44 protein-coding genes (1 of these 44 cut by a window edge) are annotated in these 55,453 nt (G+C 60.5%); 26 read left to right on the plus strand and 18 right to left on the minus strand.

The window, feature by feature from the left end:
• The 13 genes from nuoC to GPL81_RS17945 form a co-directional block, all read left to right on the plus strand.
• Positions 1 to 1,665, plus strand: the 3' portion of a protein-coding gene (nuoC, locus tag GPL81_RS17885; RefSeq protein WP_096510122.1) for an NADH-quinone oxidoreductase subunit C/D. The gene continues 120 nt to the left of window position 1, outside the view; only the last 1,665 of its 1,785 coding nucleotides appear in the window; its start codon lies beyond the left edge, outside the window; the stop codon is at positions 1,663 to 1,665.
• A 2-nt stretch (positions 1,666 to 1,667) separates the two neighbouring features.
• Positions 1,668 to 2,165, plus strand: a complete 498-nt coding sequence (gene nuoE, locus GPL81_RS17890; RefSeq protein WP_007970445.1) for an NADH-quinone oxidoreductase subunit NuoE — start codon at positions 1,668 to 1,670, stop codon at positions 2,163 to 2,165.
• Positions 2,162 to 3,517 carry an NADH-quinone oxidoreductase subunit NuoF gene (gene nuoF / locus GPL81_RS17895; protein WP_096510120.1) on the plus strand — a complete coding sequence of 452 codons (1,356 nt, stop codon included), beginning with the start codon at positions 2,162 to 2,164 and terminating at the stop codon, positions 3,515 to 3,517. Before nuoE ends, nuoF begins: the two co-directional genes overlap by 4 nt.
• 137 nt (positions 3,518 to 3,654) lie before the next feature.
• A complete protein-coding gene (nuoG, locus tag GPL81_RS17900; RefSeq protein ID WP_160107800.1) occupies positions 3,655 to 6,369 on the plus strand; it encodes an NADH-quinone oxidoreductase subunit NuoG in 2,715 nt (904 codons plus the stop codon).
• Positions 6,366 to 7,373 carry an NADH-quinone oxidoreductase subunit NuoH gene (gene nuoH / locus GPL81_RS17905; protein ID WP_096510118.1) on the plus strand — a complete coding sequence of 336 codons (1,008 nt, stop codon included), beginning with the start codon at positions 6,366 to 6,368 and terminating at the stop codon, positions 7,371 to 7,373. The genes nuoG and nuoH overlap by 4 nt, the downstream gene beginning before the upstream one ends.
• Before the next feature lie 12 nt (positions 7,374 to 7,385).
• Positions 7,386 to 7,931 (plus strand): NADH-quinone oxidoreductase subunit NuoI, encoded by a 546-nt coding sequence (nuoI, locus tag GPL81_RS17910; RefSeq protein WP_178132024.1) that lies wholly within the window; start codon positions 7,386 to 7,388, stop codon positions 7,929 to 7,931.
• 9 nt (positions 7,932 to 7,940) lie between these two features.
• Positions 7,941 to 8,444, plus strand: a complete 504-nt coding sequence (gene nuoJ / locus GPL81_RS17915; RefSeq protein ID WP_096510117.1) for an NADH-quinone oxidoreductase subunit J — start codon at positions 7,941 to 7,943, stop codon at positions 8,442 to 8,444.
• A gap of 2 nt (positions 8,445 to 8,446) precedes the next feature.
• Positions 8,447 to 8,755 (plus strand): NADH-quinone oxidoreductase subunit NuoK, encoded by a 309-nt coding sequence (nuoK, locus tag GPL81_RS17920; protein WP_085725958.1) that lies wholly within the window; start codon positions 8,447 to 8,449, stop codon positions 8,753 to 8,755.
• The gene (nuoL, locus tag GPL81_RS17925; RefSeq protein WP_096510116.1) at positions 8,752 to 10,605 is read left to right on the plus strand and encodes an NADH-quinone oxidoreductase subunit L; all 1,854 of its coding nucleotides are present in this window, start codon (positions 8,752 to 8,754) and stop codon (positions 10,603 to 10,605) included. Before nuoK ends, nuoL begins: the two co-directional genes overlap by 4 nt.
• A gap of 39 nt (positions 10,606 to 10,644) precedes the next feature.
• Complete coding sequence (gene nuoM, locus GPL81_RS17930) at positions 10,645 to 12,177, plus strand: NADH-quinone oxidoreductase subunit M (RefSeq protein WP_096510115.1); 1,533 nt, start codon at positions 10,645 to 10,647, stop codon at positions 12,175 to 12,177.
• A 7-nt stretch (positions 12,178 to 12,184) separates the two neighbouring features.
• A complete protein-coding gene (gene nuoN / locus GPL81_RS17935) occupies positions 12,185 to 13,648 on the plus strand; it encodes an NADH-quinone oxidoreductase subunit NuoN (RefSeq protein ID WP_096510114.1) in 1,464 nt (487 codons plus the stop codon).
• 250 nt (positions 13,649 to 13,898) lie between these two features.
• Positions 13,899 to 14,249 carry a toxin gene (locus tag GPL81_RS17940; protein ID WP_160107801.1) on the plus strand — a complete coding sequence of 117 codons (351 nt, stop codon included), beginning with the start codon at positions 13,899 to 13,901 and terminating at the stop codon, positions 14,247 to 14,249.
• Positions 14,239 to 14,553, plus strand: a complete 315-nt coding sequence (locus tag GPL81_RS17945) for a helix-turn-helix domain-containing protein (RefSeq protein WP_160107802.1) — start codon at positions 14,239 to 14,241, stop codon at positions 14,551 to 14,553. The genes GPL81_RS17940 and GPL81_RS17945 overlap by 11 nt, the downstream gene beginning before the upstream one ends.
• A 237-nt stretch (positions 14,554 to 14,790) precedes the next feature.
• Here GPL81_RS17945 and GPL81_RS17950 read toward each other — a convergent pair whose 3' ends face one another.
• From GPL81_RS17950 to GPL81_RS17975, 6 genes are read right to left on the minus strand one after another with little or no spacing between them, the layout of a single operon-like run.
• Positions 14,791 to 16,533: an ABC transporter substrate-binding protein gene (locus GPL81_RS17950; protein WP_096510113.1), complete on the minus strand. Its 1,743-nt coding sequence runs from the start codon at positions 16,531 to 16,533 to the stop codon at positions 14,791 to 14,793.
• A 48-nt stretch (positions 16,534 to 16,581) separates the two neighbouring features.
• Positions 16,582 to 16,854 (minus strand): DUF2160 domain-containing protein, encoded by a 273-nt coding sequence (locus tag GPL81_RS17955; RefSeq protein ID WP_096515285.1) that lies wholly within the window; start codon positions 16,852 to 16,854, stop codon positions 16,582 to 16,584.
• Positions 16,855 to 16,864: 10 nt separating this feature from the next.
• Positions 16,865 to 17,665, minus strand: coding sequence for a carbohydrate ABC transporter permease (locus GPL81_RS17960; protein ID WP_096510112.1), 801 nt, complete (start codon positions 17,663 to 17,665; stop codon positions 16,865 to 16,867).
• A gap of 10 nt (positions 17,666 to 17,675) precedes the next feature.
• The gene (locus GPL81_RS17965) at positions 17,676 to 18,542 is read right to left on the minus strand and encodes a carbohydrate ABC transporter permease (RefSeq protein ID WP_096510111.1); all 867 of its coding nucleotides are present in this window, start codon (positions 18,540 to 18,542) and stop codon (positions 17,676 to 17,678) included.
• Positions 18,539 to 19,654, minus strand: a complete 1,116-nt coding sequence (locus GPL81_RS17970) for an ABC transporter ATP-binding protein (RefSeq protein WP_160107803.1) — start codon at positions 19,652 to 19,654, stop codon at positions 18,539 to 18,541. Before GPL81_RS17970 ends, GPL81_RS17965 begins: the two co-directional genes overlap by 4 nt.
• The gene (locus tag GPL81_RS17975; RefSeq protein ID WP_096510109.1) at positions 19,654 to 20,748 is read right to left on the minus strand and encodes an ABC transporter ATP-binding protein; all 1,095 of its coding nucleotides are present in this window, start codon (positions 20,746 to 20,748) and stop codon (positions 19,654 to 19,656) included. The genes GPL81_RS17970 and GPL81_RS17975 overlap by 1 nt, the downstream gene beginning before the upstream one ends.
• Positions 20,749 to 21,133: 385 nt before the next feature.
• Between GPL81_RS17975 and GPL81_RS17980 the strand changes: the two genes are divergently transcribed.
• Positions 21,134 to 22,984, plus strand: coding sequence for a sigma-54-dependent Fis family transcriptional regulator (locus GPL81_RS17980; protein WP_160107804.1), 1,851 nt, complete (start codon positions 21,134 to 21,136; stop codon positions 22,982 to 22,984).
• A 187-nt stretch (positions 22,985 to 23,171) separates the two neighbouring features.
• On the opposite strand, the gene cysS is transcribed toward GPL81_RS17980, so the two are convergent.
• Together cysS and GPL81_RS17990 are read right to left on the minus strand one after the other, a co-directional pair.
• A complete protein-coding gene (gene cysS, locus GPL81_RS17985) occupies positions 23,172 to 24,554 on the minus strand; it encodes a cysteine--tRNA ligase (protein ID WP_096510107.1) in 1,383 nt (460 codons plus the stop codon).
• Between the two features lie 16 nt (positions 24,555 to 24,570).
• Complete coding sequence (locus GPL81_RS17990; protein WP_160107805.1) at positions 24,571 to 26,268, minus strand: glutamine--tRNA ligase/YqeY domain fusion protein; 1,698 nt, start codon at positions 26,266 to 26,268, stop codon at positions 24,571 to 24,573.
• 249 nt (positions 26,269 to 26,517) lie between these two features.
• Between GPL81_RS17990 and GPL81_RS17995 the strand changes: the two genes are divergently transcribed.
• Together GPL81_RS17995 and lpxH are read left to right on the plus strand one after the other, a co-directional pair.
• Positions 26,518 to 27,021 (plus strand): peptidylprolyl isomerase, encoded by a 504-nt coding sequence (locus GPL81_RS17995; protein WP_095192734.1) that lies wholly within the window; start codon positions 26,518 to 26,520, stop codon positions 27,019 to 27,021.
• Complete coding sequence (lpxH, locus tag GPL81_RS18000; protein ID WP_160107806.1) at positions 27,018 to 27,770, plus strand: UDP-2,3-diacylglucosamine diphosphatase; 753 nt, start codon at positions 27,018 to 27,020, stop codon at positions 27,768 to 27,770. Before GPL81_RS17995 ends, lpxH begins: the two co-directional genes overlap by 4 nt.
• Positions 27,771 to 27,819: 49 nt before the next feature.
• Here lpxH and GPL81_RS18005 read toward each other — a convergent pair whose 3' ends face one another.
• The 7 genes from GPL81_RS18005 to GPL81_RS18035 form a co-directional block, all read right to left on the minus strand.
• Positions 27,820 to 29,352 (minus strand): DHA2 family efflux MFS transporter permease subunit, encoded by a 1,533-nt coding sequence (locus GPL81_RS18005; protein ID WP_160107807.1) that lies wholly within the window; start codon positions 29,350 to 29,352, stop codon positions 27,820 to 27,822.
• A gap of 154 nt (positions 29,353 to 29,506) precedes the next feature.
• On the minus strand, positions 29,507 to 30,706 hold the full coding sequence (locus GPL81_RS18010) for an HlyD/EmrA/EmrK family protein (RefSeq protein WP_160107808.1): 1,200 nt from the start codon (positions 30,704 to 30,706) through the stop codon (positions 29,507 to 29,509).
• A gap of 15 nt (positions 30,707 to 30,721) precedes the next feature.
• Positions 30,722 to 32,191, minus strand: coding sequence for an efflux transporter outer membrane subunit (locus tag GPL81_RS18015; protein ID WP_160107809.1), 1,470 nt, complete (start codon positions 32,189 to 32,191; stop codon positions 30,722 to 30,724).
• Entirely contained in the window at positions 32,181 to 32,663 is a 483-nt protein-coding gene (locus tag GPL81_RS18020) for a MarR family winged helix-turn-helix transcriptional regulator (RefSeq protein WP_096510101.1), read from the minus strand. The genes GPL81_RS18015 and GPL81_RS18020 overlap by 11 nt, the downstream gene beginning before the upstream one ends.
• A gap of 248 nt (positions 32,664 to 32,911) precedes the next feature.
• Positions 32,912 to 36,586 (minus strand): translocation/assembly module TamB domain-containing protein, encoded by a 3,675-nt coding sequence (locus GPL81_RS18025; RefSeq protein ID WP_160107810.1) that lies wholly within the window; start codon positions 36,584 to 36,586, stop codon positions 32,912 to 32,914.
• Positions 36,583 to 38,310: an autotransporter assembly complex protein TamA gene (locus GPL81_RS18030; protein ID WP_096510099.1), complete on the minus strand. Its 1,728-nt coding sequence runs from the start codon at positions 38,308 to 38,310 to the stop codon at positions 36,583 to 36,585. The genes GPL81_RS18025 and GPL81_RS18030 overlap by 4 nt, the downstream gene beginning before the upstream one ends.
• Positions 38,311 to 38,376: 66 nt before the next feature.
• Positions 38,377 to 39,027, minus strand: a complete 651-nt coding sequence (locus tag GPL81_RS18035; RefSeq protein WP_160107811.1) for a GNAT family N-acetyltransferase — start codon at positions 39,025 to 39,027, stop codon at positions 38,377 to 38,379.
• A gap of 329 nt (positions 39,028 to 39,356) precedes the next feature.
• On the opposite strand from GPL81_RS18035, the gene xthA reads away from it, so the two are divergent.
• Entirely contained in the window at positions 39,357 to 40,169 is an 813-nt protein-coding gene (xthA, locus tag GPL81_RS18040) for an exodeoxyribonuclease III (RefSeq protein ID WP_160107812.1), read from the plus strand.
• 187 nt (positions 40,170 to 40,356) lie between these two features.
• A complete protein-coding gene (locus tag GPL81_RS18045) occupies positions 40,357 to 41,697 on the plus strand; it encodes a substrate-binding domain-containing protein (RefSeq protein WP_160107813.1) in 1,341 nt (446 codons plus the stop codon).
• Positions 41,698 to 41,808: 111 nt separating this feature from the next.
• Here GPL81_RS18045 and GPL81_RS18050 read toward each other — a convergent pair whose 3' ends face one another.
• Entirely contained in the window at positions 41,809 to 43,038 is a 1,230-nt protein-coding gene (locus GPL81_RS18050; RefSeq protein WP_096510095.1) for an acyl-CoA dehydrogenase, read from the minus strand.
• Positions 43,039 to 43,212: 174 nt separating this feature from the next.
• On the opposite strand from GPL81_RS18050, the gene GPL81_RS18055 reads away from it, so the two are divergent.
• The 3 genes from GPL81_RS18055 (at position 43,213) to GPL81_RS18065 (ending at position 45,794) form a co-directional block, all read left to right on the plus strand.
• Positions 43,213 to 44,142: a LysR family transcriptional regulator gene (locus tag GPL81_RS18055; RefSeq protein ID WP_150768428.1), complete on the plus strand. Its 930-nt coding sequence runs from the start codon at positions 43,213 to 43,215 to the stop codon at positions 44,140 to 44,142.
• Positions 44,143 to 44,338: 196 nt separating this feature from the next.
• On the plus strand, positions 44,339 to 44,740 hold the full coding sequence (locus GPL81_RS18060; RefSeq protein WP_007980992.1) for a MerR family transcriptional regulator: 402 nt from the start codon (positions 44,339 to 44,341) through the stop codon (positions 44,738 to 44,740).
• Positions 44,741 to 44,894: 154 nt separating this feature from the next.
• Positions 44,895 to 45,794: a hydroxymethylglutaryl-CoA lyase gene (locus GPL81_RS18065; RefSeq protein ID WP_160107814.1), complete on the plus strand. Its 900-nt coding sequence runs from the start codon at positions 44,895 to 44,897 to the stop codon at positions 45,792 to 45,794.
• Between the two features lie 664 nt (positions 45,795 to 46,458).
• Here GPL81_RS18065 and GPL81_RS18070 read toward each other — a convergent pair.
• Positions 46,459 to 48,153, minus strand: a complete 1,695-nt coding sequence (locus GPL81_RS18070; protein ID WP_160107815.1) for an AMP-binding protein — start codon at positions 48,151 to 48,153, stop codon at positions 46,459 to 46,461.
• 207 nt (positions 48,154 to 48,360) lie between these two features.
• Between GPL81_RS18070 and GPL81_RS18075 the strand changes: the two genes are divergently transcribed.
• The 4 genes from GPL81_RS18075 to GPL81_RS18090 all read left to right on the plus strand — a co-directional run bounded on the left by GPL81_RS18075 (position 48,361) and on the right by GPL81_RS18090 (position 54,016).
• Complete coding sequence (locus tag GPL81_RS18075) at positions 48,361 to 49,524, plus strand: isovaleryl-CoA dehydrogenase (RefSeq protein WP_096510090.1); 1,164 nt, start codon at positions 48,361 to 48,363, stop codon at positions 49,522 to 49,524.
• 11 nt (positions 49,525 to 49,535) lie between these two features.
• Positions 49,536 to 51,143 carry a carboxyl transferase domain-containing protein gene (locus tag GPL81_RS18080; protein WP_160107816.1) on the plus strand — a complete coding sequence of 536 codons (1,608 nt, stop codon included), beginning with the start codon at positions 49,536 to 49,538 and terminating at the stop codon, positions 51,141 to 51,143.
• Between the two features lie 102 nt (positions 51,144 to 51,245).
• Positions 51,246 to 52,061 carry a gamma-carboxygeranoyl-CoA hydratase gene (locus tag GPL81_RS18085; RefSeq protein ID WP_121103313.1) on the plus strand — a complete coding sequence of 272 codons (816 nt, stop codon included), beginning with the start codon at positions 51,246 to 51,248 and terminating at the stop codon, positions 52,059 to 52,061.
• Positions 52,061 to 54,016, plus strand: a complete 1,956-nt coding sequence (locus tag GPL81_RS18090; protein WP_160107817.1) for an acetyl/propionyl/methylcrotonyl-CoA carboxylase subunit alpha — start codon at positions 52,061 to 52,063, stop codon at positions 54,014 to 54,016. The genes GPL81_RS18085 and GPL81_RS18090 overlap by 1 nt, the downstream gene beginning before the upstream one ends.
• 119 nt (positions 54,017 to 54,135) lie before the next feature.
• On the opposite strand, the gene GPL81_RS18095 is transcribed toward GPL81_RS18090, so the two are convergent.
• Entirely contained in the window at positions 54,136 to 54,774 is a 639-nt protein-coding gene (locus GPL81_RS18095; protein ID WP_160107818.1) for a LexA family protein, read from the minus strand.
• 129 nt (positions 54,775 to 54,903) lie between these two features.
• Here GPL81_RS18095 and GPL81_RS18100 point away from each other — a divergent pair, with 129 nt between their 5' ends.
• Entirely contained in the window at positions 54,904 to 55,245 is a 342-nt protein-coding gene (locus tag GPL81_RS18100) for a DUF6124 family protein (RefSeq protein ID WP_160107819.1), read from the plus strand.
• The last annotated feature ends 208 nt before the right edge of the window (positions 55,246 to 55,453 follow it).

Raw genomic sequence — 55,453 nt, forward strand, 5'->3', positions numbered from 1 at the left:
ATGCCGGTGCTTTGGGTTGCCCGCGCCAAACTCGTCGAAGTCCTGACGTTCCTGCGCAACCTGCCCAAGCCGTACGTCATGCTCTATGACCTGCACGGCGTGGACGAGCGTCTGCGTACCAAGCGTCAAGGACTGCCGAACGGCGTCGACTTCTCCGTGTTCTATCACCTGATGTCGATCGAACGTAATAGTGACGTCATGATCAAGGTCGCCTTGTCCGAGAGCGACCTCAGCCTGCCAACCGTCACCAGCATCTGGCCGAATGCCAACTGGTACGAGCGCGAAGTCTGGGACATGTACGGCATCGACTTCAAAGGTCACCCGCACCTGTCGCGCATCATGATGCCGCCGACCTGGGAAGGTCACCCGCTGCGCAAGGACTTCCCGGCCCGTGCCACCGAGTTCGATCCGTTCAGCCTGACCCTGGCCAAGCAACAGCTCGAGGAAGAAGCCGCGCGCTTCAAGCCTGAAGACTGGGGCATGAAACGTTCCGGTCCGAACGAGGACTACATGTTCCTCAATCTCGGCCCGAACCACCCTTCGGCGCACGGTGCGTTCCGCATCATCCTGCAGCTGGACGGCGAAGAAATCGTCGACTGCGTACCGGACATCGGCTACCACCACCGTGGTGCCGAGAAGATGGCCGAGCGTCAGTCCTGGCACAGCTTCATTCCGTACACCGACCGTATCGACTACCTCGGCGGCGTGATGAACAACCTGCCGTACGTGCTCTCGGTCGAGAAGCTGGCGGGCATCAAGGTGCCTGAGAAGGTCGACGTCATCCGCATCATGATGGCCGAGTTCTTCCGGATCACCAGCCACCTGCTGTTCCTGGGTACCTACATCCAGGACGTCGGCGCCATGACCCCGGTGTTCTTCACCTTCACCGACCGTCAGCGTGCGTACACGGTGATCGAAGCCATCACCGGTTTCCGCCTGCACCCGGCCTGGTACCGCATCGGTGGCGTCGCCCACGACCTGCCGCGCGGCTGGGAAAAACTGGTCAAGGATTTCGTCGAGTGGATGCCAAAGCGTCTGGACGAATACCAGAAAGCCGCATTGGACAACAGCATCCTGCGTGGCCGGACCATCGGCGTCGCCGACTACAACACCAAGCAAGCCCTGGAATGGGGTGTCACCGGTGCCGGCCTGCGTTCGACCGGTTGCGATTTCGACCTGCGCAAGGCGCGTCCGTACTCTGGCTACGAGAACTTCGAGTTCGAAGTACCGCTGGCGGCCAATGGCGATGCCTACGATCGCTGCATCGTGCGCGTGGAAGAAATGCGCCAGAGCATCAAGATCATCGACCAGTGCCTGCGCAACATGCCGGAAGGCCCGTACAAGGCGGATCACCCGCTGACCACGCCGCCGCCGAAAGAGCGCACGCTGCAACACATCGAAACCCTGATCACGCACTTCCTGCAAGTTTCGTGGGGCCCGGTCATGCCGGCCAACGAATCCTTCCAGATGATCGAAGCGACCAAGGGTATCAACAGTTATTACCTGACGAGCGATGGCGGCACCATGAGCTACCGCACCCGGATCCGTACCCCAAGCTTCCCGCACCTGCAGCAGATCCCTTCGGTGATCAAAGGCAGCATGGTCGCGGACTTGATCGCGTACCTGGGTAGTATCGATTTCGTTATGGCCGACGTGGACCGCTAAGCATGAACAGCACGCTTATCCAGACAGACCGTTTCGCCCTGAGCGAAACCGAGCGCTCGGCCATCGAGCACGAGCTGCATCACTACGAAGACCCGCGCGCGGCGTCCATCGAAGCCCTGAAGATCGTCCAGAAGGAACGTGGCTGGGTGCCGGACGGCGCCCTGTACGCCATCGGCGAAATCCTCGGCATCCCGGCCAGCGACGTTGAAGGCGTGGCGACGTTCTACAGCCAGATCTTCCGTCAACCGGTCGGTCGCCACATCATTCGCGTCTGCGACAGCATGGTCTGCTACATCGGTGGCCACGAGTCCGTGGTCAGCGAAATCCAGAGCAAGCTGGGCATCGGCCTGGGTCAGACCACCGCCGACGGTCGTTTCACCCTGCTGCCGGTCTGCTGCCTCGGCAACTGCGACAAGGCGCCGGCGTTGATGATCGACGACGACACTTTCGGTGATGTGCAGCCAGCAGGCGTTGCCAAATTGCTCGAGGGCTACGTATGACCCTGACTTCTTTCGGTCCAGCCAACCGCATCAAGCGTTCGGCCGAGACTCACCCGCTCACCTGGCGTCTGCGTGACGACGGCGAAGCCGTATGGCTCGACGAGTACCAGGCCAAGAACGGTTACGCCGCTGCGCGCAAAGCCTTCGCCGACATGGCTCAGGACGACATCGTCCAGACCGTGAAAGACTCCGGCCTTAAAGGTCGCGGCGGTGCAGGCTTCCCCACTGGCGTGAAGTGGGGCCTGATGCCCAAAGACGAATCCATCAACATCCGCTACCTGCTGTGCAACGCGGACGAGATGGAACCGAACACCTGGAAAGACCGCATGCTGATGGAGCAACTGCCCCATCTGCTGATCGAAGGCATGTTGATCAGTGCCCGCGCACTGAAAACCTACCGTGGCTACATCTTCCTGCGTGGCGAATACACCACCGCTGCCAAGCACCTGAACCGTGCCGTGGAAGAAGCCAAGGCAGCCGGCCTGCTGGGCAAGAACATCCTGGGCAGCGGCTTCGATTTCGAGCTGTTCGTCCACACCGGCGCCGGGCGTTACATCTGCGGTGAAGAAACCGCACTGATCAACTCCCTGGAAGGCCGCCGCGCCAACCCGCGCTCCAAGCCGCCCTTCCCTGCCGCCGTCGGCGTGTGGGGCAAGCCGACCTGCGTGAACAACGTCGAAACCCTGTGCAACGTCCCGGCGATCATTGCCGACGGCGTAGACTGGTACAAATCGTTGGCCCGTGAAGGCAGTGAAGACATGGGCACCAAGCTCATGGGCTTCTCCGGCAAGGTCAAGAACCCGGGCCTGTGGGAGCTGCCATTCGGCGTCACCGGTCGCGAGCTGTTCGAAGACTACGCCGGTGGCATGCGCGACGGTTACCAGCTCAAGGCCTGGCAACCTGGCGGTGCCGGTACCGGTTTCCTGTTGCCGGAACACCTGGATGCACAAATGTATGCCGGCGGCATCGCCAAAGTGGGCACCCGTATGGGTACCGGCCTGGCCATGGCGGTGGATGACAGCGTCAACATGGTGTCCCTGCTGCGCAACATGGAAGAGTTCTTCGCCCGTGAGTCGTGCGGTTTCTGCACCCCGTGCCGTGACGGTCTGCCGTGGAGCGTCAAGCTGCTGCGTGCGATCGAGAACGGTCAAGGGCAGGCCGGCGACATCGAGACCCTGTTGGGTCTGGTCGGTTTCCTCGGCCCAGGCAAGACCTTCTGTGCTCACGCACCGGGTGCCGTGGAGCCGTTGGGCAGCGCCATCAAATACTTCCGCCATGAGTTCGAAGCCGGCATCGCGCCCACCAGCGCCGCCGTCCCGCCTCTGGCCAGGCCGATCGTAGTCGGCGCGTAAACGCTTAAAAAAGGCGAAGGGTCCGTGCCCTTCGCTTTTCGCGCGATGACGCCTTCACCGGCTGTTTTGATTCGCGCGGATAACAAGATTCCATTAGCCACGCCCGCTGACACCGGGCCAACGAAGAACTTTGAACCATGGCCACTATCCACGTAGACGGCAAAGAGCTCGAAGTCGATGGGGCAGACAACCTGTTACAGGCATGTCTGTCGCTAGGCCTCGATATCCCTTATTTCTGCTGGCACCCAGCCCTGGGCAGCGTTGGCGCTTGCCGCCAGTGCGCGGTCAAGCAGTACACCGACGAGAACGACAAGCGTGGTCGGATCGTCATGTCCTGCATGACCCCCGCCACCGACGGCAGCTGGATCTCCATCGACGACGAAGAAGCGAAAGTATTTCGCGCCAGCGTCGTTGAATGGCTGATGACCAACCACCCTCACGACTGCCCGGTCTGTGAAGAAGGCGGTCACTGCCACCTGCAAGACATGACGGTCATGACCGGCCACAACGAGCGCCGTTACCGCTTCACCAAGCGTACCCACCAGAATCAGCAACTGGGCCCGTTCATTTCCCACGAAATGAACCGCTGCATCGCTTGCTACCGCTGCGTGCGCTTCTATAAGGACTACGCCGGCGGCACCGACCTCGGCGTGTTCGGCGCCCACGACAACGTGTACTTCGGTCGCGTTGAAGACGGCACCCTGGAAAGCGAATTCTCCGGCAACCTCACCGAGGTCTGCCCGACCGGTGTGTTCACCGACAAGACGCACTCCGAGCGCTACAACCGCAAGTGGGACATGCAGTTCTCGCCGAGCATCTGCCATGGCTGCTCCAGCGGTTGCAACATCTCCCCGGGCGAGCGCTACGGCGAACTGCGTCGCATCGAAAACCGTTACAACGGTTCGGTCAACCAGTACTTCCTGTGCGACCGTGGCCGTTTCGGCTATGGCTACGTCAACCGCAAGGACCGCCCACGTCAGCCGCTGCTGGCCAACGGCGCCAAGCTGACCCTCGACGAAGCACTGGATAAAGCCGCCGACCTGCTGCGCGGTCGCAATATCGTCGGTATCGGTTCGCCACGCGCCAGCCTCGAAAGCAACTACGCGTTACGCGAACTGGTGGGTGCCGAGCACTTCTACTCCGGTATCGAGGCTTCCGAGCTGGAACGCATCCGCCTGGTGCTGCAGGTACTTAAAGACAGCCCGCTGCCTGTACCGAACATGCGCGACATCGAAGACCACGACGCCGTGTTCGTCCTCGGTGAAGACCTGACCCAGACCGCTGCCCGTATGGCCCTGGGCCTGCGTCAGTTGGTCAAAGGTAAAGCTGAAGACATGGCTGATGCCATGCGCGTCCAGCCTTGGCTCGACGCCGCGGTGAAGAACATCGGTCAGCACGCGCTGAACCCGCTGTTCATCGCCAGCCTGGCTGAAACCAAACTCGACGACATCGCCGAAGAATGCGTTCACGCCGCTCCAGACGACCTGGCCCGCATCGGTTTCGCCGTGGCTCACGCCCTCGACGCCAGCGCCCCGGCCGTTGAAGGCCTGGACGCCGAAGCCCTCGAACTGGCCAAGCGCATTGCCGACGCCCTGCTCGCCGCCAAGCGCCCATTGATCATCGCCGGTACTTCCCTGGGCTCCAAAGCCCTGATCGAAGCCGCTGCGAACATCGCCAAGGCCCTGAAGCTGCGCGAGAAGAACGGTTCCATCAGCCTGATCGTGCCGGAGGCCAACAGCCTCGGCCTGGCCATGCTCGGTGGCGAGTCGGTCGACGCTGCGCTGCAAGCGGTGATCGACGGTAAGGCCGACGCCATCGTCGTGCTGGAAAACGATCTGTACACCCGTACCGACAAGGCCAAGGTTGATGCTGCCCTGACCGCCGCGAAAGTGGTGATCGTTGCCGACCATCAGAAGACCGCCACCAGCGATCGCGCGCATCTGGTACTGCCAGCCGCCAGCTTCGCCGAAGGCGACGGCACCCTGGTTAGCCAGGAAGGCCGCGCCCAGCGTTTCTTCCAGGTGTTCGACCCGCAATACATGGACGCCAGCATCCTGGTTCACGAAGGCTGGCGCTGGCTGCACGCCCTGCGCGCCACCCTGCTGAACAAGCCGATCGACTGGACGCAACTGGACCATGCCACCGCTGCCGTTGCGTCGAGCACCGAGCAACTGGCCGGTATCGTCAACGCTGCACCGTCCGCCGCGTTCCGCATCAAGGGCCTGAAACTGGCCCGTGAACCGCTGCGTTACTCCGGTCGTACCGCCATGCGCGCCGACATCAGCGTGCACGAACCGCGTACCCCGCAGGACAAGGACACCGCGTTCGCCTTCTCGATGGAAGGTTACTCGGGTTCGGCCGAACCGCGTCAGCAAGTGCCATTCGCCTGGTCTCCGGGCTGGAACTCGCCGCAAGCCTGGAACAAGTTCCAGGACGAAGTCGGCGGTCACATCCGTGCTGGCGACCCGGGCACCCGCCTGATCGAAAGCACCGGTGACTCGCTGAACTGGTTCGCCAGCGTTCCGCGTGCGTTCAACCCGGCTCCGGGCACCTGGCAGGTTGTGCCGTTCTTCCACCTGTTCGGCAGCGAAGAAAACTCTTCGAAAGCCGCTCCGGTTCAGGAACGCATCCCGGCCGCCTACGTCGCCCTGGCCAAATCCGAAGCCGATCGCCTGGGTGTCAACGACGGCGCCATGCTCAGCTTGAACGTGGCCGGCCAGACCCTGCGTCTGCCGCTGCGTATCAATGAAGAGCTGGGCGCTGGCCTGGTGGCATTGCCTGCGGGCATCGCCGGCATTCCGCCAGCCATCTTTGGCAAATCCGTTGACGGTCTGCAGGAGGCAGCTCAATGACCTTGTTCACTCCTGAAGTGATCGACATCATCATCGCGGTCCTCAAGGCCGTGGTGATTCTGCTGGCCGTGGTGGTCTGCGGCGCCCTGCTCAGCTGGGTCGAGCGTCGTTTGCTCGCCCTCTGGCAGGACCGTTACGGTCCGAACCGCGTCGGTCCGTTCGGCGCGTTCCAGATCGCCGCCGACATGATCAAGATGTTCTTCAAGGAAGACTGGACGCCTCCATTCGCCGACAAGATGATCTTCACCCTGGCACCGGTAGTCGCCATGAGCGCCCTGCTGATTGCCTTCGCGATCATCCCGATCACCCCGACCTGGGGCGTGGCGGACCTGAACATCGGTATCCTGTTCTTCTTCGCCATGGCCGGTCTGTCGGTCTACGCGGTGCTGTTCGCCGGCTGGTCGAGTAACAACAAGTTTGCCCTCCTGGGTAGCTTGCGTGCTTCGGCTCAGACTGTGTCGTACGAAGTGTTCATGGGCCTGTCGCTGATGGGCATCGTGATCCAGGTCGGCTCGTTCAACATGCGCGACATCGTCGACTACCAGGCCCAGCACCTGTGGTTCATCATTCCGCAGATCTTCGGTTTCCTGACCTTCTTCATCGCTGGCGTGGCCGTGACTCACCGTCACCCGTTCGACCAGCCGGAAGCGGAACAGGAACTGGCCGACGGTTACCACATTGAATACGCCGGCATGAAATGGGGCATGTTCTTCGTCGGCGAGTATATCGGCATCGTGTTGATTTCGGCGCTGCTGGTGACCTTGTTCTTCGGTGGCTGGCACGGTCCGTTCGGCATTCTGCCGCAGATCCCGTTCATCTGGTTCGCACTGAAAACCGGGTTCTTCATCATGATGTTCATCCTGTTGCGCGCTTCGATCCCGCGCCCACGGTATGACCAAGTGATGGATTTCAGCTGGAAGTTCTGCTTGCCGCTGACCCTCGTCAACATGCTGGTGACCGCTGCGATCGTGTTGCTCAACACGTCCGCCGTCGCGGCTCAGTGAGGATAGAGAATCATGAAGTACATATTTGACATCGTGCATGGCCTCTACACCCAGCTTCGCAGCCTGGTGATGATTTTCGGCCACGCCTTCCGCAAGCGCGACACGCTGCAGTACCCGGAAGAACCGGTCTACCTGCCGCCGCGCTACCGTGGCCGTATCGTCCTGACCCGCGACCCCGACGGTGAAGAGCGCTGCGTAGCTTGCAACCTGTGCGCCGTGGCGTGCCCGGTGGGTTGCATCTCGCTGCAGAAAGCTGAAACCGAAGACGGTCGCTGGTACCCGGACTTCTTCCGCATCAACTTCTCGCGCTGCATCTTCTGCGGCCTCTGCGAGGAAGCCTGCCCGACCACCGCGATCCAGCTGACACCGGATTTCGAGATGGCCGAGTTCAAACGTCAGGACCTGGTTTACGAGAAAGAAGATCTGCTGATCTCCGGCCCCGGCAAAAACCCTGATTACAACTTCTATCGTGTTGCAGGTATGGCGATTGCCGGTAAGCCGAAGGGCTCCGCGCAGAATGAAGCCGAACCGATCAACGTGAAGAGCTTGCTGCCTTAAGGAAGAAAGATGGAATTCGCTTTCTATTTCGCATCGGGTATCGCTGTGGTGTCCACGCTTCGCGTGATCACCAACACCAACCCCGTGCACGCCCTGCTCTACCTGATCATTTCGCTGATCGCCGTGGCGATGACGTTCTTCGCCCTCGGCGCGCCGTTCGCCGGTGTACTGGAAGTGATCGCCTACGCTGGCGCCATCATGGTGCTGTTCGTGTTCGTGGTGATGATGCTGAACCTGGGCCCCGCCTCGGTTCAGCAGGAGCGCGTCTGGCTCAAGCCCGGTATATGGGGCGGCCCGGTCGCCCTCGCCGCGCTGCTGCTGGTTGAACTGCTGTACGTGCTGTTCTCCCACCAGACCGGCCAGGCCGTCGGCCACACCACCGTAGACGCCAAGGCCGTGGGCATCAGCCTGTTCGGTCCGTACCTGCTGGTGGTCGAACTCGCCTCGATGCTGCTGCTCGCCGCAGCCGTCACGGCGTTCCACTTGGGCCGCAACGAAGCCAAGGAGCAATGACGATGCCTGCTATCCCCATGGAGCATGGTCTGGCGGTCGCCGGCATCCTGTTCTGCCTCGGTCTGGTCGGCCTGATGGTCCGCCGCAACATTCTTTTCGTGCTGATGAGCCTGGAGGTCATGATGAATGCCTCCGCCCTGGCGTTCATCGTTGCCGGTAGCCGCTGGGCGCAGCCGGATGGACAGATCATGTTCGTCCTGGTGATCAGCCTGGCAGCCGCCGAGGCCAGTATTGGCCTGGCGATCCTGCTGCAACTGTATCGCCGCTTCCACACGCTCGATATCGACGCTGCCAGTGAGATGCGCGGATGAATCTTCTCTATCTGACTTTCGTATTCCCTCTCATTGGTTTCCTGCTGCTGTCGTTCTCCCGTGGACGGCTCTCGGAAAACCTGTCGGCGCTGATCGGCGTCGGTTCTGTCGGCTTGTCTGCCATCGTCGCGGCTTACGTGATCTGGCAATTCAACGTCGCGCCACCGGAAGGCGGCCACTACACCCAGGTGTTGTGGCAGTGGATGGCGGTGGAAGGCTTCAAGCCGAACTTCGCGCTGTACCTGGATGGTCTGTCCCTGACCATGCTCGGTGTGGTGGTCGGCGTGGGCTTCCTGATCCACCTGTTCGCGTCCTGGTACATGCGCGGTGAAGCCGGTTACTCGCGCTTCTTCGCCTACACCAACCTGTTTATCGCCAGCATGCTGTTCCTGGTGCTGGGCGATAACCTGTTGTTCCTGTACTTCGGCTGGGAAGGCGTGGGCCTGTGCTCGTACCTGTTAATCGGTTTCTACTACAGCAACCGCAACAACGGTAACGCCGCACTCAAAGCCTTCATCGTGACTCGTATCGGCGACGTGTTCATGGCCATCGGCCTGTTCATCCTGTTCGCCCAGTTGGGCACCCTGAACGTCCAGGAACTGCTGGTGCTAGCACCGCAGAAATTCCAGGCCGGTAACATCTGGATGGTCCTGGCCACCCTGATGCTGCTGGGCGGTGCGGTCGGTAAATCCGCGCAACTGCCGCTGCAGACCTGGCTGGCGGACGCGATGGCCGGCCCTACTCCGGTTTCGGCACTGATCCACGCTGCAACCATGGTGACCGCGGGTGTCTACCTGATCGCCCGTACCCACGGCCTGTTCACCCTGGCGCCGGAAATCCTGCACCTTGTGGGCATTGTCGGTGGCGTGACCCTGGTGCTGGCCGGTTTTGCCGCCCTGGTCCAGACCGACATCAAGCGTATCCTCGCCTACTCGACCATGAGCCAGATCGGCTACATGTTCCTGGCCCTGGGCGTCGGTGCCTGGGATGGCGCGATCTTCCACCTGATGACCCACGCCTTCTTCAAGGCGCTGCTGTTCCTTGCCTCCGGTGCGGTGATCGTTGCCTGCCACCACGAGCAGGACATCTTCAAGATGGGTGGCCTGTGGAAGAAATTGCCGCTGGCCTACGCCAGCTTCATCGTTGGCGGCGCGGCCCTGGCGGCCCTGCCACTGGTGACCGCAGGCTTCTACTCCAAGGACGAAATCCTCTGGGAAGCGTTCGCCAGCGGCAACCACGGTCTGCTCTACGCAGGTCTGGTCGGCGCGTTCATGACCTCGCTGTACACCTTCCGCCTGATCTTCATCGCGTTCCACGGTGAAGCGAAGACCGAAGCCCATGCCGGCCATGGCATTGCCCATTGGCTGCCACTGTCGGTGCTGATCGTGTTGTCCACCGCCATTGGCGCGATGATCGTTCCACCGTTGCACGGCGTACTGCCGGAAAGCGTCGGCCATGCCGGCGGCGAAGCCAAGCACAGCCTGGAAATCGCGTCGGGCGCCATCGCCCTGTCCGGTATCCTGCTGGCCGCGCTGCTGTTCCTCGGCAAGCGTCGCTTCGTGACCGCCATCGCCAACAGCGGCATCGGCCGTTTCCTGTCGGCCTGGTGGTTCGCTGCCTGGGGCTTCGACTGGATCTACGACAAACTGTTCGTCAAGCCTTACCTGGCGATCAGCCACATCCTGCGCAAAGACCCGCTCGACCAGACCATCGGTCTGATCCCGCGCATGGCCAAAGGCGGTCACACCGCCCTGAGCCGTACCGAGACCGGTCAACTGCGTTGGTATGCCGCCTCGATGGCTGCTGGTGCCGTGCTGGTAATCGGCGCCGTCGTGCTGGTAGCGGTCTGATATGAACCTTGCGAACTTGCGAAAGGAATTGAGCCCGTCATGATTCTGCCTTGGCTAATCCTGATCCCCTTTATCGGCGGCCTGCTGTGCTGGCTGGGTGAGCGCTTCGGCGCCACCCTCCCCCGCTGGATTGCGCTGATCACCATGTCCCTGCTGCTCGCCCTCGGCCTCTGGCTGTGGGCCCACGGCGACTATTCGTTTGCCCCGGCGCCTGGCGCCGATCCGACCTGGGCGCTTGAGTTCAAGCACGTCTGGATCCAGCGTTTCGGCATCAACGTGCACCTGGCCCTCGACGGTCTGTCGCTGTTGATGATCATGCTGACAGGCCTGCTGGGTGTCCTCTCGGTACTCTGCTCCTGGAAAGAGATCCAGCGTCACGTGGGCTTCTTCCACCTGAACCTGATGTGGATCCTGGGCGGTGTCGTCGGCGTATTCCTGGCCCTCGACCTGTTCATGTTCTTCTTCTTCTGGGAAATGATGCTGGTGCCGATGTACTTCCTCATCGCGCTCTGGGGTCACAGTTCTTCGGACGGCAAGAAAACCCGGATCTACGCGGCGACCAAGTTCTTCATCTTCACTCAGGCTTCCGGCCTGATCATGCTGGTGGCGATCCTGGGCCTGGTCCTGGTCAACTTCAACGACACCGGCGTGATTACCTTCAACTACGCCGATCTGTTGAAGACCAAGATGTCGATGACTACCGAGTACATCCTGATGCTCGGCTTCTTCATCGCCTTCGCGGTGAAGCTGCCAGTCGTCCCGTTCCACTCCTGGTTGCCTGACGCTCACGCCCAGGCGCCGACCGCAGGTTCCGTGGACCTCGCCGGTATCTTGCTGAAGACCGCTGCCTACGGCCTGCTGCGTTTCGCCCTGCCGCTGTTCCCGAACGCTTCGGCCGAGTTCGCGCCGTTCGCCATGACCCTGGGTCTGATCGGGATCTTCTACGGTGCGTTCCTGGCGTTCGCGCAAACCGACATCAAGCGTCTGATCGCCTTCTCGTCCGTTTCCCACATGGGCTTCGTACTGATCGGTATCTATTCCGGCAGCCAACTGGCGCTGCAGGGCGCGGTGATGCAGATGCTGGCGCACGGCCTGTCGGCCGCGGCACTCTTTATCCTGAGTGGCCAGTTGTACGAGCGCACCCACACCCGTGACATGCGCGAGATGGGCGGCCTGTGGTCGAAGATCGCTTACCTGCCGGCCCTGAGCCTGTTCTTTGCAGCCGCTTCCCTGGGCCTGCCGAGTACCGGCAACTTCGTCGGTGAGTTCCTGATCCTGATCGGCACCTTCCCGATTGCCCCGTGGGTCACCATCATCGCGACGTCCGGCCTGGTGTTCGGTTCGGTCTACTCGCTGATCATGATCCACCGTGCCTACTTCGGCCCGGCCAAGTCGGACGCGGTGCTGCATGGCATGGACGGTCGCGAAATGATCATGGTGGTCGGTCTGGCAGCGCTGCTGATCTACATCGGCGTCTACCCGCAGCCGTTCCTCGATACCTCTGCCGCGACAATGCATGGCGTGCAGCAGTGGCTCGGCACCGCCTTCACTCAACTCGCTTCGGCCCGGTAAGAGCGCTATGGAATTCACGACTCAACACTTTATCGCGCTAGCGCCGCTGTTGATTACCAGCGCCACGATCATCGTGGTGATGCTGGCGATCGCCTGGCGCCGCAACCACTCCCAGACCTTCCTGCTGTCGGTGGCGGGTCTTAACCTGGCTTTGCTGTCGATCCTGCCGGCCCTGAAAGTCGCGCCCCTGGCCGTGACCCCATTGCTGCAGATCGACACCTTCGCCTGCCTGTATATGGCGCTGATCCTGGTCGCCACCCTCGCCTGCGTCACCCTCGCCCACGCCTACCTCGGCGATGGCGGTTCGGGTTACCCGGGCAACCGTGAAGAACTGTACCTGCTGATCCTGATGGCCGCCGCCGGTGGCCTGGTGCTGGTCAGCGCGCAACACCTGGCCGGGTTGTTCGTCGGTCTGGAGCTGCTCTCGGTACCGGTCTACGGCCTGGTGGCTTATGCCTTCTTCAACAAGCGTTCGCTGGAAGCCGGTATCAAGTACATGGTGCTGTCGGCTGCCGGCTCCGCGTTCCTGTTGTTCGGTATGGCCCTGCTCTACGCTGACGCCGGCTCCCTGAGCTTCGTCGGTATCGGCCAGGCCCTGGCGGCCACCGGCATGCCGAGTTCGCTGGCGCAACTGGGCCTGGGCATGATGCTGATCGGCCTGGCGTTCAAGCTGTCGCTGGTTCCGTTCCACCTCTGGACCCCGGACGTTTACGAAGGTGCTCCGGCACCGGTTGCCGCGTTCCTGGCAACCGCTTCGAAAGTTGCCGTGTTCGCGGTGATGGTGCGTCTGTTCCAGATCTCGCCAGCGGCGAGCAGCGGTGTGCTGAGCAACGTGCTGACCATCATCGCCATCGCGTCGATCCTGTTCGGTAACCTGCTGGCCCTGACCCAGAGCAACCTCAAGCGCCTGCTGGGTTACTCGTCCATCGCCCACTTCGGCTACCTGCTGATCGCCCTGGTGGCGAGCAAGGGTCTGGCCGTGGAAGCCATCGGCGTGTACCTGGTCACCTACGTGATCACCAGCCTCGGCGCCTTCGGCGTGATCACCCTGATGTCCTCGCCGTACAACGGCCGTGACGCGGACGCCCTGTACGAATACCGCGGCCTGTTCTGGCGTCGTCCGTACCTGACCGCCGTACTGACCGTAATGATGCTGTCCCTGGCCGGTATCCCGCTGACCGCGGGCTTCATCGGCAAGTTCTACATCATCGCCACCGGTGTCGAGTCACACCAATGGTGGCTGGTCGGCTCCCTGGTCCTGGGCAGTGCCATCGGCGTGTTCTACTACCTGCGCGTCATGGTCACCCTGTACCTGATCGAACCAAACCTGCGTCGCCACGATGCGCAACTGCACTGGGAACAACGTGCAGGCGGCGTGATGCTGCTGGCCATCGCGGTCCTGGCGTTCTTCCTCGGTCTGTACCCACAACCGCTGCTGAACCTGGTTCAACAATCGGGTCTGGCGGGTTGATCGCTTAGCGACACTCGGTAGTAAATAGAAACGGCACCTTCGGGTGCCGTTTTTGTTTTTGTAGGATTTGTTACCGCTGCCCTGCCCTCCTTCTCTAATCCCCGAAAGCTCTCGCTGGATTGGTCGACTCGTCCTACAGGTGTTTTTACGACCGGGATCTACCGTTGAAAACGGGAACGAAAAGGTTGGCCTCGATGCCTTGACCGATTCGATTATACGGACAAAACTATACGTAGGTAGCGTACAGAACATGGATGCTCTATTTGTCGAGTTACGTATGTTTCAGAAACATCGAAACGATTACCTGGATGACGATCTGTTTCGCAGCTTTCAGTTGGAGTTGCTGAAGAACCCCGAAGCGGGCGATCTCATTGAGGGCACCGGCGGGCTGCGCAAAATTCGCTTCTGCGACCAACGACGAAGTAAAGGCAAGCGCAGTGGTTTACGGGTGATTTATTACTGGTGGTCAGGCTTCAATCAATTCTGGCTGTTCACCGTGTACGGCAAAGACGAGCAAGACGACCTGTCGCCCTCCCAGAAAAAGCTTTTCAGACAAACGCTGGATAGAGAAATCAAAACGAGATCCCACTATGAAACGTGACATTTTTGCGGAACTGATGGATGGCCTCGAATCCCTGGCCGATGAGCGCCAAGGCAAGATCACGCTGCGAACTCACAAGGTTCAGCTGCCAGAACTGATGCCCATCACTGCCGAGGAAGTGGTCGCCATCCGCCAACAGCTCAACCTCTCTCGGTCGGTGTTTGCGATGTATCTGCGCACCAATACCCGAACCCTGGAAAACTGGGAGCAGGGCCGGGCAACGCCCAATGCCCAAGCCACGACCCTTATCCGCTTGGTGGAGCGCTTTCCACAGACGATCGAACATCTCGCAGCCCTGACCTGACCTCAAAGGGTCTTGCACCCGGTAGTTCTTTCAGATGTTTGTTCGGCTGATGAAATTTGGTGACTGAGATGGCCTCTTCGCGAGCAGGCTCGCTCCTATCAGGGGATCTTCTGTGAACACACAACTCGCACACAACACCGATCAAATGTGGGAGTGAGCCTGCTCGCGATTGCGGTGGTACAGGCACAAACAAAAACGGCACCTTCCGGTGCCGTTCGCCTTTCTCACTCCAGCCGTTTACTTACGCGCATCCGCCCAGGATTTCAGCAGTTCGTTGTAGCTCACGGTTTCGCCTTTCGGTTTTTCGTTGGCCAGTTTCGGCTTCGGTGCGCCCGGTTGGTCGAACCAGTATTGCGCATCGCGCTCGGGGTTCATCTTCGGTGCACAGGTGGCTTGTGCCTTCGAGCGCTCCAGACGGCTCATGATGGCGTCCTGATCCTTGGCCAGACCGTCCAGTGCTTCTTGCGGGGTTTTGTCGCCGCTGGCGGCTTCGGCGATGTGGCTCCACCACAGTTGCGCCAGGCGTGGATAGTCCGGCACGTTGGTCCCCGTCGGGGTCCATTGCACGCGGGCCGGGCTGCGGTAAAACTCAACCAGGCCACCCAGTTTCGGTGCCAGGTCGGTCATGGCCTGGGAGTTGATGTCCGATTCGCGGATCGGGGTCAGGCCGACGATGGTTTTCTTCAACGAGACGGTTTTCGAGGTTACGAACTGCGCATAGAGCCAGGCCGCGAGTTTCTGTTTCTCAGGCGTGGACTTCATGAACGTCCAGGAACCCACGTCCTGATACCCCAGCTTCATGCCCTCCTCCCAGTACGGCCCGCGTGGCGATGGCGCCATGCGCCATTTCGGCGTGCCATCGGCGTTCACCACGGGCAGGCCAGGTTTGGTCATGTCGGCGGTAAAGGCGGTGTACCAGAAGATTTGCTGGGCAATGTTGCCTTGGGACGGCACCGGACCGGACTCGGAGAAGGTCATGCCCGCGGCTTCCGGGGGGGCGTAAGCTTTCATCCAGTCAACGTATTTCTGGGTGGCGAACACCGCTGCCGGGCCGTTGGTGTCGCCACCGCGAGTCACGCTGGAACCCACCGGATGGCAATCCTCGACACGAATGCCCCACTCATCCACCGGCAAGCCGTTAGGCAGGCCCTTGTCGCCGCCACCGGCCATGGAGAACCAGGCATCGGTGAAGCGCCAGCCCAGGGACGGGTCTTTCTTGCCGTAGTCCATGTGTCCATAGACGCGCTTGCCGTCGATTTCCTTGACGTCTTCGCTGAAGAACTTGGCAATGTCTTCATAGGCCGACCAGTTCACCGGCACGCCCAATTCATAACCGTACTTTTCCTTGAACTTGGCTTTCAGCTCCGGCCGCTCGAACCAGTCGGCGCGGAACCAGTACAGGTTAGCGAACTGCTGGTCGGGCAATTGATAGAGCTTGCCGTCCGGCGCAGTGGTGAAGGAAGTGCCGATAAAGTCCTTGATGTCCAGGGTCGGCGAGGTGAAGTTCTTGCCCTCGTTGGCCATCAGGTCGGTGATCGCTTCGGTCTTGCCGTAGCGGAAGTGGGTACCGATCAGGTCCGAGTCGTTGACCCAGCCGTCATAGATGCTCTTGTCCGATTGCATCACGGTCTGCAGCTTTTCCACCACGTCGCCTTCTTGCAGCAGGTCGTGGGTGACCTTGATCCCGGTGATCTCGGTGAAGGCCTTGGCCAGTACCTTGGATTCATACTCGTGAGTGGTCAGGGTTTCCGAGACGACCTTGATGTCCATCCCGCGAAACGGCTCGGCCGCCTTGATGAACCACTTCAATTCCGCCAGTTGCTGATCGGCCGTCAGGGTGGATGGCTTGAACTCGCTGCCAATCCATTTCTTCGCCGCTTCTTCATAGGCATCGGCCCAAGCCGTTGCGCTCAAACCGCTGAGTGCCAGCATGGCTGCCAATGAAATGCTATGTCGCAGCTTATTGTTTTTGTCGAACATAGAGACCTCCTGTATGGGATTTCGGAGCAACATTGCCGAGCGATTCGACTAGCCCCAACGCATCACAGCCAACAGCCACACCAGGGACATCGCGAAGGCGACCCAGATGCTCCAGTCGGTCACGCCGATTACCATCAGATGCAGGTAGGCGCTGCCGAGAAGACCGATAAACAGCCGATCGCCACGGGTGGTGGCAATCGGTAGAAAACCTCGCCGAAGCACGCTCGGCGAACGTAGCTCCCAGGTGGTCATGCCCACCAGGATCAAGGCAATCACGCCGAAGAACGCCATCGTAGGGACGGTCCAGCTCATCCATTCCATCATCAGTTCCTCATACCCGACCCAGGGCAAAGCCCTTGGCCACGTGGTTGCGAACAAACCAGATCACCAGCATGCCGGGCAGAATAGTCAACACCCCCGCCGCCGCCAGCACACCCCAATCAATGCCGGACGCCGAGACCGTACGGGTCATGACCGCCGCGATGGGTTTGGCGTTCACCGACGTGAGGGTTCGCGCCAACAGCAGTTCGACCCAGGAGAACATGAAGCAGAAAAACGCCGTCACACCGATGCCGGAGCCAATCAGCGGGACGAAAATCTTCACGAAAAACTTGGGAAAACTGTAGCCGTCGATGTAGGCCGTTTCGTCAATTTCCTTCGGCACGCCGGACATGAAACCCTCGAGAATCCACACCGCCAACGGCACGTTGAACAGGCAATGCGCCAGCGCCACGGCGATGTGGGTATCGAACAGGCCGATCGAGGAGTACAGCTGGAAGAACGGCAGCAGGAACACCGCCGGCGGTGCCATGCGGTTGGTCAACAGCCAGAAGAACAGGTGCTTGTCGCCGAGAAAGCGATAGCGCGAGAACGCATAGGCTGCCGGCAGCGCCACGCTCAAGGAGATCACTGTGTTCAGGCTCACGTAGTACAGCGAGTTGAGGTAACCGGTGTACCAGGCGGGATCGGTGAAGATCACCTTGTAGTTGTGGAAGGTGAAATCCAGGGGAAACAGCGTCAGGCCGCCGAGGATTTCGGTGTTGCTCTTGAAGGACATGTTCAGCAGCCAGTAGATCGGCACCAGCAGGAACAGGATGTAGAGCAGCAGTGGAATCAGCTTTCTCTTGCTCATGGTGCGGGCCTCAGCGGTTGGCGTCAGAGTGAGTCATGGCGGTGTAGAACAGCCAGGACACCAACAGGATGATCAGGAAGTACACCAGCGAGAACGCCGCGGCCGGGCCCAGATCGAACTGCCCGATGGCCATCTGCGTCAGGGTCTGGCTGAGGAAGGTCGTGGCATTGCCCGGCCCGCCGCCAGTGAGCACGAACGGCTCGGTGTAGATCATGAAACTGTCCATGAATCGCAGCATCACCGCGATCAACAACACGCTCTTGAGCTTGGGCAACTGGATGTGCCGGAACACCGCCCAGGCCGAAGCCCGGTCAATTCGCGCCGCTTGGTAGTACACGTCGGGAATCGCCCGCAGGCCGGAGAAGCACAACAGCGCCACCAGCGAGGTCCAGTGCCAGACGTCCATCACCAGCACGGTGACCCAGGCGTCCATGGTGTTCGCCGCATAGTTGTAGCTGATGCCCATGGCATTGAGGCTCGAACCGAGCAGGCCGATGTCGGCCCGACCAAAGATCTGCCAGATGGTGCCGACCACGTTCCACGGGATCAGCAAAGGAATCGCCAGGACGATCAACACCACCGACGACCAGCGGCCCTTGGTCGGCATGGTCAGCGCAATCGCGATTCCCAGCGGGATTTCGATCAGCAGCACGCAGGCCGAGTAAATGAACTGACGCAGCAACGAGTCGTGCAGACGCGGATCGAGCAACACCTGTTTGTACCAGTCGGCACCGACGAAATAGCGGCTGGACTGGTCGAAGATGTCCTGCACCGAATAGTTGACGACGGTCATCATCGGGATCACCGCACTGAAGGCCACCAGCAGGAACACCGGTAGCACCAGCCACCAGGCCTTGTTGTTCTGCACCTTGTTCATGGCTGCACCTCATCCATTGCATGCGGCTCCAGCAGGAATTCGTCGGCGTAGACCATCAACCACTGCCCCGGAAAACTGATATAGGCCGTGCCTTGGGGAACCGGTTTGTCTTCGGCCAGGCGCACTTTCAGCGGCACACCGTCGAGGTTCAGGGTCATGATCTTGTAGGTACCGAGGTCTTCGACGTGTATGACCTGTGCCCGCAGTGCATCATCGAACGGCTCGTCCCACACGTGGACGAATTCCGGGCGAATGCCGACCTTCAGGGTTTGCCAGGTGCTCTCGGCGATGCGTTTTTGCATGGCCGCTGACAGCGGCAAATGGGTCGAAGCGAAACCGACGCCGCCCGGTTGTGGCTGCACCTCGATCAGGTTCATGCCGGGGCTGCCAATGAAGTAGCCGACAAAGGTATGGCTCGGCCGCTCGAACAACTCCCGTGGCGTGCCGAACTGCACGATCTGCCCGCCGTACATCACCGCGATTTTGTCGGCGAAGGTCGAAGCCTCCAGCTGATCGTGGGTGACGTAGACCATGGTGATGTTGAACTGCTCGTGAATCTGCTTGAGCTTGCGCCGCAGCTTCCATTTCAGGTGCGGGTCGATCACCGTCAGCGGTTCATCGAACAGGATCGCCGATACGTCATCGCGCACCAGCCCGCGGCCCATGGAGACTTTCTGTTTTTCATCGGCGGTGAGGTTGCGGGCCTTTTTGTTCAGCAGATTCTGAAGGTCGAGGACTTCAGCAATTTCCTGCACCTTGGTGTGAATTTTCGCCTCAGCCATGCCCTGGTTGCGCAACGGGAAGGCCAGGTTGTCGAACACCGTCATGGTGTCGTAGACCACTGGAAACTGGAAAACCTGGGCAATGTTGCGTTTTTCCGGGGTCAGGTCGTTGACCGCTTTACCGTCGAACAACACGTGGCCCTGGGACGGACTGAGCAACCCGGAAATGATATTAAGCAACGTCGATTTGCCGCAGCCCGAAGGACCGAGCAAAGCGTAGGCACCGCCCTGCTCCCAGATATGATCCATCTCGCGGATCGCGTAATCCTCGGGCGCGCTCGGTGTGCTGGTGTAACTGTGGGCGAGGTTCTGCAAACGGATTTCGGCCATCAGGCAACCCTCGCGACACGTCGGCCCGGCGCCTGAACCAGCCGCCCCTGCGTATCGAACACAAACAGTTTATGGGTCGGGATGTAGATGCGGATCGGCGCATCAACGTCGTATTCGTGAACGCCGGGCAAGTGCAGCACCAGCAGGAAATGCTCGTTGCGCACGTGCAGGAAGGTTTCCGAGCCACTGATTTCGGCGACCTCGACGGTCACTGCCAATTCGAGGTCATCGTCGTTGCTCGGCACCAGCGAGATATGGCTGGGGCGCACGCCAAAGCGGAACTCGCCCTCGCCCACCGGACGCAAATCGACGTTCAGCGGGAAATGCACAAAATTGGCGAAGCTCACTTCATTGCCTGCGATACGTCCCGGCATCAGATTGATCGGCGGCTCGGAAAACAGCTCAGCTGCGAGAACAGTCTGCGGCTGGTGATAAACCTCGGACGACTTGCCGCTCTGAATCACCCGCCCCTCGTGAAGAATGGTCGTGGTGCCGCCCAGTGCCAAGGCTTCGTTGGGCTCGGTGGTGGCATAGATGGCGATGGTGTGGTGAGCCTTGAACAGCTCGCGCATTTCCTGGCGCAGCTCTTCGCGCAGCTTGTAGTCGAGGTTGACCAGCGGCTCGTCGAACAGGATCAGTTCGGCATCCTTGACCAACGCCCGGGCCATGGCCGTGCGCTGTTGCTGGCCGCCGGAAAGTTCAAGGGGATGGCGCTGGAGGAATTTCTCGATGCGCAGCATCTTCGCGGTTTCCAGCACCTTGCTCTGGATCAGCTCATTGGACACACCCGCCTGGCGCAAGGGCGAGGCGATGTTCTCGAAGACGGTCATGGTCGGGTAATTGATGAACTGCTGATACACCATCGACACGTTGCGCAGGCGTACCGGGCGTTGGGTGACATCGACGCCATTCATCAGGATGCGACCACTGTCAGGCTTGTCCAGTCCGGCCATCAGGCGCATGAGACTGGTTTTGCCGGACAGCGTGCGCCCAAGCAAAACGTTGAAGGATCCGGGTTCGAACTTTAGGCACGCATCGTCTATCCAGGTCTGGCCCTCGACGGTACGGCTGACATGCTCCAGGGTTAATGACATGGCTCGGCCTTTTTTATTTTTGGAGACAAGCGACCGGAGCTGTATAGCGACATTTGTGCCAAAAATTTCAAGCCATTGATCTATTTGGAAAATCTTTGAAATCGCCGAAAATCCGCGTTCGATGCTGAACACAAATGAACAATCGAGACTGAACAACTGAACAGTTCAACGATTGACAATGAACATTAGTGAACAACACTCTATGGATAATTTTTGCCTTTCCCGGACCATGAAACAGATGCAAAACCTGTAGGAGTGAGCCTGCTCGCGATAGCGTTAGATCAGCCAACATTCATGTCGACTGACACTCCCTCATCGCGAGCAGGCTCGCTCCTACAGGGGAACCGATAACAACAATAAAAGCGTTATCCAGAGATCAACTGCCATGGCCGCACCTGCCCCCGCGTTATCCCATGACGCCATCATCCAGGACTCCTGGAAACGCTGCCGCGCGTTCGGCCTTGATCATCAGAGCGCTCCGGCGTTCGATCAATTGCCGGCCGCCGACATCGCGCATTTGCTGGAAAGCCAGCAATCACTGGTTCAGACCACCCATCAGGAAGTGCTGCCGTATTACGAGAACATCCTCAGCAACTCCAACTGCCTGATCATGCTTGCCGACAATCAGGGCCAGGTGCTGACGTCCTGGGGTACCCAGCGTTTTATCGAACCGAGCCTGACCCGTGGCTTCAGCGCCGGCGCGAGCTGGATGGAGCGTTGCAGCGGCACCAACGCCATCGGCACCGCGCTGGCCTGCGAGCAGGCGGTGCACATTGAGCACGATGAACACTTCCTCAAGGCCAATCGCTTCATGACCGGTTCCGCCGCGCCGATTTTCGACGCCGAGCGCAAGGTCATTGCGGTGCTGGACGTGTCCAGCGACAGCTACCTGCCGCCATCCCACACCTTGGGCATGGTCAAGATGATGAGCCAGACCGTGGAAAACCGGCTGATCCTCAACCTGTTCCACGGCCAGCATTTCCAGTTGACCTTCAACACCGGCCTGAACAACCTCGACAGCCAGTGGGCCGGCTTGCTGATCTTCGATGAGAGCGGCCAGGTGCTGTCCGCCAACCGTCGCGCTGACAATCTGCTGGGCGTGCGATTGTCGCGGGTCAGTGTCGAGAGCCTGTTCAAGGTGTCGCTACTGGAGTTGCTCAATCAACCTGAAGGCCAGCCCTTCTCGCTCCAGGCCTCGGGGCGCAATCGCTTCCAGTGCCTGATCAAACGTCCCAAGCAGGCTTTGATTCAGCCCAGAGTGTTTGCTGATACCAGGAGCGCCGAGCCCGCCCCGGCGGCGCCGGCCAGTATCAGCCTCAGCACCCTGCACTTCGGCGACAGCCGCGTGGAAAAAGCCGTGCGCCAGGCCGAGCGCCTGCTGGAAAAAGACATCCCGTTGCTGATCCATGGCGAAACCGGGGTCGGCAAGGAAGTCTTCGTCAAGGCCCTGCATCAGGCCAGCTCGCGCAATAAACAGTCGCTGATTGCCGTGAACTGTGCAGCGATCCCCGCCGAACTGGTGGAGTCCGAACTGTTCGGCTATGAAAAAGGCGCGTTCACCGGCGCCAACCAGAAAGGCAGCATCGGCCTGATCCGCAAGGCCGACAAAGGCACGCTGTTCCTCGACGAAATCGGCGATATGCCGCTGCCGACGCAAGCCCGGTTGCTGCGCGTATTGCAGGAACGTTGCGTGCAGCCGGTGGGCAGCAGTGAGCTGTTCCCGGTGGATATCCGCATCATTTCCGCAACCAACCGCTCGCTGCGCGAACAGGTGCAGTTGGGGCGCTTCCGTGAGGATTTGTATTACCGCATCGGCGGTTTGACCCTGGAGTTGCCACCGCTACGCGAGCGCAGCGACAAGCAGGCATTGTTCAAGCGGCTGTGGGAGCAGCACCGCGAACCGAGCCAGTGGGCTGGATTGAGCCGTGAGGTACTGGAGTTGTTCGATCACCACCCGTGGCCCGGTAATCTACGCCAGGTCAGCAGCGTGATGCAGGTGGCGTTGGCCATGGCCGAGGAACAACCGGTGCGACCGGAGCATTTGCCGGATGATTTTTTTGTCGATCTGGAGATGGAGCCGGTCGAGGCACCGGAACCGCTGGCGGTGGATCTTGATGATGCCGAGGATTTGAATCGGCAGTTGCAGGCGGTTGGGGGGAATATTTCGCACCTGGCGCGCAGACTGGGGGTTAGTCGAAATACCCTCTACAAGCGGTTGCGCCAGTCGGACAGCTGACTGCTGCGCAGTCAATCGCGGGCAAGCCTTGCTCCCACAGGATTTAGTCGTCCACACGTTCGGACACGACTCATCCATGTGGGAGCAAGGCTTGCCCGCGATGGCGTCAACTCAGACAACGATGCACTCCTGTCCAAAAAACAAAAACCCGCACAAGGCGGGTTTTGTTTTATAGCCAATACGGCAATCAGTCAGCCAGACGCCAGGTCGTGCCACCCTTGCCATCTTCCAGCACCACGCCCATGGCGGTGAGCTGGTCGCGGATGCGGTCCGATTCGGCCCAGTCTTTACCGGCACGCGCTGCCAGGCGCGCAGCGATCAGCGCTTCGACTTCAGCCGCGTCCACCCGGCCTTCGGCACCGGCCTGCAGGAAGTCATCGGCTTCGAGCTGCAACACACCGAGCACACTGGCCAGTTCCTTCAAGCGCGCCGCCAGACCGGCCGCCGCATCGAGATCGCTCTCGCGCAGGCGGTTGATCTCACGCACCATCTCGAACAGCACCGCACAGGCTTCCGGCGTGCCGAAGTCGTCGTTCATCACCGTGGTGAAACGCTCGACGAACGCTTCGCCGCCAGCCGGCGCCACATTCGGCAGGCCTTTCAACGCGTGGTAGAAACGCTCCAGGGCGCCCTTGGCATCCTTGAGGTTGTCTTCCGAGTAGTTGATCGCACTGCGGTAGTGGCTCGACACCAGCAGGTAACGCACGACTTCCGGGTGGTACTTGTCGAGCACGTCGCGGATGGTGAAGAAGTTGTTCAAGGACTTGGACATCTTCTCGCCATTGATGCGGATCATGCCGCAATGCATCCACGCATTGGCGTAGGTCTTGCCAGTGGCCGCTTCGCTCTGGGCGATTTCGTTTTCGTGGTGCGGGAACTCCAGGTCACTGCCGCCGCCATGAATGTCGAAGGTCTCACCGAGGCAGCAGGTGGACATCACCGAGCACTCGATGTGCCAGCCCGGACGCCCGGCGCCCCACGGCGATTCCCAGCTCGGCTCGCCCGGCTTGGCGGCTTTCCACAGCACGAAGTCCAGCGGGTCCTGCTTGGATTCGTCGACTTCGATGCGCGCGCCGATGCGCAGGTCTTCGATTTTCTTGCGCGACAGCTTGCCGTAGCCCATGAACTTGCCGACGCGGTAATACACGTCGCCATTGCCTGGCGCATAGGCGTAACCCTTGTCGATCAGGGTCTGGATCATTGCGTGCATGCCAGGGATGTGGTCCGTGGCACGCGGCTCCATGTCCGGCTTCTTGATGTTCAGGCGCGCTTCATCTTCGTGCATCGCCGCGATCATGCGCTCGGTCAAGGCTTCGAACGACTCGCCGTTCTCGTTGGCGCGATTGATGATCTTGTCGTCAATGTCTGTGATATTGCGCACATAAGTCAGATCGTAGCCGCTAAAGCGCAGCCAGCGGGTCACCAGGTCGAAGGCGACCATGCTGCGGCCGTGGCCCAGGTGGCAGTAGTCGTACACGGTCATGCCGCACACGTACATGCGCACCTTGTTGCCATCGAGCGGCTTGAAGACTTCTTTGCTCTTGGTGAGCGTGTTGTAGATCGTTAGCACGTCTTAAATCCTTGAATCACTGGCCCCACGAATCACGCAGGGTCACGGTACGGTTGAATACCGGCTGACCGGGTTTCGAGTCCTTGATATCCGCGACGAAGTAGCCTTCGCGCTCGAACTGGAAACGGTCTTCCGGCTGTGCGTTGCCCAGCGAAGGCTCGGCACGACAACCGGTGAGCACCTGCAGCGAATCAGGGTTGATGTTGTCCAGGAAGCTGGCGCTGTCCTCGGCCTTCTCCGGGTTCGGAGAACGGAACAGGCGATCGTACAGACGCACTTCGCACTCGACGCTGGCGGCGGCCGGCACCCAGTGGATCACGCCCTTGACCTTGCGCCCCTCAGGGTTCTTGCCCAGGGTGTCCGGATCGTACGAGCAACGCAGCTCGACGATGTTGCCGTCGGCGTCCTTGATCGCTTCGTCGGCACGGATCACGTAGCTGCCACGAAGACGCACTTCGCCAGCCGGTTCCAGGCGCTTGTAGCCTTTTGGCGGCTCTTCCATGAAGTCTTCACGGTCGATGTAGATCTCACGGGCGAACGGCAACTTACGTACGCCCATGTCTTCTTTCGGGTGGCACGGCAGTTCGAGGTTTTCGACCTGGCCTTCCGGGTAGTTGGTGATCACGACTTTCAGCGGACGCAGCACGCACATGGCGCGTGGGGCGCTGTGGTCGAGGTCGTCGCGGATGCTGAATTCGAGCATGCCGAAGTCCACCACGCCGTCGGAACGGTTGGTGCCGATCATTTCGCAAAAGTTGCGGATCGATTTCGGCGTGTAGCCACGGCGGCGGAAGCCCGACAGCGTGGACATGCGCGGATCGTCCCAGCCATTGACGTGCTTTTCATCGACCAACTGCTTGAGCTTGCGCTTGCTGGTAATGGTGTAGTTCAGGTTCAGGCGGCTGAACTCATACTGGCGCGGGTTGGCCGGCACCGGCAGGTTTTCGAGGAACCACTCGTACAGCGGACGGTGGCTTTCAAACTCCAGGGTGCAGATCGAGTGGGTGATGCCTTCGATGGCATCCGACTGACCGTGGGTGAAGTCGTAGTTCGGGTAGATGCACCACTTGTCGCCGGTCTGGTGGTGATGAGCGTGACGGATGCGGTACATGATCGGGTCGCGCAGGTTCATGTTCGGCGAGGCCATGTCGATCTTCGCGCGCAGCACACGGGCGCCGTCCTTGAACTCGCCGGCCTTCATGCGGGCGAACAGGTCCAGGTTCTCTTCGACGCTGCGGTCGCGGAACGGGCTGTTTTTGCCAGGCTCGGTCAGGCTGCCACGGTATTCCCTGGCTTGTTCAGGCGTCAGGTCGTCGACATAGGCTTTGCCGGACTTGATCAGTTCGACGGCCCAGTCGTGCAACTGGTCGAAGTATTGCGAGGCATAGCGCACTTCACCGGACCACTCGAAGCCCAGCCACTTGACGTCGCTTTCGATCGCGTCGATGTATTCCTGGTCTTCCTTGGCCGGGTTGGTGTCGTCGAAACGCAGGTGCGTCACGCCGCCGAACTCCTGGGCCAGGCCGAAGTTCACGCAGATCGACTTGGCGTGGCCGATGTGCAGGTAGCCGTTGGGCTCCGGCGGGAAACGGGTGACGATCTGCGTGTGCTTGCCCGAGTCCAGGTCTGCCTGGATGATCGGCCGCAGGAAGTTGACCGGCACGGCAGGGCCGGTCTTGGAATTCGAGGTAGGGTCGACAGTGGGCTTGCTCATAGGATCCTTGGCGTACAAGTGCATGGCCTGCGTGAAGGCCGGACAAAACAAAGCCGCTATCATAGCCGATGCCGTCAAGCCGCTGACAGAGCAGGCCCGAAAACGGCTGCATTTAATCGGATGCAAATGAAAAACAGCCTCGAAATTCGCGCCTGTCGCGCTAAACTGCGCTCCTTGGTCGAAACAGACCAACACGGTTAGGGGCCGCGCTGCCTCGACACCCACGAATTCCTTGAAAGAGTAGCCAACATGACCCAAGTCAAATTGACCACCAACTTCGGCGACATCGTCCTCGAACTGAACGCTGAAAAGGCACCGATCACCGTTGCCAACTTCGTTGAATACGTCAAGGCCGGCCACTACGAAAACACCGTTTTCCACCGTGTCATCGGCAACTTCATGATCCAGGGCGGCGGTTTCGAGCCTGGCATGAAAGAAAAGAAAGACAAGCGCCCAAGCATCCAGAACGAAGCCGACAACGGTCTTTCCAACGACAAATACACCGTCGCCATGGCTCGCACCATGGAGCCGCATTCGGCTTCCGCCCAGTTCTTCATCAACGTGGCTGACAACAGCTTCCTGAACCACAGCGGCAAGAACGTACAAGGCTGGGGCTACGCGGTATTCGGTAAAGTGACCGCCGGCACCGACGTTGTCGACAAGATCAAAGGCGTGGCCACTACTTCCAAGTCCGGCCACCAGGACGTACCGGCAGACGACGTGATCATCGAGAAAGCCGAGATCATTGAGTGATATTGCTGATTTCAGACTTGCATCTGGAAGAGGAGCGCCCGGACATCACCCGGGCGTTTCTGGATTTGCTCGCCGGACGCGCCCGCTCGGCGAGTGCGTTGTACATTCTGGGCGACTTTTTCGAGGTGTGGATTGGCGATGACGCCATGACCCCTTTCCAGCGCTCCATCTGCCAGGCCCTGCGCGATTTGAGCGACAGCGGCACGGCCATTTTCCTGATGCACGGCAATCGCGATTTCATGCTCGGCCAGGCCTTCTGCAAACAGGCCGGCTGCACCCTGCTGAAAGACCCGAGTGTCGTGCAGTTCAACGGCGAGCCGGTGCTGTTGATGCACGGCGACAGCCTTTGCACCCGTGACGAAGCCTATATGAAGCTGCGTCGCTACCTGCGCAACCCCATCAGCCTGTTCATCCTGCGGCATCTGCCGTTGAGCACACGGCACAAGCTGGCGCGCAAGCTGCGCAGTGAAAGCCGTGCGCAAACGCGGATGAAGGCCAATGACATCGTCGATGTCACACCCGAAGAGATTCCGCGGATCATGCAGCAGTACAGGGTGAAAACCCTGATCCACGGCCACACCCACCGCCCGGCCATCCACAAGTTGCAACTTGGCGATCAGGCGGCCCGGCGTATTGTGCTGGGGGACTGGGATCGTCAGGGTTGGGCGTTGCAGGTGGATGAGCAGGGGTTTGCGCTGGCGCCGTTTGATTTTGCCCCGCCGCCGCAACTTGCAGCACCTGCTAACTGATTACCGCCCCCCTGTGGGAGCAAAGCTTGCTCCCACAGGGATAATGTGTTTAGTGCCCGGCGGAGGCCGCAGGCCCCGCCTTCGCGGTAAACGGCGGCTTGGCCAGCCACACGATCAGGATCAAGCCCATGAACATCCAGCCCAGCAAGGTGAAGTAATCCACCGTGGACATGATGTACGCCTGGCTGATCACCGTCTGCTCCAGCTGCGTGTAGGCCTTCGCCCCTGCCCCGCCCAGATGGGTCAGCGCTTCGCGGGTCGCCGGATCGAACGGGGTGATGCTTTCGGTCAGGTAGGCATGGTGCTGGTCGGCGCGGCGGATCCAGATCCAGGTGGTCAACGATGCCGCGAAGCTGCCGCCCAGGGTCCGCAGGAACGTGGCCAGGCCCGAGCCGTCGGCAATCTGGTGCGGCGGCAAATCGGACAGCAGGATGGTCAGGGTCGGCATGAAGAACAGCGCCACGCCGATGCCCATAAACAGCTGCACCATGGCGATGTGCTGGAAGTCCACTTCATTGGTGAACCCGGCACGCATGAAACAGCTCAGGCCAATAGCCAGGAACGCCCCGCCCGCCAGCACCCGCATGTCGAAGCGCGGTGCGTATTTACCGACGAACGGTGACAGCAGCACCGGCAGGATACCCAGCGGCGCGACGGCTAAACCGGCCCAGGTCGCGGTGTAGCCCAAACGGGTCTGCAACCATTGCGGCAGGATCAGGTTGATACCGAAGAACCCGGCATACCCCAGAATCAACACAATGGTGCCGTAGCGGAAGTTGCGATGGGCGAACAACCTCAAGTTGACCACTGGGTGCTCATCGGTCATTTCCCAGATCACGAAGAACGCCAGGGCGACCACGGAAATCACCGAGCCGATAATGATGAAGCTGGATTCGAACCAGTCGGCATCGTTGCCTTTGTCGAGGACAATCTGCAACGCACCGACGCCGATGACCAACGCGATCAGGCCGACGTAGTCCATGGGTTGACGGCTGGTGACCACCGGACGCTTCTTCATCTGTTGCGTGACCACCCACGCGGCGAACAGGCCGATAGGCACGTTGATAAAGAAGATCCACGGCCAGCTGTAACTGTCGGTGATCCAGCCCCCGAGGATCGGCCCGGCAATCGGCGCCACCACCGTCACCATCGCCAGCAGCGCCAGGGCCATCCCCCGTTTCGCCGGGGGATAGACTGCAATCATCAGCGTCTGGGTCATCGGGTACAACGGCCCCGCCACCACTCCTTGCAGGACCCGAAAGCCCACCAGTTCCGGCATGGTGGTGGAAATCCCGCACAGGAATGACGCCAGCACGAACAGCAGCGTTGCCCAGATAAACAGCTTCACCTCGCCGAAACGCCGGCTGAGCCAACCGGTCAACGGCAGCGCAATCGCGTTACTCACCGCAAACGAGGTGATCACCCAGGTGCCCTGCTCCGAACTCACGCCCAGGTTGCCGGAAATCGTCGGCAACGCCACGTTGGCGATGGTGGTGTCGAGCACTTGCATGAAGGTCGCCAACGACAGGCCGATGGTGCTGAGCACCAGGCTGGGTGGCGTGAAAGACGCGTTATTGCTCATCGCGAATCCTTTGAATCTCGGCTGGTGCCGCTAACCCTGTAGGAGCGAGCCTGCTCGCGATAGCGGTGGTTCTGTCGACATTGATGTTGAATGTCAGTCCGCTATCGCGAGCAGGCTCGCTCCTACAGGGTCCGGTTGATGGCAAATTGGCGAATCAGCGATTCGCGGTTTTGCTGACCGCGGCGCTGTTGTCATGAATCAGTTGCGTGATCATCGCGTCAGCCTCGGCCAACTGACGGTCATAGATGCTGGTGCTGAACGACGCCTTCTGCGGTGGCTGTTGCGCCAGCACCGGGCCACTCTGATCGTGCAAATCGACATCGACCATGGTCGACAGGCCGACCCGCAAGGGGTGTTTGGCCAGTTCTTCGGCGTTGACATGAACCCGCACCGGCACCCGCTGCACGATCTTGATCCAGTTACCCGTGGCGTTCTGCGCCGGCAGCAAGGCAAACGCGCTACCGGTACCGGCACCGAGACTGTCGATGGTGCCGCTGTATTTCACGCTGCTGCCGTAGAGGTCGGTTTCGATTTCCACCGGTTGGCCGATGCGCATGTCGCGCAATTGGGTTTCCTTGAAGTTGGCGTCGATCCACAGCTGATCAAGCGGGATCACCGCCATCAGTGCCGTACCCGGCTGCACACGCTGGCCGAGTTGCACGGTGCGCTTGGCCACGTAACCGGTGACCGGCGCGATCAAGGTGCTGCGGGCGTTGTTCAGGTAGGCCTGGCGCAATTGCGCGGCGGCGGCCATCACGTCCGGGTGCGATGACACCACGGTGTCGTCGACCAGCGCGCTGGTGGTCTTCAGTTTTTGCTTCACGTCGGCCAGGGCGTTCTGCGCCGAGGTCAGGTCATCGCGGGCGTGGGACAGCTCTTCCTGGGAAATCGCGCCGCCGGCGGCGAGGTTTTTCCGTCGGTTGAAGTTGTCCTGAGCCTTCTGCACTTCAGCCTGTTGCGCATTGACCTGGGCTTTCATACCGTCGACGTTGCTGTACAAGCCGCGAACCTGACGCACGGTGCGGGCCAGTTGAGCCTGGGCGTTTTGCAAACCGATCTCGGCGTCGTTGGGGTCGAAGTTCACCAGCACCTGGCCTTCATGAACCAGATCGCCATCATCGGCACCGATGCTGACCACCGTGCCGGTGACCAGCGGGGTGATTTCCACCACGTTGCCATTGACGTAGGCGTCGTCGGTGCTTTCGCTCCAGCGACCATAAAACTCGTGATAAGCCCAGACACCAGCGCCGCTCAACGCGACCGCGACGGCAAGGATCAACAACATGAACTTGCGTTTGCCCGAGTTGGGATTGCCCTGGGGTGTTTCAGTTGGGGTTGTATCGGCAGTGGCCATGACAAATACCTTGAATTAATGGGTCAGCGTGACTGGAGCAGCGTTGGCCGAGGCCATGGCCTCAGGCTGGAAGCCACCGCCCAGCGCCTGCATCAGTTGGATCGACAGATCGATCTGCTCGGCATTCAGGTTGGCCAGCTGACGCTGGGCCTGGAGCAATTGCTGCTCGATGCTGAGCACGTCCAGGTAGTTACCGATGCCGGAACCGTACCGCTGGACCACGGTGTTGTAAGAATCCTGGGCGATGTCGGTGGCGTGCTGCTGGGCAGCGATTTGCCGGCCGATATCACGCAATTGGTTGATGCTGTCGCTGACATCCCCCAATGCCTTCACCAGGCTTTTGTTGTACTGCGCCACCGCGAGGTCGTAGTCGGCGTCGCGGGAATCGAGTTCGGCGCGCAGGCGGCCACCGTCGAAAATCGGCACGGAAAGGGTTGGCGCAATGTTGAAGAAGCGGCTCGCCGAACCGAACATCGCATCGCCCAACAACGATTCGGCACCGGCGGCGGCACTGAGGTTCAAGTTGGGATAGAAGCGGGTTTTGCCGGCGTCGATGTTCTTGCTCGCCGCTTCGACCCGCCAGCGCGCGGCCACCAGGTCCGGACGACGACCGAGCAACTCGGCGGGCAGCACCGACGGCAACGCCACGGCACTGGCCTTGAGGATTTGCGGTCGGGCAATGTCATTGCCGCGGTCCGGCCCCTTGCCCAGCAACACAGCCAGGGCGATTTTCGCGCTGTTCAGGCGTTTTTCGGCGTCGATCAGATTGGCCTGGGAAGTGGCTTCCAGGCTTTCGGTCTGCTGGAACTGGTACTGACTGTCGATCCCGGCGCTCAGTCGGCGCTTGCTCAGGTCGAGCATTTGCCGGGTGCGCTTGAGGTCTTCGGCGGACAGGTCATGAACGATGTGCGCCTGGCCCAGATCGCTGTAGGCGCGGGCGACATCGGCGGACAGTGTCAATTGTGCTGCCTGTCGATCCACTTCGGCAGCCCGGGCCTGGCCCAATGCGGCTTCCCAGGCGTCTCGCTGGCCGCCCCAGAGGTCGAAGTTGTAGTTGAAGCTGGCGCTGATATTGCGCAGCGTCGCGTAGCGGTCGCCCTGCCCGCTCGGGTCCTGGTCCCGGGCCAGGCGCGAACGGCTGACGCCCGCGCTGGCATCGAGGGTCGGCATCCGATCGGCATCGGCGGCGTAAGCAGCGGCGCTGGCCTGATGGGCACGGGCGTCGGCAATCTGCATGTCGGGACTGTCGTGCAGGGCTTCGCGGATCAGACCGTCGAGCTGCGGATCGCCGAGGCTTTTCCACCAGTCGCTTTTCGGCCAGGCCGCCGGCGACAGCTTCACATCGCCAAGGGATTGCCCGGCCTTGAGGCTCTTCGCATCGAGGCTGACGCCTTCGGTGGTCAGGCCACTGTAATTGGCGCAACCGGCCAGGCTCATGGCCAACAGCACCAGGCTCAAGCCGGTGCGCAGGGTTTTACTGTTCATCGTTACCACCTACTCGCAGCAGGGTGATCGAGTCACCGGCTGCCAGCAAAATTTTCTTGAGGATACGTTCCAGGGTTTGCAGCTCCTCCGGAGTCACGGCACCGGCCAGTTCGTTCATGGCATCGGCGCCGATGTGCGGCAGGCGATCGGCCAGTTTCTGGCCCTCTTCGGTCAGCACCAGCCGCACCTGGCGGCGGTCCGCTTCGGAGCGCTGGCGGGCGAGGAAACCTTTCTGTTCCAGACGATCGAGCATGCGGGTCATCGAACCGCTGTCCAGGGACAAGTGCCGGCACAGCTCGCCCGGTGTATCGACGCCAAACTGGGCCATGATGATCAGCACCTTGAACTGCGCGGCGGTGATGCCGTGGGGTTCCATGTGCGTGTCGATGATCTTGTCCTTGAGCAGCGCAGCGCGCCCAAGCAGCAGACCGAGATGGCAATTGTGGAAATCGTCCGGGGAGAAATGCTTCATCTGACCACCAGTTAGCTGCCTAGGCAGTGAATGTATGTCGAGATGTTACTGCCTAGGCAGCGAATGTCAACGCAATAGTTAGGTTGCTTGGTAAATAGTTGACCAATGGCGTCGGATTTTGGGGTGGTCACACTGACGCCTTCGCTGCGATGCGGCGGCCCGACAAGCCAGCTCCTACAAGATCACACGGACCTGTAGGAGCTGGCTCGCCAGCGAAGGAAACGACTCGGTTTAGGAAGGAACGGGATCTAGAAATCCCGCTTGTAGAAGATGTCCAGCGAACTGGCCACGCCGCCAGCCGCTTCGAGGTAGACCTTTTTACTCAGCTTGTAGCGCAAGGCAATGGTGTTGGCCGGTTCGAACACTCCGACGCCATAGCGCAGGCTGAGCCTCTCGGAGAGGTTGCCGCTGGCGACCACGCTGGTGGTGTTGCCGCTGCCCTGGGTATCGAGCTGGAAATCCTCGATGCCCAGGTTTTTCGCCAGACCGCCGGTCACCCCCGAACTGCCCATCAAGCCCAACCCGAGCGCTGCCTGGGCGAGCATGTTGTTGTCTTCACCCGTGGTGCTCAGCGGACGCCCCAGCACCAGGTAAGACAACGCCTGCTCCTGACTCATGGCCGGCTCGGAGAAAATCTGCGTGGTCGGCTGCTCGGCACTGCCGCTCAAGCGAATGCCGGCGATCACGTCGTCGGTCTGGCGGATCGCTTCGATGTCCAGATACGGCTGATCGATGGGACCTGCAAACAACAGGCGCGCACGGCGCACGGTCAGGCGCTGGCCGTAGGCACGGTAACGCCCGTCGTTGAGCCAGAGCTCGCCACGGGTGTCGAGGTTGTCGCCGATGTGCACATGACCTTGCAGGTTCGCCGTCAGGCCAAACCCGGCGAAGCTCAGTTTGTCTTCCCCCACCACTACATCGATGTCCATGACCGTGGCCATCGGCGGCTTGCCCTCTTCGGTCTGCTGGCCGACGATCACCGTGTCATCCGACACCTTGACCGTCGATGGCGGCAACTCGCGAATGGTGATGTCACCCTTGGGCACCCGCACTTTGCCGGCGACCGCCAGCTTGTCGTCCTTGATCGAGATTTTCAGGTCTGGCGCCACTTCGAGCTTGGCGTAAGGTTCGACGGTGACGGGTAACTGCGAGCCCTTGAGCGCCAGGTCCACCATCAGTGCCTGACCCCAGGCGATATTGCCGTTGAGGCTGCCCTGTCCGGTCTTGCCGCTTTTCCAATCGCCGTTGAGTTGCACCGTTTCGCCAGCGATCACCGCCCGCAGTTGCAAGGCCTGGATTGCCAGCGGCAACTCAGGCCCGGACACCTCGCCATCGCTCAACAGCAGATTGCCGTTGACCTGCGGTGCCAGCAATCCGCCAGAAATCGTGCCGCTGCCATTCAATCGCCCGGCCAGTTTCTCCACCATGGGCACAAACGGACGCGCCACCGACAGGTCCAGGCCACTCAAGCGGAATGAACCGGTCACCGGTTTGTTCTTCGGCAGCGGGTTGATCTGTGCCTGCACCATCAATTCGCCGAGTTTGCCGCCGACGAAATTCAGGTCGGTGTCGATGCGCTTGGGTGTGAGTTTGCTGGTGAGCTTCAGCGTCTGATACGGGAAGTCCAGCCACTGGTCCTTTTCCTTGATCCGTAGTGTGCCGCCACTGGCATCGATGCTGACCTGCCCGTTCGGACCGCTGGCCGGCAGGTCCAGCTGCACGTCGGCGTTGAGTCGGCCCTGCCAGGTGAAATCCTTCGGCAGCCACTGCGCGAGGCTGTCGATCGGAAATTGCTTGAGGTGGTAACGCAGCTTCGGCTCAGGTATCAGCCGCTGATCTTCGCCGCAGAGGCTGGCCTGGCCGGACATCCAGCAGTGGGCGCCAAAGTTGATTTGGCCGTCCGCCAGCCGCTCCAGTTTTGCCGGCCCCTGGAGTTTCCAGTCCTGGCCACCGGCCTGGATATCGCCGCTGGCCAGGCGGCCGCGCCAGTTGCCGGTGTCCAGCGCGCCATCCAGGCCGAGGGCCAGTTTCAGCTTCGGTCCTTGCAGGTCGAGGCTCAGTTTCTGGTTCTTGATGTCGCCCTGGCCGCTGGCGGTCAAGGTGCCGAGCGCGGTATCGCCGGTCTGGATGCCGCTGCCCTTGAGGTCGATTTTCGCCCGTTGCGCACTGTCGAGGGTGGCGTCCAGGTTCAGGCTTTGCAGGCGATTGTCGGCGAACGCCAGCTGCGTACCTTGCAGCCCGAGCTTGCCTTGGGGTGCCTTGAGCGTACCGGCGACATCCACGCGACCATTGATCTGGCCGCGCAATTGCGGCCAGAGCTGGGCCAGGCGCGGTAACTTGATGTCGATCTGCCCGACAAGCTTCTGTTGCAGGCTGCCCTTGCCATTGATGCTGTTGTCGCCCAGACGGATTTGCAGCGCATTCAGGTTCCATTGCTCGCCGCCGCCATCGGCCTTGGCTTGCAATACCGCCGGTTGGCCACGCAGCTTGCCCTTCAGATCAAGGTCGGCGCTCAGGCTGAGTTTTTCATTCTTCATCTCGCCTTTGCTGCGCAACGGTCCGGCGAGGATGCCCGGCAGTTCCGCGACCCAGTACGCCGGGTTGATCGCCGAAAGGTCCAGCGCGGTGTCCCAGGCAATGCCATCGGCGAATTGCAGGTTCAGGTGCCCTTCGGCCTTGCCCTGCCCGGCGGTCAATTGGATCTGTTGCAGGTAGATCTTCGTCAGGTCGCCGGCGAACGGGCTGCTCAGGCTGAACGCTCCGGCCGGGCCATCCGCCACGGCGTCGAAGTGCCCGAGATATTGGCCGTCGGTGTAGGAGACTTCGCCCTTGAAGGTGCGCAAGGCCACTTGCGGCTCATCGATCAACGGATAGAGGCGGTGCCAGGGGAAATCCAGCCAATCGACCTTGGCTTCGGCGCTGAAGCCTTTGCTCCAGTCCAGTTGCCCCGTGAGCTTGAGGCTTTGCTTGTCGCTGGCCGTCAGGTCCAGTGCCGCGATCTGCGCACCGTTGGCGTCGACCTTGCCTTGCAGCCTCAGCGCCACCGGGCCTTGTTCGGCAGGCAGCGTGGCGTTGCCGAGCAACTGATAACCGTTTTTCAGGTCACCGGCACCGGTGAGTTCCAGTTGATTGAGTTGCAGGGTGTCCGGCAAGTCGGCGCTGGCCTTGAAGCCGTCAGCGGTGATCCGCACCTTGGCCGGCAAGTTTTCCACCAGCGGTTGTAGTTCGCCGGTCAGTTGCCCGTTCAAGTAGCCGCTGCTGTCGGCTTTCAGGTTCAGGGTCTTGAGCAGGTTGCCATCGACTTTCAGGGCCAGTGCCCATGGCTCGGTGCCTGGCGCAGGAAGCATGAGTTTGCCTTCTGCCTTGAGCGGCCAGTTGCCGGACGGTTGCAGCAGGCCGGACAGCTTCAGGCTCAGCTCATCGCGTTGCAAACTGACCGAGTCGATCTGCAAGCCGCTGGTCGTCCAGTGCGCCGCCAGTTGCAGGCCCTTGAGCTGTTCACTGCCGTTGAACAACAGGCGGCCGATCCGAACGTCGCCCAGTTCGAGCGCCACGGGCAACTGCAAATCCGGAAGACTGATCGGCCCGCTGCTCTCTTCTTGCGCACCGGGCGGAAATTGCAGGCTGACCTGATCGGCCTTCAACTGCTCGATGCACAGGGTCATGCGCGTCAGGCACAACGGCGACCAGGCGAAAATCACTTTATCCAGTTCAACCCGGCTGGTGTCCTGCTGCCAGAGCACATGGTCGGCGCTCCACTGTCCCCCTAGATGCCCCTGGAAATTGTCCAGGCTCAAACCCGGCACAAAACCGAGTGCCCAGCGACTGCCCGCCGCCGTACCCAGCACCGTGGCCAACGTCAAGACCACCAGCATCAACAGCGCCAGAATCGCCAGCAGCGTTACGGTCAAACCACGCTTCACAGTTCAGGCCCCATGGAAAAGTGCAATCGAATACCGCCATCGTCGTCCAGTGCATGGGCCAGGTCGAGGCGGATCGGTCCTACCGGCGAGACCCAGCGCACGCCAATGCCGACCCCGGTCTTGAGGTTCGGCAGATCGAGGGTATTGAAGGAGTTGCCCTGGTCGACGAAGGTCGCGACCCGCCACTTTTCGGCGATGGAGTATTGGTACTCGGCACTGGCCGCGACCATGTAGCGGCCGCCGATACGGTCACCCTCGCTGTTTTCCGGGGACAGGCTCTGATAGTCATAACCGCGCACGCTCTGGTCGCCACCGGCGAAGAACCGCAGCGACGGCGGCACCGATTTGAAACCGTTGGTGGCACTGCCGCCGACCTGCACCCGACCGAGCAAACGGTGTTTGTCGAACACCGTGGTCAGGCCTTTGACCAGCGCCGTGCCGTACACCAGGTTGTTGTCCGAGCCCAAACCTTCCTTGGCCACTTTGGTTTCGAATGCCAGGCGATAGCCGTTGTGCGGATCGATGCGGTTATCGCTTTTAAGGTACGAATAACTCACGCCCGGCATCAGCAACGTACTGAGCCCGGAGTCATCGCCGAGCCGATATTCCTCGCGCTGCCACTTGAGCGACACAACCCGCTGCCAGCCACTGGGCAACTTGCTGTGCCATTCGGGGCCCAGGGTCAGCATCTTGCTGAGGCTGTCCTTGTCGGCAATTTCTTCGTTCTGATAACCACCGGCAAACCGCAGTTTGTCCGTCAGCGGCGGGTCCAGCGGAATGTCATAGAACAACCCGACGTTTTGCCGTGGCGCCGAGATTTCGGTCTCCCAGCCATAACTGTGACCCTGCGGGTTGACCCAGTGCCGGGTCCAGTTGGCCTTGACCCGTGGGCCGACGTCAGTTGAAAAACCAAGCCCGAGGCCCATGGTCCGTGGCTTGCGGGTTTCCAGTTTGACGTCCACCGGGATGACATCCTCCTTGGAAGCCGTCGGCGCGGCATCCACACGAACGCCCTCGAAATAGCCGCTCGATTGCAGTGCCTGGTTGAGTTCGGCGATCAGTTCGGAGTCATACGGCGTACCGGCTTTGAACGGCACCATGCGTTGCAGCAGGTCTTCGTCGAACGGCGTGTCGCCTTCGAAACTGACCTTGCCCAGGGAGTAACGCGGGCCGCTGTCGTAGATTAATTCGATATCGGCCACCCCGGCCCGCGGGTCGACCGACAACGTCGAACGAGTGAAACGGCCACTGAAAAAACCGTAGCGCGAGGCCTGATTCTGGATCAGCCGCTTGGCATCCTCGTATTGGCCATGATTGAGCACTGCCCCGGTTTGCAGCGCATGGCCCTTGGGCACACGAAAGGCTTTGAGGGAGGCCGCCGGGCCGTCGACGCGGATGGTGACATTGCGCAGATGCACTGGCTCGCCGGGGTCGATTTCGAGTATCAGGTGCGGTGTCTTGCCCCCCGTCACTTTGCTGTCGATCTGCGGCTGGTAATAACCCAAAGCCTGGGCTGCCTTGCGCGCCTGTTCCTCGGCGCCTCGACTGAAGCGCAACAAGGCTTCTTCGTCACGATCGCCGAGACTGCCGATATAGCCCTCTATATTGGCTTTCAGTGCATCGTTGGACGGTTTGATCCGCACATCCAATTCACTTTGGGCCAGTGCCGCGCAGCTGCTGATCAGCATGAGCACGCCACTGGTAAATCTTCCTGGAAACTTCATAGGCGCGGATGCTATCACGAGCTTGAGAGCGTGATAGAGCATAGCGTGGCCGGAAAGTTCTCACTCTTATGCCGTGGCGGTTTGCACCACCTGGGGGTTGGCGTGAAAAAACACATGTTCACGGATCGGTCCTACAGCCACCTCGCCGATTTCCTCATAGCCCTGACGCTTGTAGAACTCCAGATATCGCGGATCCCCGGTGTCGAGAATCACCCCCTGGGATTTTTCATCCACCGCGCACCAGTTGTGCACTGCTTGCAGCAACTGCTCGCCGAAATGCTTGCCCTGGAATTGCGGATGAATCCCCAGCAACGGCAAAACATGCACCGAATCGGACGGCACGCACGCCGCTACGGCATCGTGATACTCAAGGTAGCGACGGGTACAGCGAAATCCCGTGCTGAGCACCATGCGCAAACGCCAGGCCCAGCTTTCGGTGATACCCAGCCGACGCAGTGGGGGCGCGATCAGCGCGATGCCAATCAAGCGATCGTTGACCAGCAGGCCGATGGCCGGGAAATCCTGCAGAAAGTGCTGCTTGACCAGTTCCCGCACAGTGGCGCGCACCCGCTGTTCATAACCGGGGCGTTCCGCCTCGAACAGGTAACCGAATGTCGGTTCGTGCCGGTAAGCCTGGTACAACAGGGAACGCGCTTCGCGGGAATAACCGCTGTCGAGCATGTGGATATCGGCAATCGCGGTGGAGTTTTCGGGCATGACGGTTGATCTCCCCGGCGCGGCTCGGGTGGCTGCGCTCTTGTTGGTAGGAGCCTTTGGGTGATGACACGGTTCCCCCACAGGTATAGACCAGACTCATTGATTGTGGGAGCAGGCTCTGCCAGTCGATACAGCTCTGATTGTGCGGGCCTCATCGCGGCGGTGCGGCGATCCGACAAGCCTTGCTCCCACAGGTAAAGCTGGACCGAGAACCTGTGGGAGCAAGGCTTGCCCGCGATGAGGCCCGCACCGTCGACGAAGATCCGACTGACCACTGGCCCCATTCCGACATGTCAGCTAGCATCGCCCTTTTGCCAGGACTGCCGACCATGAAGATTGTCTCCTTCAACATCAACGGGCTGCGCGCCCGTCCCCATCAGCTGGCGGCGCTGATTGAAAAGCACCAGCCCGATGTGATCGGCTTGCAGGAAACCAAGGTCCACGACGACCAGTTCCCCCTCGATGAAGTCAAGGCCCTGGGCTACCACGTATATTTCCACGGGCAAAAGGGACATTACGGCGTCGCCCTGCTCTCGCGTCAGGAACCACTGGCTTTGCACAAAGGTTTCGCCACCGATGAAGAAGACGCGCAGCGGCGCTTCATCTGGGGCACGTTCGCCGATGCCAATGGCCTGCCGGTGACCATCATGAACGGCTATTTCCCACAAGGTGAAAGCCGCGACCACCCGACCAAATTCCCCGCCAAGGAACGCTTCTATAGCGATTTGCAGCAATTGCTGGAAAACCAGTTCAAGAACGACCAGCCGCTTGTCGTCATGGGCGACGTGAATATCTCCCCGGAAGACTGCGACATCGGCATCGGCCCCGACAACATGAAACGCTGGCTGAAAACCGGCAAATGCAGCTTCCTGCCGGAAGAGCGCGAGTGGATGGCCCGCTTGAAAAACTGGGGCCTGGTGGACAGTTTCCGTCACCTCAACCCTGATGTGACCGATCGTTTCAGTTGGTTCGACTATCGCAGCCGCGGGTTTGAAGACGAGCCCAAGCGTGGATTGCGCATCGACTTGATCCTGGCGTCCCACGGCCTGCTGCCACGGGTCAAGGATGCGGGCGTGGACTACGAACTGCGCGGCATGGAAAAACCGTCGGATCATGCGCCCATCTGGCTTGAATTGAGCTGACCTCAAGCCCTACGCAACTCCCCTGTAGGAGCGAGCCTGCTCGCGATAGCGGACTGTCAGCCAACATCTATGTTGAATGTCACGACCTCATCGCGAGCAGGCTCGCTCCCACAATGGAAAGTGTCATATTTCGGAAACCTTACTGACTTATTCTCCCGGCACCTCTTTCGCTATGTAAGGTGCCGGCATGACGCTGCGCGTTCTGTTCCTGTTGATGCTCTGCGCCTGGCTGCCGCTAACAACCTCGGCCAGCGATCTGCCGACGCCCGAGCAAGGCCCGGTGCTGCGCATCCAGGGCTCCAACACCATCGGCGCGGCATTGGGCCCGGCACTGGTCGAAGGTTTGCTGCGCCAACAGGGCCTTAAAAAAGTACACAGCGAAACCCCGGACAAGGCCAATGAACTGCGGATCGTGGGTGAAACCGTACAGGGGCGCCGGATCGAAGTGGAGCTGACAGCCCACGGTTCCAGCACCGGTTTCACCGCACTGAAAACCGGCAGCGCCGATCTGGCGGCCTCCTCACGTCCGATCAAGGACCGTGAGGTGCTCGACCTTCAATCACTGGGCGATCTGAAAAGTGCCAGAGCGGAACAGGTCATTGCCATCGACGGCCTGGCGATCATCCTTCATCCACAAAACCCACTGAACCAGCTCGACACCGTGCAACTGGCACGCATTTTCAGTGGTGAAGTGAAAACCTGGGAAGAACTCGGCGGCAGTGGCGGGATGATTCATCTGTATGCGCGGGATGATCAGTCCGGTACGTACGACACGTTCAAGGAGCTGGTCCTCAATGGCCACGGAAAAACCCTGAGCGGTGCCGCGAAACGCTTCGAATCCAGCGAGCAATTGTCCGATGCGGTCAGCCTCGACCCCCAAGGCATTGGCTTCATTGGCCTGCCCTACGTGCGCCAGGCCAAGACCGTGGCGATTGTCGATGGGCAATCCCAGGCCATGTTGCCGCAGAGCAGCCTGATCGCCACCGAAGACTATCCGTTGTCCCGCCGCTTGTTCTTTTACTTGCCACCGAACGGGAAAAATCCCTGGGCCGAGGCGCTGGTGGCCTACGCCCAAAGCAGCCAGGGTCAGGCGATTGTTGCCGCCAACGGATTTATCGCGCAGACCGTGCAGGCCATGGCCGTCACCCCGAATGCGCTGATGCCCGAGGGCTATCAGGGACTCAGCCGTCACGCGCAGCGATTGACGGTCAATTTTCGTTTCGAAGAAGGCAGCGCCAGCCTCGACAACAAGGCCCGACAGGACCTGTCACGGGTACTCGATTATATAAAGCAGCATGACAAAACCGAGCGGCAGGTCACGCTGGTGGGGTTTGGTGATGCCAAGAGCGATCCGGCACGCGCCGACCTGTTGTCGAAACTCCGGGCCATGGCGGTGCGGCGGGAACTGGTGAAAAGCGGCGTGGTGTTGCGCGAGGTCCGCGGCTTTGGCGCCGAAATGCCGGTGGCGGCGAACAATGAAGATGAAGGGCGGATCAAGAATCGGCGGGTTGAGGTTTGGGTGTATTGAAATGCGGACAAATGTGGCGAGGGGATTTATCCCCGTTGGACTGCGCAGCAGTCCTTTTTTTTGGGGTTGCTTCGCAACCCAACGGGGATAAATCCCCTCGCCACAGGTGCGTTACTGACCGCTACGCATCATCTCTTTAGGCACGTACTTGCCGATCTCGAACTTGCCGATCGCCGCGCGGTGCACTTCGTCCGGACCGTCGGCCAGCCGCAGGGTGCGCTGCATGGCATACATGTAGGCCAGCGGGAAATCATTCGACACCCCTGCCCCGCCATGAATCTGGATGGCCCGGTCGATCACCCGCAAGGCCACGTTCGGCGCCACCACCTTGATCTGCGCGATTTCGCTCTTGGCCACTTTGTTGCCGACGGTGTCCATCATGTACGCCGCTTTCAACGTCAGCAGGCGCGCCATGTCGATCTCCATCCGCGAGTCGGCGATCTTGTCGATGTTGCCGCCCAGGCGTGCCAGGGGCTTACCGAACGCCGTACGGTTCACCGAGCGTTTGCACATCAGTTCCAGCGCACGCTCAGCCATGCCGATCGAACGCATGCAGTGGTGAATCCGGCCTGGGCCGAGGCGACCCTGAGCAATCTCGAAACCGCGCCCTTCGCCCAGCAGGACATTTTCGTACGGCACCCGCACGTTTTCGAACAACACTTCGGCGTGACCATGGGGCGCATCGTCATAACCGAACACCGGCAACGGACGCAGGATCTTCACGCCGGGGGTATCGACCGGTACCAGAATCATCGAGTGCTGGGCATGGCGCGGCGCGTCGGGGTTGCTCAGGCCCATGAAGATCAGGATCTTGCAGCGCGGATCGCAGGCGCCGGACGTCCACCATTTCTTGCCATTGATCACCCACTCGTCGCCATCGCGCACCGCGCGGGCAGCCATGTTGGTGGCATCGGAGGAGGCAACGTCCGGTTCGGTCATGGCGAACGCCGAGCGGATCTCGCCGCGTAGCAGCGGTTCGAGCCAACGCTGTTTCTGTTCTTCATTGGCGTAGCGCACCAGCACTTCCATGTTGCCGGTGTCCGGCGCCGAGCAGTTGAACGGCTCGGGGCCCAACAACGAGCGGCCCATGATTTCCGCCAGTGGCGCGTATTCGAGGTTGGTCAGGCCGGCACCGAGCTCGGACTCAGGCAGAAACAAATTCCACAGGCCTTCGGCCTTGGCCTTGAGTTTGAGTTCTTCCATGATCGCCGTCGGCTGCCAGCGATCGCCCTCGGCAACCTGACGTTCGAACACGGCTTCGGCGGGATAGACGTAGGTGTCCATGAACGCAGTCACGCGTTCACGCAGTTCTTGCACCTTGGGCGAATAAGCGAAATCCATGAGCAGATCTACCTTTTTGCTGGGGTCAAAGGAGTTGTTTAGTTCATGCAATCGATGCTAGAACAGCCATGAAAATTTACCTAGCCTATTCTCGGCGTGTATTAACATTCATCACCGATATATGATCGACTGATAGCCAAGGCTGCCCGTCCACACAATAAGAGAGCCGCGTAAATGAATCTGAGCAAGGTCGACCTCAACCTTTTCATCGTCTTCGACGCGATCTACACCGAAGCCAACCTGACCCGTGCCGGGCAGATTGTCGGCATCACCCAACCGGCGGTGTCGAACGCCCTGGCCCGCCTGCGCGAGACCTTCAACGATCCGTTGTTCGTACGCACCGCCCAGGGCATGGTGCCCACGCCAATGGCGCAGAACATCATCGGCCCGGTGCGTAACGCCCTCTCGCTACTGCGGGTGTCGGTGCAGGAAAGCCGCATTTTCAACCCGCTGCAGGCCGTCAAGACCTACCGCATCAGCATGACCGACCTGACCGAAGCGGTGATCCTGCCGCCGCTGTTCCAGCGCCTGCGCCGCCTCGCGCCGACGGTGATCATCGAGAGTTTCCTGTCCAAGCGCCGCGAGACCACCAAGGAACTGGCGGCCGGCCGCCTCGATTTCGCCGTGGACGCGCCGCTCAACACGGACCCGCAGGTGCGCCACGTCAAGTTGATGGAAGACCGCTACGTCTGTGCCATGCGCAAGGGGCACCCGCTGGCCGCCAAGGAAAAATTCACGCTTGATGATTACCTGGGCCTGACCCACATCCATATTTCCAGCCGTCGCAGCGGCCTGGGTCACGTCGACCTGGCCCTGGGCAAGATGGGCATCCAGCGCAAGATCGCCCTGCGTTCCCAGCATTACCTGATGGCCTCACAAGTGCTGCAACAGACCGACATGGTCATGACCGTGCCGGAGCGCTTCGCCCGCCGTAACGACTTGCATGCCTTCAGCCTGCCGGTCAACGATGTGCCGCCGGTGGAAACCCATCTCTACTGGCACGAAAGCACCGACCAGGACCCGGCCAACCGCTGGATGCGCGAGCAGATGATCGAGTTGTGCCAGCAGGTGACGGCGCATGAGAAGAAGCTGGAGAAGGTTTAAGTAAAGCTCTGGACCGCGTTATCGTTCATCGCGAGCAAGCTTTGCTCCCACAGGTTGCTCCCACGGGTTTGGTACTGAACCTGGGGGAGCAAAGCTTGCTCGCGATGGGGCCAGCGATAACGCTGAAAAAAACCGCCCCTTGACGTAAACGTCAACCTGCCATTAGCTTAGCGCATGACCTTTTGCGAGCGCTTCCATGAGCAGCCAGACCTACAGCATTTCCGACCTCGCCCGCGAGCTCGACATCACCACACGGGCCATTCGCTTCTATGAAGAACAAGGCCTGCTCAGCCCCGAGCGCCGTGGTCAGGAACGCATCTATTCACCTCGTGACAAGGTCAGCCTGAAGCTGATCCTGCGGGGCAAGCGCATTGGTTTTTCCCTGGCCGAATGCCGCGAACTGATCGAGCTCTACGATCCGTCCAGCGGTAACACCAAGCAACTGCACAGCATGCTGGCAAAAATCAGCGAGCGCCGGGAACAGTTGGAACAGCAACTGCTGGACATCGAACAGATGAAACTGGAGCTGGATACCGCGGAAGAGCGCTGTGTGCAGGCGCTGGAGCAGACGCTCAAGAGCCAGGAATCAATCCAGTAGAACACCGCCCCCTGTAGGAGCGAGCCTGCTCGCGATGGTGGTTAACGATAACGCGCACTTGCTGGATAAACGCAGTGCTCTTGCGCCCATCGCGAGCAGGCTCGCTCCTACAGGACTTTCGAAGCATTCAGACAATAAGAACAGGTCGAATCCCATGTCCCTCCCCACCCAAGTACGCATTGTCGAAGTCGGCCCCCGCGACGGTCTGCAAAACGAAGCTCAACCCATCAGTGTCGCCGACAAGGTGCAACTGGTCGACGCGCTCACAGCCGCGGGCCTGGGCTATATAGAAGTCGGCAGTTTCGTTTCACCCAAATGGGTGCCGCAGATGGCAGGTTCCGCCGATGTTTTCGCGCAGATCCAGCGCAAACCGGGCGTCACCTACGGCGCACTCGCGCCCAACCTGCGCGGTTTTGAAGACGCCCTCGCCTCCGGGGTCAAAGAGGTCGCAGTGTTCGCCGCGGCGTCCGAAGCCTTTTCCCAACGCAACATCAATTGCTCGATCAGCGAAAGCCTGGAGCGTTTCGTACCGATCATGGACGCCGCCCGCCAGAACGGTGTGAGTGTGCGCGGTTACGTGTCCTGTGTGCTGGGCTGCCCTTATGAAGGTCACGTCGCACCAGAACAAGTCGCGCGCGTGGCCCGTGAACTCTATGCCATGGGCTGCTACGAGGTTTCTCTGGGCGACACCATCGGCACCGGCACCGCCGGCGCAACCCGCAGGATGTTTGAGGTGGTATCGGCAGATGTACCCCGGGAAAAACTGGCCGGGCATTTCCACGACACCTATGGCCAGGCCATGGCCAATATCTACGCCAGCCTGCTGGAAGGGATCTCGGTGTTCGACAGCTCCATCGCCGGGCTCGGTGGCTGCCCTTACGCCAAGGGCGCCAGCGGTAACGTCGCCACCGAGGACGTCGTTTACCTGCTCAATGGCCTTGGGATCGAAACCGGCATCGACCTGGACGCCCTGATCGTGGCCGGCCAGCAAATTTGCTCTGTGCTGGGGCGCCCGACCGGTTCACGCGTGGCCAAGGCCCGAAGCGCACAGTGAGTGCAACGACACGGCCGTGTGTTACCGCGACATCCGAAATGTGGGGAAAAGCGAGTAACACGGAAACAAATTGTCAGGGATTCCCTGAGAGAAAAATCTTACAAAATATTAAGTTATTGATTTTAAAGGGTTTTTAAAAGTTGGCACGGCTCCTGCTATCTCTATGGCATAACAAGAACAAAAAAAGCAGCAAAGCTAATAAAAATAAGACGTAACGACTCTGACATAACAAAAACAACACGGCAGAGACGCAGCTAACAGATTTTTTTGGAGAAGGTGTGCTTTTCAGGGTGCTTTTCGGAGCAACCCGCAACCGGGCAGAGAACAATAAAACTACCTTCAGGTAGCTCCCGAACTGGTTGGATCGCTCAGCGAAAAAGTAGATCAGCGCTCAAAAAAATACGTTTGCTCTTGATCCCGGATGGGGATCGCCAAAAACAGCGGTAAAGGGCAACGGTTGCCAAAAACAAAAACAGACCGCCCCTCAATAATAAAAAAAGAGCACGCGCAACGAAAATTAAAGGGGAGCTTCGGCTCCCCTTTGTGCTGTCTGCGATTCAACAAAATCACCGACGCCCTGTGGGAGCAAAGCTTGCTCGCGATGGCGTCGGTACATTCAGCCTCGCGGTGGCGCAAAAGACGCCATCGCGAGCAAGCATTGCTCCTACAGCTTCGCTTTGAGCTCCGCGACGCTGATCTCGCGCATCCGGAATTTCTGGATCTTGCCAGTCACGGTCATCGGGAACTCTTCCACGAACTTGAAGTAACGCGGCGTCTTGAAGTGCGCGATGCGCTCCTTGCACCAGGCTTGCAGCTCTTGTTCGGTCGCACTGTGGCCGGGGTGGAACTTGATCCAGGCGACGATCTCTTCACCGTAACGCGAGCAAGGAATGCCGATCACCTGCACGTCAGCCACCGCCGGGTGGGTGAAGAAGAACTCTTCCAGCTCGCGCGGATAAATATTCTCACCACCGCGGATGATCATGTCCTTGTTACGTCCGGCGATGCACACATACCCCTCGTCATTCATGCTCGCCAGGTCACCGGTGTGCATCCATCCTGCCTGGTCGATCGCTTCGGCAGTGCCCTCCGGGTTGTTCCAGTAGCCGAGCATCACGCTGTAGCCCCGAGTGCAGAGTTCGCCGATAGTGCCGCGAGGTACCGGGTTGCCCGCCTCGTCGATGATCTTGCTTTCCAGCTGTGGCTGAGTGCGGCCGACAGTGGTGACGCGCAATTCCAGATCGTCTGACGGACCGGTCTGCAACGACACCGGGCTGGTTTCCGTCATGCCGTAGGCAATCTGCACTTCACTCATGTGCATTTCACTGATGACGCGGCGCATCACTTCGATCGGGCAGGTCGCACCGGCCATGATCCCGGTGCGCAGGCTCGACAGGTCGAACTCGCCGCGTTGCGGTTGATCGAGCATGGCGATGAACATGGTCGGCACGCCGTACAGCGCGGTGGCCTTTTCTTCGGCGACGGTGTTGAGGGTCAACAGGGGATCGAAGGCATCGTTGGGATAAATCATGGTGCTGCCGTGGGTGATGCAACCCAGATTGCCCATGACCATACCGAAACAGTGGTACAACGGCACCGGGATCACCAGGCGATCAGCGGCGGTCAGTCCGAGGCTTTCACCGACCATGTAACCGTTATTGAGAATGTTGTAGTGACTGAGGGTCGCGCCCTTGGGGAAACCGGTGGTGCCGGAGGTGTACTGGATGTTCACCGCCTGATCGAAATGCAGGCTGTCCTGGCGCTCGTGCAATTGTTCGTCCGACACGCCACCGGCCAGTTCGGCCAGTTGCGACCACGGCAGGAAACCGCTGGGCGGTTGCGCATCCAGACTGATGACACCGCGCAACTCGGGCAGGCGCTCGCTGTGCAACTGGCCGATGGATTGCTCCGCCAGCTCCGGCACCAGGCCTTGCAACATGGCGTGGTAGTTCGAGGTCTTGAAGGCCCCGGCGCAAACCAGCCACCGGCAGCCGGATTGCTTCAATACGTATTCGAGTTCGGAACTGCGGTAGGCCGGGTTGATGTTGACCAGGATCACGCCGATTTTTGCGCTGGCGATCTGGCTGATGCACCACTGGGCGCAATTCGGTGCCCAGATGCCCAGACGGTCACCGGTCTGCAAGCCCAGCGCCAGCAGTGCCTTGGCATGCAGGTCCGCCGTCTCCGCCAGCTGCCGCCAGGTGTAGCGCAGCTGTTGATGGCGCACGACCAGCGCTTCCCCGGTCGGATACTGCGCCACTGTGTTGTCGAACGCCTGGCCGATGGTCATCGCCAGCAAGGCTTTGTCCTGGGAACCTCGGGTGTAGCTGCGCTGCGGGTTTGCAGTGGGTTGATCCATGATGATCCCTATTGTCTTTATTAACGGGCTACTCGCGGTCTCCCACAATGTGGCTCCGCGTTCTATCTTGAACTGCCTCTACTCTCGCTCAAGTTGACGTTAACGTAAAGGGTGATTGACAGCCATTCGTCACAGGCTTACGTTAACGTAAAGGTGAGAGCCAAATCACTGCCCTCCCCACCCGACAAAAAAGCCAAAAGGTGACCCATGAGCTACCCATCCCTGAATTTTGCCCTCGGTGAAACCATCGATATGCTGCGCGATCAGGTTCAGTCCTTCGTCGCCAAAGAGATCGCTCCCCGCGCCGCTCAGATCGACACCGACAATCTGTTCCCCGCCGACCTCTGGCGCAAATTCGGCGACATGGGCCTGCTGGGCATCACCGTTCCGGAAGAATATGGCGGTGCCGGCCTGGGCTACCTGGCCCACGTGGTGGTGATGGAAGAAATCAGCCGTGGCTCGGCCTCGGTGGCGTTGTCCTACGGCGCGCACTCCAACCTCTGCGTCAACCAGATCAACCGCAACGGCAATCACGAACAGAAATCCAAGTACCTGCCGAAGCTGATCAGTGGCGAGCACATCGGCGCCCTGGCCATGAGCGAGCCAAACGCCGGCTCCGATGTCGTCTCGATGAAGTTGCGCGCCGACAAACGTGGCGACAAATACGTTCTGAACGGTAGCAAAACCTGGATCACCAACGGCCCTGACGCCAACACCTACGTGATCTACGCCAAGACCGACCTGGAAAAAGGCCCGCACGGCATCACCGCCTTCATCGTCGAGCGCGACTGGAAAGGCTTCAGTCGCAGCAACAAGTTCGACAAGCTCGGCATGCGCGGTTCGAACACCTGCGAACTGTTTTTCGATGACGTCGAAGTACCGGAAGAAAACATCCTCGGCGTACTCAATGGCGGCGTGAAGGTGCTGATGAGTGGCCTCGACTATGAGCGCGTCGTCCTCTCGGGCGGCCCGACCGGGATCATGCAGGCCTGCATGGACCTGATCGTGCCGTACATCCACGACCGCAAGCAGTTCGGCCAAAGCATCGGCGAATTCCAGCTGATCCAGGGCAAGGTCGCCGACATGTACACCCAACTCAACGCCAGCCGCGCCTACCTCTATGCGGTAGCCCAGGCCTGCGAGCGCAACGAAACCGCGCGCAAGGACGCCGCCGGCGTGATCCTCTACAGCGCCGAGCGCGCCACGCAAATGGCCCTCGACGCGATCCAGATTCTCGGCGGCAACGGCTACATCAACGAATTCCCGGCTGGTCGTCTGTTGCGTGACGCCAAGCTGTACGAAATCGGTGCTGGCACCAGTGAGATCCGTCGCATGCTGATCGGTCGCGAACTGTTTAACGAAACCCGCTAACGGAGCTGCCCATGGCTATCCTGCATACCCAGCTCAACCCCCGTTCAGCGGAGTTCGCCGCCAACAGCGCGGCGATGCTCAAACAGGTCGATGCGCTGCACACCCTGCTCGCTCAAGTGGCGCAAGGTGGCGGCCCGAAGGCCCAGGAACGTCACACTTCGCGGGGCAAATTGCTGCCCCGTGAACGCATCAATCGCCTGCTCGATCCGGGTTCACCGTTTCTCGAGATCAGCCAATTGGCGGCCTATGAAGTTTATGGCGAAGACGTTCCGGCCGCGGGCGTGATTGCCGGGATCGGCCGCGTGGAAGGCGTCGAATGCATGATCGTCGCCAACGATGCCACGGTAAAAGGTGGCTCGTATTACCCGCTGACCGTGAAAAAACACCTGCGGGCCCAGACGATTGCCCAGCAGAACCGTCTGCCGTGCATTTATCTGGTGGACTCCGGTGGCGCCAACCTGCCGCGTCAGGATGAAGTGTTTCCGGACCGCGAGCACTTCGGCCGGATCTTCTTCAACCAGGCCAACATGAGCGCCATGGGCATTCCGCAGATTGCTGTGGTCATGGGTTCCTGCACTGCTGGCGGCGCTTATGTGCCGGCGATGGCCGACGAAGCGATCATGGTCCGCGAGCAAGCGACGATCTTCCTCGCCGGCCCGCCGCTGGTGAAAGCGGCAACTGGTGAGGTGGTCAGCGCCGAAGATCTTGGCGGTGCTGATGTACATTGCAAGATTTCCGGGGTAGCGGACCATTACGCCGAAAGCGATGAACACGCCTTGGCCCTCGCCCGTCGCAGTGTCGCCAACCTCAATTGGCGCAAGCTCGGCGACGTGCAGCAACGCGCGCCCATCGCCCCGCTCTACAGCAGCGACGAGTTGTACGGCGTGGTGCCGGCCGATGCCAAACAGCCTTTCGATGTGCGCGAAGTCATCGCTCGACTGGTGGACGGCTCGGTATTCGACGAGTTCAAGGCCCTGTTCGGGACGACGCTGGTCTGCGGCTTTGCCTACCTGCACGGTTACCCGATCGCGATCCTTGCCAACAACGGCATCCTGTTCGCCGAAGCCGCTCAGAAAGGCGCGCACTTTATCGAGCTGGCCTGCCAGCGCGGCATTCCGTTGCTGTTCTTGCAAAACATCACCGGCTTCATGGTCGGTCAGAAGTATGAAGCCGGCGGCATCGCCAAGCATGGCGCGAAACTGGTGACCGCCGTGGCCTGCGCCAAAGTGCCGAAGTTCACCGTGATCATCGGAGGCAGTTTTGGCGCCGGCAACTACGGCATGTGCGGTCGGGCCTACGATCCGCGTTTCCTGTGGATGTGGCCGAATGCGCGCATCGGCGTGATGGGTGCCGAACAGGCCGCCGGCGTGCTGGTGCAGGTCAAGCGTGAGCAGGCCGAACGTGGTGGCCAGGGTTTCAGCGCCGAGCAGGAAGCCGAGATCAAGCAACCGATCCTCGACCAGTATGAGGAACAGGGCCACCCTTATTACTCCAGCGCTCGCCTGTGGGACGACGGTGTCATTGACCCGGCGCAGACCCGCGATGTCCTGGGCCTGGCCTTGTCGGCGTCGCTGAATGCACCTATCGAACCGAGCCGCTTCGGCGTGTTCCGGATGTAATTTTTTATGGACTCGGGCATCTGTGGCGAGGGGATTTATCCCCGTTTCGATTGCGCAGCAATCGCCCCAGCCCGCCCCATATGAATGGTGGAGACGGACAATATGAGCGACTTCAACACCCTCGAACTGCTGACCGACCCACGGGGCTTTGCAACCCTGTGGCTCAGCCGCGAAGAAAAGAACAACGCGTTCAACGCCGAAATGATCCGCGAACTGATCCTCGCCCTGGACCAGGTGTCGAGCGATGCCAGCCTGCGTTTCCTGCTGGTGCGCGGTCGCGGCAAGCATTTCAGCGCCGGCGCCGACCTGGCGTGGATGCAGCAATCGGCTGAACTCGATTACCACACCAACCTCGACGACGCCCGGGAACTGGCGGAGTTGATGTACAACCTGGCCAAACTGAAAATACCGACCTTGGCGGTGGTGCAAGGCGCAGCTTTCGGCGGCGCGCTGGGCCTGATCAGTTGCTGTGACATGGCCATCGGCGTCGATGACGCGCAGTTCTGCCTGTCGGAAGTGCGCATCGGCCTGGCACCGGCCGTGATCAGCCCGTTCGTGGTGCAAGCCATCGGCGAACGTGCTACCCGGCGCTATGCCTTGACCGCCGAGCGCTTCGGCGGGCAACGGGCACGGGAACTGGGTCTGTTGTCGGAGAGCTATCCAGCCCAGGAGCTGGAGCAAAAAATCGAGCAGTGGATCGATAACCTGCTGCTCAACAGCCCGGCAGCCATGCGCGCCAGCAAAGACCTGCTGCGTGAAGTCGGCGACGGCTCGCTGCTCCCTGCGCTGCGCCGCTACACCGAGAATGCTATCGCTCGCATCCGCGTCAGCCCCGAAGGCCAGGAAGGCCTGCGTGCCTTCCTGCAAAAACGTCCGCCGAGCTGGCAAGCCGAAATCACCCCCAAGGAGCCGCGTTGATGAGCGCACCCGTCCTCACTACCCTGCTGGTGGCCAACCGCGGCGAAATCGCTTGCCGGGTGATGCGCACCGCCAAGGCCCTGGGCCTGACCACCGTGGCCGTGCACAGTGCCACCGACCGTGATGCAAGGCACAGCCGCGAAGCCGATATTCGTGTCGATCTGGGTGGCAGTAAAGCCGCCGACAGCTATCTGCAAATCGACAAACTGATCGCCGCCGCCAAGGCCAGCGGTGCCCAGGCGATCCACCCCGGTTATGGTTTCCTGTCGGAGAACGCCGGGTTCGCCCGTGCCATTGAACAAGCCGGCCTGATTTTCCTCGGCCCGCCCGCCTCGGCCATCGATGCGATGGGCAGCAAGTCCGCCGCCAAGGCCCTGATGGAAACCGCCGGCGTGCCGCTGGTGCCGGGTTATCACGGCGAAGCGCAAGACCTCGACACCTTCCGCGACGCCTGTGAACGCATTGGCTACCCGGTGCTGCTCAAAGCCACGGCTGGTGGCGGCGGCAAGGGCATGAAAGTGGTCGAGGACGTCAGCCAGCTGGCCGAAGCCCTGGCCTCGGCCCAGCGTGAAGCGCAATCGTCATTCGGCGATTCGCGGATGCTGGTGGAGAAATACTTGCTGAAACCGCGTCACGTGGAAATCCAGGTCTTCGCCGATCAACACGGCAACTGCCTGTACCTCAACGAACGTGACTGCTCGATTCAGCGTCGGCACCAGAAAGTCGTCGAAGAAGCACCGGCACCCGGCCTGAGCCCGGAGCTGCGCCGCGCCATGGGCGAAGCCGCCGTGCGTTCGGCGCAAGCCATCGGTTACGTCGGGGCCGGCACCGTGGAGTTTCTGCTGGATGCTCGCGGTGAGTTCTTCTTCATGGAAATGAACACGCGCCTGCAGGTCGAACACCCGGTCACTGAAGCCATCACCGGCCTCGACCTGGTGGCCTGGCAGATTCGCGTGGCCCGTGGCGAAGCTTTGCCGATGACCCAGGATCAGGTGCCGCTGATTGGCCATGCCATTGAAGTACGGTTGTATGCCGAAGATCCGGGCAACGATTTCCTGCCGGCCACCGGTCGCCTGGAGTTGTACCGCGAGTCCGCGCCGGGCGCGGGTCGCCGGGTGGATAGCGGTGTCGAAGAGGGCGACGAAATTTCACCCTTCTACGACCCGATGCTCGGCAAGCTGATTGCCTGGGGCGAGGACCGTGAGCAGGCTCGCTTGCGCCTGCTGAGCATGCTCGATGAATTCGCCATTGGCGGGCTCAAGACCAATATCAACTTCCTGCGCCGGATCATCGGTCATCCGGCGTTTGCCGCCGCCGAACTGGATACCGGGTTCATCCCGCGCTATCAGGAACAACTGCTGCCTGCGCCGTCCGGGCTCAGCGATGAGTTCTGGCAAGCCGCTGCCCAGGCGTTTGCCCAAAGCCAGCACAGTACATCGCGTAGCGATGACCCGAGTTCGCCGTGGGCTATCGGCAACGGCTTCCGCTCCGGGCTGCCAGCGGAAATCACCCTGCACCTGAGCTGTGAAGGCCAGGACCGCGCGTTGACGCTGGGCGACCGCAACGCCCACAGCGCACAGCTCAAAGGCGAGCAATTGCTGACCGAGCACAACGGTCTGCGCCGCCAGCATCGGGCGATCCGCCGGGGCGATTTCGTGTACCTGCAATGGGAAGGTGAACTGCGCCGTATCGAGTCCTACGACCCGATCAGCGCCGTTGAAGCCAGTCACAGTCATCACGGCGGCCTGACCGCGCCCATGAACGGCAGCATCGTGCGTGTGCTGGTGGAGGCCGGGCAAACAGTCGAAGCCGGGGCGCAATTGGTGGTGTTGGAAGCGATGAAGATGGAGCACAGCATTCGTGCGCCCCACGCCGGTGTGGTGAAGGCGCTGTATTGCCAGGAAGGCGAGATGGTCAGCGAAGGCAGTGCGTTGGTCGAGCTGGAAGAAGCGTAAAACTGTAGGAGCGAGCTTGCTCGCGATGAACGTCCAGATAACGCGGGCATTCAGGCAGCCCGCGTCATCGTTGACGACCATCGCGAGCAGGCTCGGCTCCTACAAGGACCGCGCTGCGTCTAGAACTTGGCTGTCGCCTGAACCACCACGCCGATGATTCGGCACTCTTCGGTGTAAAGGGCTTTCGGATACGTCGGATTGAGCGGGACCAGGTAACGCTGCCCGCCCTCTTCGATCAACTTGCGGAAAACCGCCTCGCTGCTGTCCGGCCATTGGGCAATGACCAGCTTGCCGGGCTCGGCGTCCACGTCCGGGTCCACCAGAATCAGCATGCCCTCGGCGATGCTCAGACCCGTCGGTGCAGTCATCGCATCACCGACGACCGTCAGCCAGAACGCCGCGCCCCGGGCGTGATAATCGGACAATTCAAAACGGTACTGCGCCTGTTCGCCATCGCGCACTTCTCCGGTTTCCCGCCAGTCACTGACCGGGTAGCGGAAGTACGGGTTGTACTTTTGCGTCAGGGACATTTCGTCGCCCTGTGAATCCGCGGGCTCGCGAATCACCAGCACCACTTCGAGGAAGTCCATTCCGAGTGCCTTCAACACCCGGTTCATGTTGTCGATGCCAGGCTCGCGACGTTTGTTCAGCCAGTGGCCAACGCCACCCTGGGACATCCCGAGGCGTTCGGCGAGTATCTCTTGAGTGACTTTGAGTTCACTCATCTTGGCCTTGACCAATTCAATCCATTTATCCATGTGCGGCACGATACGTGGGCGCCTCCGGCCAACAAAACACAAATTGTAGTATTTAAACGATGGTCACAAATACAGATCGTACTAGGATGGCTTCACGGATCTGAATCTATCACGGAGCTTGCCATCACCATGACCCAACCTGCCAACGACTTGCCTGATACGCAAATCGACACCTCCCTCACCTCGCCCCAGGGCTCGGCCGCTGCACAGCGCGCATTGGACTATTACTTGAAACCGGCTGTTTCAGAAGAAGCGGTCGAGACACGATTCTTTGATGTGAACCGCAACATCAGCAGTGAGGAGGCGCTGGTCCATGCCTCGGACCTGTTGCGTTGTGCCGCCGCCACGGCGTGCGAGTCAGCCAGTCATCTGCAGGGGACAAACCGGGACCTGGCGTTTTCGACGGTGCATATGATCGACATGGCCAAGGCCATGGTGGATCGGTCACTGGAGAGGCATCAGAACGGTTGAAACGAAGGTGCGAACAAAGAGGACTGGAAAGAATTTTCCAATCGCGCAGACAATTCATTTGACTTGCAAACGAGAATGATTATTCTTGCATCAACTGATCGCGAGATCAGTCGATAGACCAAGGGACCTTAGGTCGGTCTCCTGGACTATCTCCTCATCAGGCTAATCACGGTTTTTGACCCGGCTTTTTGCCGGGTCTTTTTTTGCC

Origin of the sequence: Pseudomonas izuensis (genome assembly GCF_009861505.1) — a bacterium.
Taxonomy (GTDB): Bacteria; Pseudomonadota; Gammaproteobacteria; order Pseudomonadales; family Pseudomonadaceae; genus Aquipseudomonas; species Aquipseudomonas izuensis.

Excerpts from the sequence above, each read along its gene's own strand:
- nuoE (WP_007970445.1), top strand. The coding sequence starts at position 1,668 with ATGAACAGCACGCTTATCCAGACAGACCGTTTCGCCCTGAGCGAAACC.
- nuoF (WP_096510120.1), top strand. The coding sequence starts at position 2,162 with ATGACCCTGACTTCTTTCGGTCCAGCCAACCGCATCAAGCGTTCGGCC.
- nuoG (WP_160107800.1), top strand. The coding sequence starts at position 3,655 with ATGGCCACTATCCACGTAGACGGCAAAGAGCTCGAAGTCGATGGGGCA.
- nuoH (WP_096510118.1), top strand. The coding sequence starts at position 6,366 with ATGACCTTGTTCACTCCTGAAGTGATCGACATCATCATCGCGGTCCTC.
- nuoI (WP_178132024.1), top strand. The coding sequence starts at position 7,386 with ATGAAGTACATATTTGACATCGTGCATGGCCTCTACACCCAGCTTCGC.
- nuoJ (WP_096510117.1), top strand. The coding sequence starts at position 7,941 with ATGGAATTCGCTTTCTATTTCGCATCGGGTATCGCTGTGGTGTCCACG.
- nuoK (WP_085725958.1), top strand. The coding sequence starts at position 8,447 with ATGCCTGCTATCCCCATGGAGCATGGTCTGGCGGTCGCCGGCATCCTG.
- nuoL (WP_096510116.1), top strand. The coding sequence starts at position 8,752 with ATGAATCTTCTCTATCTGACTTTCGTATTCCCTCTCATTGGTTTCCTG.
- nuoM (WP_096510115.1), top strand. The coding sequence starts at position 10,645 with ATGATTCTGCCTTGGCTAATCCTGATCCCCTTTATCGGCGGCCTGCTG.
- nuoN (WP_096510114.1), top strand. The coding sequence starts at position 12,185 with ATGGAATTCACGACTCAACACTTTATCGCGCTAGCGCCGCTGTTGATT.
- GPL81_RS17940 (WP_160107801.1), top strand. The coding sequence starts at position 13,899 with ATGGATGCTCTATTTGTCGAGTTACGTATGTTTCAGAAACATCGAAAC.
- GPL81_RS17945 (WP_160107802.1), top strand. The coding sequence starts at position 14,239 with ATGAAACGTGACATTTTTGCGGAACTGATGGATGGCCTCGAATCCCTG.
- GPL81_RS17950 (WP_096510113.1), bottom strand. The coding sequence starts at position 16,533 with ATGTTCGACAAAAACAATAAGCTGCGACATAGCATTTCATTGGCAGCC.
- GPL81_RS17955 (WP_096515285.1), bottom strand. The coding sequence starts at position 16,854 with ATGGAATGGATGAGCTGGACCGTCCCTACGATGGCGTTCTTCGGCGTG.
- GPL81_RS17960 (WP_096510112.1), bottom strand. The coding sequence starts at position 17,665 with ATGAGCAAGAGAAAGCTGATTCCACTGCTGCTCTACATCCTGTTCCTG.
- GPL81_RS17965 (WP_096510111.1), bottom strand. The coding sequence starts at position 18,542 with ATGAACAAGGTGCAGAACAACAAGGCCTGGTGGCTGGTGCTACCGGTG.
- GPL81_RS17970 (WP_160107803.1), bottom strand. The coding sequence starts at position 19,654 with ATGGCCGAAATCCGTTTGCAGAACCTCGCCCACAGTTACACCAGCACA.
- GPL81_RS17975 (WP_096510109.1), bottom strand. The coding sequence starts at position 20,748 with ATGTCATTAACCCTGGAGCATGTCAGCCGTACCGTCGAGGGCCAGACC.
- GPL81_RS17980 (WP_160107804.1), top strand. The coding sequence starts at position 21,134 with ATGGCCGCACCTGCCCCCGCGTTATCCCATGACGCCATCATCCAGGAC.
- GPL81_RS17990 (WP_160107805.1), bottom strand. The coding sequence starts at position 26,268 with ATGAGCAAGCCCACTGTCGACCCTACCTCGAATTCCAAGACCGGCCCT.
- GPL81_RS17995 (WP_095192734.1), top strand. The coding sequence starts at position 26,518 with ATGACCCAAGTCAAATTGACCACCAACTTCGGCGACATCGTCCTCGAA.
- GPL81_RS18005 (WP_160107807.1), bottom strand. The coding sequence starts at position 29,352 with ATGAGCAATAACGCGTCTTTCACGCCACCCAGCCTGGTGCTCAGCACC.
- GPL81_RS18010 (WP_160107808.1), bottom strand. The coding sequence starts at position 30,706 with ATGGCCACTGCCGATACAACCCCAACTGAAACACCCCAGGGCAATCCC.
- GPL81_RS18015 (WP_160107809.1), bottom strand. The coding sequence starts at position 32,191 with ATGAACAGTAAAACCCTGCGCACCGGCTTGAGCCTGGTGCTGTTGGCC.
- GPL81_RS18020 (WP_096510101.1), bottom strand. The coding sequence starts at position 32,663 with ATGAAGCATTTCTCCCCGGACGATTTCCACAATTGCCATCTCGGTCTG.
- GPL81_RS18030 (WP_096510099.1), bottom strand. The coding sequence starts at position 38,310 with ATGAAGTTTCCAGGAAGATTTACCAGTGGCGTGCTCATGCTGATCAGC.
- GPL81_RS18035 (WP_160107811.1), bottom strand. The coding sequence starts at position 39,027 with ATGCCCGAAAACTCCACCGCGATTGCCGATATCCACATGCTCGACAGC.
- xthA (WP_160107812.1), top strand. The coding sequence starts at position 39,357 with ATGAAGATTGTCTCCTTCAACATCAACGGGCTGCGCGCCCGTCCCCAT.
- GPL81_RS18045 (WP_160107813.1), top strand. The coding sequence starts at position 40,357 with ATGACGCTGCGCGTTCTGTTCCTGTTGATGCTCTGCGCCTGGCTGCCG.
- GPL81_RS18050 (WP_096510095.1), bottom strand. The coding sequence starts at position 43,038 with ATGGATTTCGCTTATTCGCCCAAGGTGCAAGAACTGCGTGAACGCGTG.
- GPL81_RS18055 (WP_150768428.1), top strand. The coding sequence starts at position 43,213 with ATGAATCTGAGCAAGGTCGACCTCAACCTTTTCATCGTCTTCGACGCG.
- GPL81_RS18060 (WP_007980992.1), top strand. The coding sequence starts at position 44,339 with ATGAGCAGCCAGACCTACAGCATTTCCGACCTCGCCCGCGAGCTCGAC.
- GPL81_RS18065 (WP_160107814.1), top strand. The coding sequence starts at position 44,895 with ATGTCCCTCCCCACCCAAGTACGCATTGTCGAAGTCGGCCCCCGCGAC.
- GPL81_RS18070 (WP_160107815.1), bottom strand. The coding sequence starts at position 48,153 with ATGGATCAACCCACTGCAAACCCGCAGCGCAGCTACACCCGAGGTTCC.
- GPL81_RS18075 (WP_096510090.1), top strand. The coding sequence starts at position 48,361 with ATGAGCTACCCATCCCTGAATTTTGCCCTCGGTGAAACCATCGATATG.
- GPL81_RS18080 (WP_160107816.1), top strand. The coding sequence starts at position 49,536 with ATGGCTATCCTGCATACCCAGCTCAACCCCCGTTCAGCGGAGTTCGCC.
- GPL81_RS18085 (WP_121103313.1), top strand. The coding sequence starts at position 51,246 with ATGAGCGACTTCAACACCCTCGAACTGCTGACCGACCCACGGGGCTTT.
- GPL81_RS18090 (WP_160107817.1), top strand. The coding sequence starts at position 52,061 with ATGAGCGCACCCGTCCTCACTACCCTGCTGGTGGCCAACCGCGGCGAA.
- GPL81_RS18095 (WP_160107818.1), bottom strand. The coding sequence starts at position 54,774 with ATGGATAAATGGATTGAATTGGTCAAGGCCAAGATGAGTGAACTCAAA.
- GPL81_RS18100 (WP_160107819.1), top strand. The coding sequence starts at position 54,904 with ATGACCCAACCTGCCAACGACTTGCCTGATACGCAAATCGACACCTCC.